This window comes from Nonomuraea sp. NPDC003707 (assembly GCF_053587055.1).
The window spans coordinates 569,439-624,625 of record NZ_JBSFNK010000003.1; the positions used below are offsets into that span (position 1 = coordinate 569,439).

A 55,187-nucleotide genomic window follows, 5' to 3' on the forward strand; every position below is an offset into this window, starting at 1 on the left:
TACGAAAAAGACGTGCCTCAGTGGCGCAAGCCGGTGAAGTATCAGCTGGTGTACGACGCCGGCTATCCCAACTACGGCCCGCCGCTGGTGATCCGCCCGGCCGACAAGCAGAAGCTCGCGCCGTGCCTGCGCAAGCTCATTCCCATCTTCCAGCAGGCGCAGGTCGACGTGCTGGCCGAGCCGGGCCCCACGATCGATCTCACCCTGCGGCTCAACCAGGCGTACAAGGTCGCCACCCAGTACACCAAGCCGAGCTCGGAGTTCTCGGTCCAGCAGATGAAGGCCCTCAAGCTGGCCGGCAACGGCCCCGACGACATCGTCGGCAACTTCGACACCGCCCGCGTGCAGCGGCTGATCGACATCACCAGGCCGATCTTCGCCAAGCAGAACAAGCCGGTGAAGGACGGTCTGCAGCCCTCCGACGTGGTCACCAACGACTTCGTCGGCCCGAAGATCGGCTACGGCGCCGGCTGACCGATCGGCGTGTTGCCCGTGTCCTGTCCGATGTGGTCTAGTGGCCCGGTGCTCGGTGAGGCCGCCCCCTCCGCGCTGTCCTTCTCCGGCGCGGGCAAGCGCTACGACGACGGCACGCAGGCGCTGGACAAGGTCGATCTGACCGTCGCCCCCGGCCAGTTCGTCGCGGTGGTCGGCCCTTCCGGGTGCGGCAAGAGCACTCTCCTGCGCCTGGCCGCGGGGCTGACCGACGCCACCGAGGGCTCGGTGCGCCGGGACACCACGTCCGTGGGCTACGTCTTCCAGGACCATGCCCTGCTGCCGTGGCGCACCGTCCGCGCCAACGTGGAGCTGCTCGGCGAGCTGCGCGGGCTGCCCAGGGCGGAGCGGCGGCGGCGCGCGGACGAGGCGATCGACCTGGTGGGGCTGGCCGGCTTCGCGCACCACCGGCCCCGGACCCTGTCGGGCGGGATGCGGATGAGGGTGTCGCTGGCCCGCGCGCTCACCATCCAGCCCGACCTGCTCCTGCTCGACGAGCCGTTCGGCACGCTGGACGAGATCACGCGCGAGCGGCTGCAGTCGGAGCTGCTGCGGCTGTTCGGCTTACGCCGCTTCGCCGCGGTGTTCGTCACCCACTCCGTCGGCGAGGCCGTCTTCCTGGCCACGAGGATCATCGTGCTGTCGGAACGGCCGGGGCGGATCGTCGGCGCCTGCGACGTGCCGTTCCCCTACCCTCGCCCGCCCGAGCTGCGCTTCAGCCCCGACTTCGCGCGGGTCGCGGGCCAGGTGTCGGCCTGGCTGCGGGAGACGACCGCATGAGGTGGCTGCGGTGGGTGCCGCCGCTCATCGTCTTCGCCCTGGTGATCGCCCTGTGGTACGCGGTCACGTACGTGCTGCTGACCCCGGACCGTCGGTTCCTGCTGCCACCGCCGGACGCCGTGGTGCGGGTGGGGCTTTTCGACCCCGTCAACCGCGCCGAGCTGTTCGCCGGTCTGCTGCTGTCCGGCCAGGTCGCGCTGCTGGGCCTGGCGATCGCAGCTGTGACCGGCGTCGTGTGCGCGATCGCCATGGCGCAGGCGAGCTGGCTGGAGCGGTCGCTGCATCCGTACCTCGTGATCTTGCAGACGATCCCGATCCTGGCGCTGGTGCCGCTGTTCGGGTTCTGGTTCGGGTTCGGGTTCTTCACCCGCGTCCTGGTCTGCGCGCTGATCGCGCTGTTCCCGATCGTGACCAACACGCTGTTCGGGCTGCGGTCGGTGGAGGAGACCCACCACGACCTGTTCACGCTGGCGCGGGCCGGGTGGGCGGCCCGGCTGTGGAAGCTCCAGTTGCCGTCGGCGCTGCCCCACATCCTCACCGGCCTGCGCGTCTCCGCCGGCCTGTCGGTCATCGGCGCGGTGGTCGGGGACTTCTTCTTCCGGCAGGGTGAGCCGGGCATCGGCACGCTCATCGACCTGTACCGGTCCCGGCTGCAGTCCGAGCAGTTGTTCGCGGCGGTCGCGCTGGCGTCCCTGCTCGGGCTGGCCGTCTTCCTCGGCTTCGGCGCTCTGGCGCGCAGGGCGACGAGCTGGCACACGGCCGCCCGGGACGTGGCACGCTAGCCGCTCAGAGCTCTTCGAGCATGCCCTTGAGCAGCGACGGAGTCGCCTCCTTCGGAGCGGCCTGGATGGTCAAGGTGTTCATCACCTTGCTGTAGTCGTCGATGTCGGTGGGCTTGTCCAGGTACATCGCGCTGGTGAGATGCTCCAGATAGACCACGTCGGGCAGGTCGGGGGCGTCGAAGCGTAAGAGCGTGAACGGGCCGCCCACCGCCGCGTGCCCGCCGATGTGGAAGGGCACGATCTGCAGGGTGACGTTCGGCAGGTCGCAGACCGCGAGCAGGTGCTCGAGCTGGGCCCGCTGGACGTCGCGGCCGCCGATCGGCCGGGTCAGCACCGCCTCGTCCATGATCGCCCACAGGATGGGCGCGTCGCTGTCGGTGAGCAGGTCCTGGCGGCGCATCCGCATCGCCACCCGGCGATCGAGGTCGTCGGGGTCCGCGTCGCCGTGCCGGATGCCGATGACGGCCCGCGCGTACGGCTCGCACTGCAGCAGGCCGTGCACGGACTGCGCCTCGTAGTTGCGGATCGTGCGTGCCGCCTGCTCCAGCCCGAGGTAGGGCTCGAGCCAGCCGGGGAGCACGTCGCTGTACTGGTGCCACCACCCCGGGGCGCTGGCCTGGCGGGCCAGCTCCAGCACCTTCTCCCGCTCGTCGGGGGCGGTGATGCCGTACAAGGTGAGCAGATCGGCCACGTCACGCTGCTTGAAGGGGCTGCGGCCCAGCTCCATCCGGCTGATCTTGGAGTGGCTGGCGCGGATGGTGTCCGCGGCCTTCTCGCCGGTGATGCCCTTGGCCTCGCGCAGCCGGCGCAGCTGGGTACCCACCATGATCCGCAACGCGGTCGGCCCGCTCCGGGCACCACGTACGACGCCGGTGGGGACGCCGTCTCCGTCAGGCTCTGCAACGATCATCATTGATCCTTTTGCCGGGCGAGGCACACATTACTCCTTACGTTACCTACTGTTTCATGCTCTTTCTGACCATGCATCGATATTCGCGCCGCACACTTCACCCCATACAACACAGAAGCCGACATGCCCTTGTAAATGGGACTCTCCATCCCTTTCCCCCTTTCAACGCGCAGCCGGTGCACGTGCATATGCAATTTTCTTGAAATGCATGTGCAGACGTACTTGCATCGGGGAATGCCGAGTGGGAAGGATAAGCGTCCGCACGCACCACGATCTACCCCCTCGATGGAGATCTTGATGCCAGCACCCATGCCGCCCGACCGGGAAGAGCCCACCCGGGAAGACCTCACGGAGAGATCGCAGCGACCCCGCCATCGCCGCTCGCGCGGTGGACCCGCCCAACCGCCCCCGCGGCAGGACGCCGGCTCCTCCGGCTCCTCGGCCGCCATCGATCGCGACCTGAACGCCCTGCAGGCGCGGTGGCCGGGCTGGGTCATCACCTGGGGGGCCTGGCGGCAGGCCTACACCGCCTTCGAATGCCGCGACCCCCTCCGCTGCACCGTCCTCGAGGCCGGCAGCCCCGACCAGCTGCAGGCCGCCATGGCCAAGGCCGAACTCGAACTGAAGGCCCGCTGGCCCCGATCCGACGAGCGCCCCTGACGCACGGGCGTTCGCGCCGGCCCTTCCGATCGGTCAGGATGTGCGCTAGAAAGAGGCGGACGCAAAATGCTACAAAATCCTGACGGCGATGCGTGCTGGCGTAGGAGATTAGGATGCGTTTCTCGGTCGAGAAGGACGTCATGGTGCCGATGCGCGACGGGGTGACCCTCGCCACCGACCTCTGGATCCCCGAAGGACCACCCGCGCCCACGCTGCTGGTGCGCGTCCCCTACGGCAAGGACGCCCTGCCGGGCCTCGGCGGATCTCCCATCACCCCCAACCTGCAGGCCCTGCTCGAAGCCGGGTACGCGGTCGTCTGGCAGGACACGCGCGGCAGGTTCCGCTCGAACGGCGAGTTCACCCCCCACGCGGACGACCCGCACGACGGCGCCGACACCGTCGCCTGGCTCCTGGAGCAGCCGTGGTGCGACGGCAACATCGGCGGCTACGGCGCCTCCTACCTCGGCTTCGTGCAGTGGGCCGGCGCCTCGCAGGCCCCCGCCGGGCTCAAGGCGATAGCCCCGACGGTGACCAGCACCGACTTCTACCACGCGCCCTGGTACTCCGCGGGAGGCGCGCTCTCGTGGCACACGACCTGGACGTGGACCACGATGATGACGCTGACGGCGGCGCAGACCGCGCTCGCCGCGGGCACCGGCGACCCGGGCGTTCTCATGGAGGCGGCCGGCATGGCGGCCGATCCGCAGCCGCATCTGGCCACCCTGCCGATCGGCGACCAGCCGCTGCTCAACAAGCAGTCGCCCTGGTGGGCCGAGTGGCTGCGGCACCCGGCCCGGGACCGGTTCTGGCAGGACCTCGCCGTCGCCGAGCGGTTCGACCAGGTGACCGTGCCCGCGCTCAACGTGGGCGGCTGGTTCGACCTGTTCGTCGACAGCACCGTCCGTACCTACACCCGCATGCGCGCCGAGGGCGGCAGCGCCGAGGCCCGCGAGGGGCAGCGGCTGATCATCGGCCCCTGGGACCACCTGTACCAGGACGGGGCCTACCACGACCGGCGGTTCGGGATGAGCGCCGGCGGCATGGCGGCCGACCTGACCGGGGCGCACATCCGCTTCTTCGACCGCTGGCTGCGCGGCCGCACCGACGCGCCGGCCGACGGCGCGCCCGTACGGATCTTCGTCATGGGCATCGACCAGTGGCGCGACGAGCAGGACTGGCCGCTGCCCGATACCGAGTACACCGACTACTTCCTCGACGGCGCCGGCCGGGCCAACACCGTCGGCGGCGACGGCGTCCTCAGCCCTCGGCCGCCCACGGCGGAGGCGACCGACACCTACACCTACGATCCGGCCGACCCGGTGCCCACCCGCGGCGGCCGGATCATGATGCCCGCCGCCGTCAACGGGGCCGGCCCGGTCGACCAGCGCCCGGTCGAGGCCCGCGACGACGTGCTCTGCTTCACCACCCCCGCGCTGGAGGAGCCGGTCGAGGTCACCGGCCACGTCTCGCTCGTCCTCCACGTCACCTCGTCGGCGCGCGACACCGACTTCACGGGCAAGCTCGTCGACGTCTTCCCCGACGGACGGGCGATCTACCTCACCGACGGCATCCTGCGCGCCCGCTACCGCGACTCCCTGGCCGAGCCGGAGCCGCTGACCCCCGGCCAGGTGTACGAGGTCACGCTGGACCTGTCGGTGACCTCCAACGTGTTCCTGCCCGGGCACCGGATCCGCCTCGAGGTCTCCTCCAGCGACTTCCCCCGCTACGACCGCAACACCAACACCGGCGGAACCATCGCCGAGGACACCGCCGGCCAGGTCGTCGTCGCGACCAACAGCGTGCTCCACGGTCCCGGGCACCCGAGTCGCCTGATCCTGCCCGTGATCCACCGCTGAGACATGACGACGAGGAAAGAGGTCGCGGTGCTGCCGCTGAACGACACCGTGAAGATCGAGGACGGGCCCGACCGGATGCTGGTCCGGCTGGACCGGCCGCAGGTGCGCAACGCGATCGACGCGGCGATGGTGACGGACCTGCACGCGGTCTGCGCCGAGCTGGAGCGGCGGCCGCGCATCCTCGTGCTCACCGGCTCCGACGGGATCTTCGCCGCCGGCGCGGACATCCGCGAGCTGCGCGAGCGCCGCCGCGAGGACGCGCTGGCGGGCATCAACAGCGGCCTGTTCGACCGGATCGCCCGGCTGCCGATGCCCACGATCGCCGCCGTCGACGGCCCCGCCCTGGGCGGCGGCGCGGAGCTGGCCTACGCCTGCGACTTCCGCCTCGCCACCCCGCGGGCCCGCTTCGGCAACCCGGAGGCGGGGCTCGGCATCATGGCCGCCGCCGGGGCCTGCTGGCGGCTGCGCGAGCTGGTCGGCGAGCCGCTCGCCAAGGAGATCCTGCTCGCCGGGAGGGTGCTCTCGGCCGAGGAGGCGCTGGCCGTCCGGCTGGTCAACGAGCTGGTGCCACAGGACGAGCTGCCGGCCGCGGCGGACAGGCTGGCCGCCCGGATCGCGAGGAACGCGCCGCTCGCGCTGCGCCTGACCAAGCTCGCGCTGGCCGCCCCGCCCGGCGCGCACCCGCGCTTCGACGACGTGGCGCAGGCCGTGCTGTTCGAGACGGAGGAGAAGCACGAGCGCATGACCGCGTTCCTGGAGCGGCGCCGCTGACGTGGGAGCAGGTCAGGGGTCGAGCCGGCGCAGCTCGTGGCGGTAGCGCTTGGCGTTGGCGCGATACTCGTCCACGCCGAAGCCGATCCACTCGCTCTGCGCGGCCCCTTCCATCGGCCTGGGGCGAGCGGGCACGCCGAGCGCCATGTGGCCGGGCGGCACCTCCAGCCCTTCGGGTACGAGGGCCTGGGCGCCCACCACCGACCCCGTACGCACCACGGCGCGGTTGAGCACCACCGAGCCGGAGCCGATGAGGCAGCGGTCCTCGACCGTGCAGCCTTCGAGGTGGGCGTTGTGCCCGACGACGCAGTCGCTGCCGATCACGGTGGGCCACTGCTCGGTGGTGTGCAGGATGGTGCCGTCCTGGATGGAGGTGCGCTCGCCGATCTCGATGCGGCCGAAGTCGGCGCGCAGCACGGCGGACGGCCAGACCGACGACTCGGCGCCGATGACGACGCTGCCGATGACGACGGCGTCGGGGTGGACGTAGGCGTCCGGGTGGATCCGGGGCACCTGGTCGCCGAGGGCGTAGACGGGCATGGTCACTCCCCCGTGCGCAGGCCGGCGTACACCTTCGTCGCGTTCCCGGCGAGCACGGCCCTGGCCACCTCGTCGGGCAGGAGGCCCGCGACGGCCCGGGCGTTGGCGGCGGTGCCGGGGACGCCGGGCCAGTCGGTGCCGAAGATCCATTTGCGGCCGAGCCGCGTGAGGTCGTACCTGGCGTAGTACTCGGGCAGCCGCTTGGGCGGCAGGCCGGACAGCTCCAGCCACACGGTGTCGTGGGACAGGGCGAGGAAGGCGGCGGCGTCGTACCACCAGCCGCGTCCGCCGTGCGCGAGCACCACGTTGAGGCCGGGGAAGTCGCGGATGACCGGGATGAGGAAGCCCGGGTCGGCGTTCTCGTTGGCCGCGCCCGGGAAGGAGCTGGTGCCGCAGTGGACGACGAGCGGGACGCCGCGCTCCTCCAGCACGTGATAGGCGGGGTAGAGGGCGGCGTCGTCGCAGCGGAACCCGCCGTGCACGGGGTGCAGCTTGAGCGCGGCGGCGCCGAGGTCGAGCTGGCGGCGCAGCTCGTCGGCGAGCGGGAAGTGCAGGTGCGGGTTGACGTTGGCGACCGGCCGGAAGCGGACCGGGTTGTGCTCGACGATCGGCAGCAGGTCCTCGAACGCCTGCGTGCCGGTGGCCTTGGGGCTGTACTCGCAGAACAGCAGCGCGACGTCCACGCCCTGGGCGGCGAAGAGCTCGTCCAGGCGGTCGGGGCGCGGCCTGCCCGCGGAGTCCCAGACGTCCTCCAGCACGCCGTGCTCGCCGAAGTCGCGGGCCCAGCGCAGCCAGGCGGGCTTGAGGGTGCCGAGCAGCGGCACGTGGACGTGCGCGTCGATGAGGGGGATGCCGTCGATCATGCTCCTTACCTGCCCGCGACCATGGGGGTGTCCACCCCGATCCGGCCGGTTCTGCCCGAACCGCCGGGCGCGCCGAGCGGCGCGTCGCGCCCGTCCAGCACCTCGATGAAGAAGCGGCGGTTGTCCTCGACGAACTCCGCGTGCTCGTCGGCCACCCGCCGGTCCTGGCTGATCGCCTCGACGGGGCAGACGGGTTCGCAGGCGCCGCAGTCGATGCACTCCTTGGGGTTGATGTAGAGCTTGCGGTCCCCCTCGTAGATGCAGTCGACCGGGCACTCCTCGACGCACGACTTGTCCATGACGTCGATGCAGGGTTCGGCGATGACGTACGGCATGGTGAATCTCCTGGTTACGGACCCGGGGCGGGGTTGTCGGTGGAGTGCCCCGGGAAGAGCTGGGCGGCGGGGTCGAGGTGCACGGCAGCGTTGTTGACGGCCGTGGCCACCTCGCCGAAGCCGACCGCGATCAGCCGGACCTTGCCGTCGTGGTCGGCGATGTCGCCGGCGGCGAAGATGCCGGGCACGTTGGTGCGCATCGCGGAGTCGACGACCAGGTGGCGGTTGTCGTGCAGGTCGAGGCCCCACTCGCGCAGCGGGCCGAGGTTGGCGGTGAAGCCGAGGGCGGCGACCAACCGCTGGCACGGGAGGGCCCGCCCGGTGCTGAGCTCGACGCGTTCCAGCCGGTCGCCGCCGAGGGCGGCGGTGACCTGGGCGTTGACGACGACCTCGACCGGCGACGCGGTGAGCCGTTCCACGGAGCCGTGGTGGGCGCGGAAGGCGGCGCGGCGGTGCACCAGCGTGACGCTGCGCGCGACGGGGTGGAGCATGAGGGCCCAGTCCACGGCGCTGTCGCCGCCGCCGACGATGACGACGTCCCGGCCCGCGTAGTCCGCGGCCTCGGGCACGAAGTACGCCAGGCCCCGGCCGAGGAACTCCTCCCCGGCCGGGAGCGGGCGGGGCGTGAAGGTGCCGATGCCGCCGGTCACGATGACGGCCCCGGCGGTGATCTCGGTGCCCGCGCCGGTCTTGACCACGAGCCGGCCGCTCGGGGCGCGTTCGAGCCGCTGGGCCTCCTCCCCGAGCACGTACGCCGGTTCGTACGGGGCGGCCTGCTCGACCAGATTGGCGATGAGGCGGCGGCCGGAGACGGCCGGGAACCCGGCGATGTCGTAGATCTCCTTCTCCGGGTACATGGCGCTCACCTGGCCGCCGACCTGGCCGAGCGAGTCGACCACCGCCGTGCTCAGGCCGCGGACCCCGGCGTAGTAGGCGCCGTACAGGCCCACGGGACCGGCGCCGATGATCAGCACGTCGACGTTCACGCGCGGGCCTCCTCGGCGAGGAGCTCGCGGACCCGGAAGCGCTGGATCTTGCCGGTCGCGGTCTTGGGCAGCCGGTCGAGGAAGACCACCCGGCGGGGCCGTTTGAAGGCGGCCAGGCCGTCGCGGCACCACTGGACGAGCTCCTCGGCGGTGACCTGCCCCTGGGCGACGACGCAGGCGACCGGTTTGTCCAGCCCGTGCTCGTCGGCCACGCCCACCACGGCCGCCTCCAGGACCGCCGGGTGCTCCAGCAGCCGGCTCTCGACCTCGGCGGGCGAGACCCAGATGCCGCCCGCCTTGAGCAGGTCGTTGCTGCGGCCCAGGCAGGTGTAGTAGCCCTCGGCAGAGCGCGTGTAGGTGTCGCCGGTGTTGAGCCACTGGCCCGCGAACACGGCGCGGCTGGCGTCGGTGCGCCGCCAGTAGCCCAGGGCGATGGACTCTCCGCGCACGTGCAGCGCGCCCGGCTCGCCGTCGGCGACGAACCGGCCGTCGGGGTCGCGCAGCTCGATGTCGTACCCGGGCACGGGACGTCCGGTGGTGCCGGGGCGCACGTCGCCGGGCCGGTTGGACAGGAAGATGTGCAGCGCCTCGGTGGAGCCGATCCCGTCGATGATCTCGACGCCGAAGCGGCCGGTGAACCGCTCCTGGAGCGGCGCGGGCAGCGCCTCCCCGGCCGAGGCGCCCAGCCGTACGGAGGCGAACGTGCCGGCGGGCAGGTCGGCGGCCAGCAGCGCGGCGTAGAAGGTGGGGACGGCGAAGAACAGGGTCGGGCGGTCGGCGGCCATCCGCTCGGCGGTCACGGCGGGGGCGGGGCGGCGCGGCTCCAGCACGGTCGCGGCTCCGGCCGAGAGCGGGAAGAACATCGAGTTGCCGATGCCGTAGGCGAAGAACAGCTTGGCGACGGAGAAGCAGACGTCGTCGGGCCGGATGCCGAGCACCTGGTCGCCGTAGGTCTGGCAGACGTGCCTGACGTTGGCGTGCCGGTGCATGGCGCCCTTGGGGACGCCGGTGGTGCCGGAGGTGTAGAGCCACAGGGCCCAGGAGTCCTCCAGCGTGGGAGCGGGCTCGCGCCGCTCTCCCTCGCCCGCGCGGAGCAGCTCCTCCCACGTCAGGGACGTGCTCCCGGGCGGCGGGTCCCCCTCCCACACCACGTGCCGCACCTCGGGCGCCGCGGCGAGCGCCTCCTGGACCTGGGGGGCGTACTCGGCTCCGGCGACGACGACGGCGGCGCCGGAGTCGGCGATGATCGCGCCGAGCTCCTTGGCGCCCAGCATGGTCGAGACCGGCACGGCCACGAACCCGCCGCAGAAGGCCGCCAGGATCCCCGCGAACATGGGGACGCCGTCGCTGGTGACGAAGACCACGCGGTCGTCGCGCCGCAGGCCGAGTGCCCGCAGGGCGGCGGTGGCGGTCGCCACGAGGTCCGACAGCTGCGCGTACGTGAGCGTGGCGCCGCCGCGGACCGCCACCCGGTCCCCGCGCCCCTCGCGGACGTGGCGGTGGACGAGCCAGTCGCCCGCGTTGAAGATGGCCATGTCAGACCCTCTTGAGGTCGTAGTCGCCCTTGCGGCCGGTGCCGTAGCGGCGCAGCGCGCCGTCGGGGCCGGAGGCGTTGGGCCGGACGAAGATCCAGTTCTGCCAGGCGGTGAGGCGGCCGAAGATCTTGGTCTCCAGCGTCTCCGGACCGGCGAAGCGGTGGTTGGCCTCCATGCCGGTCAGCGCGTCGGGCGAGAGCGAGGCGCGTTCCTCCAGCACGATGCGCAGCTCGTCCTCGAAGTCGATGTCGTCCAGGGCGAGGGTGACCAGGCCGAGCTCCATCGCGGCGGCCGCCTCCAGCGGCTCGCCGAACCGGGCGCGGGCGGCCTCCAGGTCCTGGTCGTGGCCCCAGAAGCGGGAGCGCAGGCGGGACAGGCCGTTGCCCATCGGGAGGAGGCCGTCGTTGGACGGGGTGAGGACGAGGGTGGCGGGGACGGCGGCCTCGTCGCGGTCCTCGTAGACGCCCTCCAGCATGTACTGCCGGTCGGCGGCCAGGGCCAGCTCGGCGAGCAGGCCAGCGAAGGCCGTGCCCGGCTCGATGACGGCGATGAGGCTGCGGCTGGTGACGTCGAGGCGTTTGAGCGTGCGTTTGTAGTAGTGGCGCACCTCGTTGACGAACCAGTGCCCGGCCCGCTCGCGGAGCTGGGCGTCGTAGGCCAGCACCCGGTCGGGGTCGCCCGCCGCGCGCAGCACCCAGATGCCGAGCTCGGGCTCGTTGGTGCGCAGGTGCAGGATCAGGTCGTCCAGCGCGCGGGTCACGGCGAGCGGCCAGTAGCCGGCGCCCTGGTCCGCGGGTTCCGCGGGCGGGGTGTCGCTCGGGCCGTCCACGGTGATCTCGACCCGGCGGCCGGCCCGGTCGATCCGGGCGGTCACGTACGGGTACGTGATGGCGTCGCCGTCGTCCTTGCGGTCGAGCGGCGTCAGGGCCACGCCCGTGGCGTCCGAGGGCCGGGCGGAGGCCACCACCGCCGCGTCCGTCCGCCTGGTCACCTCCTCCTCGAACGAGTGGCGCGGCACGGCGGCGTCCACCAGGCCCCACTCCATGGCCGTGCGGCCGCGGAAGCCCTCGGACTTTGTCGCGAACAGGTCGGCCCGGTCCTTGCGCACGTGCCGCTTGTCCACCACGCGGGTCAGGCCGCCGGTGCCCGGCAGCACGCCGAGCAGCGGCACCTCGGGCAGGGAGACGGCCGAGGAGCCGTCGTCGACCAGGACGATCTGGTCGCAGGCCAGCGCGAGCTCGTAGCCGCCGCCGGCGGCGGTGCCGTTGAGCGCGGCGATCCAGGTCTGGCCGGAGTGCTCGGTGGCGTCCTCGATGCCGTTGCGGGTCTCGTTGGTGAACTTGCAGAAGTTGACCTTCCACCCGTGCGTGGACTGGGCCAGCATCCGGATGTTGGCTCCGGCGCAGAACATCCGGTCCAGGCCGCCGGTGAGCACGACCGCCCTGACCTCGGGGTGCTCGAAGCGCAGGCGCTGGACGACGTCGTACAGCTCGATGTCGACGCCGAGGTCGTAGGAGTTCATCTTCAGCTCGTAGCCGGGGACGAGGCCGCCGTGCTCGTCCACGCGCAGCGTGACGGTGGCCACCGCCCCGTCCACCGCGAGAGTCCAGTGGCGGTAGCGGTCTGGGGAGGTCGCGAAGGTGACAGTCAATGCGTGCTCCGGGAGGGCGTGGGACCTTGGTCCTAATATTCGACGTCTATCATGAGTAGCGTCAAGTGTTTGTAGTGCTTCTGCCTGGATGCGCATCCGCGAGGGTGCCCGACCTGGCAGAATGCGCGTCACGAGCGTGTCGAACGACGGGAGGGCAACCGTGCCGGCCGAGTCCGCGGAGCGCCCGCGCGAGAAGGCGTCCGCCAGCGCGCGGTCGACGCTGCTGACGGTCCTGGGCGAGTTCGTCCTGCCGCGCGGGGGCGAGGTGTGGACGGGCACGCTGGTGGCCGCGCTCGGCGCGCTCGGCGTGGAGGAGAAGTCCGCGCGCCAGGCCCTGGCCCGCACCGCCGCCGAGGAATTGCTGGAGTCCGAGCGGCACGGCCGCAAGGTGCGCTGGAGGCTGACCGAGGCCGGCGATCGGCTGCTGCGCGAGGGCACCGAGCGCATCTACGGCTTCATGCGCGCCCCCCACCAGTGGGACGGCCGCTGGCTCGTGCTCACCGCCGGCGTGCCCGAGACCCAGCGCCAGCTCCGCCACCGGCTGCGCACCAAGCTGACCTGGCTCGGGCTCGGCTCCCCCTCCCCCGCGCTCTGGGTGATCCCCGACGCCTCCAAGGAGGCCGCGGTACGCGAGGTCATCCGCGAGCTGGACCTGACCGACCGGGCCTACGCCTGGACCGGGCCGTCGGCGGGCATCGGCGACACCGCCAAGCTGATCTCGGCCGCGTGGGACCTCGACGACGTGGAGAAGCGCTACGTGAGCTTCATCGAGCAGTTCGAGGGCCGCGCGGTCGTCTCCGGCCGGGAGGCGTTCGTCAACCAGGTGCTGCTCATCCAGGAGTGGCGCCGCTTCCCGTTCCTCGACCCCGACCTGCCGGCCGAGCTGCTCGACCACGCCTGGCCGGGGCCCAGGGCGGCGGCCGTCTTCCACGACCTGCACAACCGCTGGCACCGGCGCGCGCAGGCCGAATGGGACCTCATGGACGAAGAGGCCGCCGCCCGGCACTAGAGCAACCCCTCGTCGGCCAGGTGCACGTAGTCGAACTCGACCGGCTGGTCGTTGATGCCGGTCTTCGGCGGGGCGATCCAGCCGGCGAACTTGCCGTACTCGTACTCGGGGACCATGAGGGCGGCGACCTGCTCGCGGTCCTCGGGGGTAGGCAGCCACCCGTGGGCGCGGGCCTGCCAGGCGGCCTCGTCGAGGACCTCGCCGTGCGGGGTCACATGGTGGCCGGCGTAGACGCCGACCTTGCGGTTGAAGCCCTCGTGCGGCAGATACAGCCGCTCGTCCAGGCCGGCGTCCTCCAGGGCCTGGTTCCAGCGGCGCACGCCGTTGGCGCAGTCGGCCACGTACTCGTCGCGCAGGTCGAGGTTGAGCGCGCTGAGCATCGGCACCGTCTTGACCTTGATCTGGCCGTCCTCGACGTGGCGCAGCTCGCGGGTGTCCTCCAGCAGCACGTGGTCGTCCTTGCGCCGGGTCTCCATCCAGCGGCCCTTCAGCCCGGAGGTGAAGTAGTTGCCGGCGTTGGTCGACTGCTCGGAGCCGAACAGGTCCATCGAGACCGAGAACTGGAAGTTCAGGTACTTCTGGATGACGTCCAGCGGGATGCCGCCGTACGGCAGGACGTCGGCCGTGCCGTGCTCCTTCATCAGCTCGGCCGTGCGCTCCAGCACCCGCTGCACGCCCGTGGTGCCCACGAACATGTGGTGGGCCTCCTCCTTGAGCATGAACTCGCACGTGCGCGCCAGCGGGTCGAACGCCGACTCCTTGAGCGTGCCGAGCTGGTACTTGCCGTCGCGGTCGGTGAAGTACGTGAACATGAAGAACTGCAGCCAGTCGGTGGTCTCCTCGTTGAACGCGCCCAGGATGCGCGGCGAGTCCAGGTCGCCGGAGTTGCGCTTGAGCAGCTGCTCGGCCTCCTCGCGGCCCTCCCTGCCGAAGTAGGCGTGCAGCAGGTAGACCATGGCCCACAGGTGGCGGCCCTCCTCCACGTTGACCTGGAAGAGGTTGCGCAGGTCGTAGATGCTGGGAGCGGTGTTGCCGAGGACGCGCTGCTGCTCGACGCTGGCGGGCTCGGTGTCGCCCTGCACGACGATGAGCCGCATCAGGTCGGCCCGGTGCTCGCCGGGCACCTCCTGCCAGGCGGGCTCGCCCTTGTGCTTGCCGAAGTTGACCTTGCGGTCGGGGTCGCGCTCGGCCAGGAAGATCCCCCAGCGGTACTCCTCCATGGGGACGTGGTCGAAGTGCGCCCAGCCGTCGCGGCCCACGGCCACCGCCGTGCGCAGGTAGACGTCCTTGGTCGGCAGGGCCGGGCCGAGCTGCTTCCACCAGTCCAGGAACTTCGGCTGCCAGCCCTCCAGCGCCCGCTGCAGGCGGCGGTCGCCCGCGAGGTCGACGTTGTTGGGGATGCGCTCGCTGTAGTCCACGCGGCTGAGCGGGCCGCTGGGCAGGGGGGCGGCGCCGGTACGGGAGTCGGTGCTCATCGCTGCTCTCTCTACGCTTGTTTGTCGTTACTTCAGGATCGAGTCGAGTGTCGCCGGGCTGCCCTGGAGGGCGGTGCGCCGGAGGTGGGCGTGGACGGCGCGCAGGCCGCCCTCCTCCTCGCCGCCGCCCGCCCGGCCGGGGCCGCCGTGGACGAGCTGGGGCATTGGTGTGCCGTGCCCGGTGGACTCGCCCGCGCTGTCGCGGTCGAGCACCAGCAGGCGGCCGTGGTGGGCGGCGGCGCCGAGCACGACCTTCCGGACGAAGTCCGCGTCGTACGACACCACCGAGCCGGCCAGCGAGCCCTCGCCGCGGGCGATCAGGTCGTTCAGCCCGGCGACCCCGCCGTACGGCATGAGCGTGCTCACCGGCCCGAAGGCCTCGATCTCGTGCGGCTCCGGATGGACGGTGTCGTCCACGCGCAGGAGCAGCGGCGACAGGAACGCGCCGCGCTCGGGGTCCGCGCCGACCACCTCCACCGTCTGCGCGTCACCGAAGACCACCGTGCCGGCCGACGCGAGCCGCGCGACCGCGGCCCGGACGTCCCTGCGCTGGGCCTGCCCGACCAGGGCACCCATGGTCACGCCTTCGGCGCCGGGGGCGCCCACGACCACCTTCGCCAGCCTGGCCGCGATCGCCTCCGCCACCGCGTCGATGAGCTGGGCGGGGACGAACGCGCGCCGGATCGCCGTACACTTCTGCCCCGCCTTGACCGTCATCTCGGTCACCAGGGCGTCGGCGAACAGGTCGAACTCCGGCTCCCCCGGCACCGCGTCCGGGCCGAGCACCGAGCAGTTCAGCGAGTCGGCCTCGGCGTTGAAGCGGGCCGAGCGGCGGGTGACGGCCGGGTCGGACCGCAGCAGGGCGGCCGTGGCCGCCGAGCCGGTGAAGCCGATGTGGTCCTGCCCGCCGAGCAGGTCGAAGAGCCCGGGCACGCTCCCCGCCACGAGCTGGATCGCGCCCGGCGGCAGCGCGTCCGCGATGATCCGCACGGCGTGCGCGGCGATGTAGGCGGTCGGGGTGGCGGGCTTGACGATCGTGGGCAGCCCGGCGAGCAGCGCGGGCGCGAGCTTCTCCAGCATGCCCCAGACCGGGAAGTTGAACGCGTTGATCTGCAGGGAGAGGCCGCGCGGGGTGGTGAGGACGTGGCGGCCCGCGAACGTGCCGCCCCTGCCGAGCGGGATCGGGTCGTCCTCGACGATGAGCGTGTGGCCGGGCAGGCCCTTGCGGGCCAGGCTCGTGTACACGAGGGCCGTGCCGAAGCCGCCGTCCACGTCCACCTGCGCGTCCCGCCGGGTGGCCCCGGCCCGCGCGGACAGCTCGTACAGCTCCTGCCTGCGCTCCTGCAGTGCCAGGGCCGCGGCCTTGAGCGCGGCGGCCCGCTGCGGGAAGGTCAGCTCTCCGAGCGCGGCCAGACCGGTGCCTCGGGCGTATGCCACGGCGGCGGCGAGGTCTAGCCCCTCGCCGCTGACCCGGGTGACGATCTCGCCGGTCACGGCGTCGGCGACCGGGACGCCTTCGCCTCCTCCGGCGCGCCAGGCCCCTTCGAGGTAGCTCTCCAGCGTGCTCACGACTCGCTCCAGTCGTAGAAGCCCTTACCGGTCTTGCGCCCCAGGTGGCCCTGCTCGACGAGCCGGACGAGCAGGTCGGGCGGGGTGAAGCGAGGGCCCAGCTCGCGTTCGAGGTAGCGGGCGATGCCCAGCCGGACGTCCAGGCCGACGAGGTCGGTCAGGCGCAGCGGCCCGGTCGGGTGTCCGTAGCCGAGCGTCATCGCGGCGTCGATGTCCTCGGCCGAGGCGACGCCGGACTCGACCATGCGGATCGCCTCCAGCCCGAGGGCGACGCCGAGCCTGCTGCTGGCGAAGCCGGGCGAGTCGCGGACGACCACGGCCACCTTGCCGATGGCCTCGACCCACGCCACGGCCCGCTCCCGCAGGGCCGGGTCGGTGGCGGTCGCGATGACCACCTCGACGAGCCTGCTGGCCGGGACGGGGTTGAAGAAGTGCAGCCCGAGGAAGCGCTCGGGGCGGGCGAGCGCCTGGGCGAGCGTGTCGAGCGAGATGCTGCTGGTGTTGGAGGCGATCACGGCCTCCGGCCCGACCGCGTCCTCGGCGGCGCGCAGCGTGACGAGCTTGAGGTCGACGTCCTCGGGCACCGCCTCGATCACCAGCCCGGCCGCGGCCAGCCCGGCGGGGTCCGTCACCGTGGCGAAGCGGGCCATCGGCGCGCCGGCGTCCTCGATCAGGCCGCGCTTCGCGCTGCCCTCGACCGCCCGCGCCACCCGGTCCCGCGCGGCGGCCGCGGCCTCGCCGTCGCGCTCCACCAGCGTGACGTGGCAGCCCGCGAGGAGCAGTGCGTGGGCGATGCCGGCGCCCATGCGCCCGCCGCCCACCACCCCGCACCGCTCCGGCAACGTCTGGGTCATCGCAGTCCTCCTGTGGCGAGCTCCTGGGCGCGGGGCGCGGACGCGCTGGATGCGGTCATGCCCCGTACGCTCACAGGTACTCAACTTGCCACAGTTTCATGGCGCTGCGAAAGTCTTGTGTAGCAGATTTATGGCTGGCCTAGTTGGGATTGCCTGCGTGGGTGAGGGTCTCCCAGGCGACGAAGAGGTTGTTGGTGCCCGCCGGGCGCTGCTGCTCGGTGAGGGCCTGCGTGTTGCTCATCGCGATGCCCATGCGGTTGTGCAGGGCGTTGAAGCCGACCTCGGTGACCGGCCCGAGGCCCAGGGTGAGGCTTCCGCCGCACAGCCACGCCGGCACGGCCGTGCCGAGCTGGTACTTGGCGTGCAGGCCGAGCGCGTGCCGCAGCCGGTCGGCGATCTCGGGGTAGAGGTCCTGGCCCTGGATCCGGGCCGTCTCGGCGATGTGCGCGATCGACGCCAGGCCGTACCCGGTGTGGGTGAAGTCGCGGCACGTCTCCTGGGAGAGCCCGTCGACGAAGGTGTCCTGGCCCTGCCAGTAGTCGACGACCTCGGCCCGGGTGTCGATGCCGCTGCCCGCCGGGCCCTTGGGGAAGGCGCCGTCGGTGGTGAGGTAGATATAGGCGGGTACGCGGGCCCGGAACGTGCTCACGGCCTTGTCGTAGGCGGCCTTGTCCTGCAGGAACACCGCGATCCCGATCGTCGCGTCCATCATCGTCAGTTCCCAGTTGCCGTTCGTGCGGGCGCTGCCGTTGATGATCTCGGGAAGGTAGACGTCACGGAGCATGGTCGTGAAGCGGTTGACGCCCGTGGCGGACCATCCGGTGTAGGTGTAGCGGATGATCTCGGCCGCCCTGGGCCAGGACGATCCCGCCCAACCGGTCTGGAGCGGCGCGTTGCTGTTGGTGTGGTCGGTGATCACGGCCGACCAGGCATCCATGATCTGGATCGCCTTCTGCGCGTACCGGCTGTCCCCGGAGATGTACCAGGCCAGCGCGTCGGTGTAGGCGGCCAGCGCGTCCTGGCGCTCGTCCGTGCAGCCGTTGTTGGGGTTGGAGTACGGGCCGCACTCCACGACGGCCCGCGGCTTCGGGGTCCGCGACAACGACGCGAGCGGACTCGCGATCATCTGGTCGTAGGCGCCCTTCCACGGCTGGGCCCCGGCGTTGACCTTGGTGCGGACGAAGTCGAGCTGGGCCTTGCTGACGAGCACGCCGGGATGCGCGAAGGCGGCCGGCGCCGTCCGGGCCACGGCGGCGGGCGGGGACAGGACGGCGGTGATCAGGGGGATCGCCAGGGCGATGGCGAGCGACGACAGGATCCCGCGACGACGGGGACGGACCACGGACCCCACTCCTTATTTAGGAAAGTTTCCTAAAGATCGGTGCGATCGTAGCCCTGACACCGAACCTTGACAAGTGATGCGGCCCGCTTGTGTCCCTGGTAAGCCCTTCTCATGACGCGAATGCCTGAGGCCGAGCGGAAGTTCACCGAGCACCGGGGTCTGCTGCACGCCGTGGCGTACCGGGTGCTGGGCAGCGTCACCGAGGCCGAGGACGTGGTGCAGGACGCCTGGCTGCGCTGGAGCCGCGTCGACGTGGCCACCGTCGCGGACGCCGAAGGCTATCTGGTGCGGGTGGCCACCCGGCTGGCGATCGACCGGCTGCGCAGCGCACGCGTACGGCGCGAGTCCTACGTCGGGCCGTGGCTGCCCGAGCCGATGCTCACCCTCCCGGATGTCGCCGAGGACGTGGTGCTCTCCGACTCGGTGTCGACCGCGATGCTGCTCGTGCTGGAGGTCCTGTCGCCGACGGAGCGCGCGGTGTTCGTGCTGAGCGAGGCCTTCGGCTACAACCACGCCGAGATAGCGCACTTCGTCGGGCGCAACCACGCGGCCGTGCGGCAGATCGCGCACCGCGCCAGGAAGGCCGTCGAGGAACGGCGCCACCGCTACGACGCCGACCCGGCGACCAGGCAGCAGGCCACCGAGCGGTTCCTGGCCGCCTGCCTCGGCGGCGACCTGGAAGCCCTGCTGGAGGTGCTGGCACCGGACGTGACGATGGTGAGCGACGGCGGCGGCCTCACCGGCGCACCCCGCAAGGCGATCCACGGACACGAGTACGTGGCCCGCGCGATCGTCATCCTCTCCAAGCGCATGCCCGGCGACTCGCACGCTCAGGTGCTCCAGGTCAACGGCGGTCCGGGGATCGTCGTCCGCTCGGGAGGCACGCCGGTGCTGGCGATCACGTTGCACCTGCTGGACGGGGCGATCAAGACGGTGCACGTGGTCAGCAACCCGCAGAAGCTCGCCGGCGTGGCGGCATGACCTAAGTCACATGAGCACGTTGTCACTCTCTGGGGCGCTGCCCCGTCCGTGAGGCGATCGACCTGCCGACGTCCTCATGGAGAAGGAGACCTTCGTGTTCGCCGCCTACCTCGTCATCACCCTCCTCGCCTCGGCGATCATCGGCCTGGCCGCCGTCGCCAACCTCATCGGCCACGACTACCCGAAGCGCCAGGCGGACATCATGCGCGTCCCCCGGTCCTGGACGCTCCCGTTGGGGCTGCTGCTGGGGGCAGGCGCGCTGGGGCTGCCGGCCGGGTTCGCCGTGCCGGCATTGGGCACGCTCGCTGCCACCGGCCTCGTGCTGTACTTCCTCGGGGCGTTCGCCGCCCACCTGCGGGCCCGCGACTATCACTTCGGCCCGTGGGCCGTGTTCTTCTCGCTGGCGGTGGCCGCTCTGGCCGTGAACCTGGCCTACCACGGGCTCGGGTGACCACACGGAGGGTCCGATCGTCGAGCCGGCCGGGGGCTCACAGGGGCAGCGGCCGGTTCTCGACGACGCTCGCGAGCCGGGCCAGGACTTTTGCCAGGAGCCCGCCGCCGGCCGCCGCCCGCTCGGAGGCGCGGACGGCGGCGAAGCCGAGCTCGGTCATCTTGCGCTCGTAGCCACCCACCGCCTCGGCCAGCGGCCCGCCCGCGCCGACGGCGCGGCACAGGAGGGCGGCGTCCAGGAGCGCGCAGTTGGCCCCCGATCCCTGGGCCGGGCTCATCGCGTGTACGGCGTCGCCGAGCAGGGTGACGTTGTCCGGCCCCCACGGTTTGAGCGGGACCGAGCTCCTGACCGGGACGTAGAAGGTCTGGTCGGCCCGGGCGGAGGCGACCAGCTCGACGAGGTCGGGGTGCCAGCCGGCGACGTGTCCGGCGGCCAGCTCGTGCAAGTGGGCGCCGTCGGCGGCGGCCAGCTCGCGGTCGGTGCCGGGGAGCGCCGCGGCGGGCACGGCCAGCGCCCACATCACGTAGTCACCGGCCCAGTCCAGCCGCAGGCCGGGCCAGAGCCGCGCCGCCGCCTCGGCGGGGTTCTCGCGGGGCCGTACCAGGCCGAGCGCCAGTCCGGCACGGGACGACCTGACCGACATGAAGCCCTCCGCCAGCGCGGGCGGCAGCAGCTCCGCCACCCGGTCGTCGAGGGTCGTCCGGCCGTAGAGGCAGCGAACCCCGAGGTCCTTGACCCGGGCCTGGGGCAGGCGCTGGCCGCGTACGCGCGAGCCGATGCCGTCGGCGCCGACCAGCAGATCGCCCGCGGCGGTCGAGCCGTCGGCGAAGAAGGCGCGTACCCGCCCGCCGTCCTGCTCGTAGCGGACGAACTCGGCACCGAAGCGAACCTCGTCGAGCCCGGCGAGCAGGATCGTGCGCAGCGTCATCCGGTCCACCGCGGCGTTGAACGTCTCCGGGGCCTCGCCGGACGCGCCGTCGCCGAAGCGGACGGCATGCAGCTCGCGCAGGTGCTCGTCGACGATCGTGACCCGCCTGCTCGGCTGCCCGGACGTGGCCGTGAAGAGCTCGTAGAGACGCGGCGGCAGGCACTCGCTCAGCGCGCGGGCGGCCCTGGAATCGAGGTGAATGCGGTAGCCCTGCGGCCGGTGGCCGACGGAGGGATCGCGTTCGTGGACCGTCACGGCGACCCCCGCCGCCTTGAGTCCCTGAGCCAGGCACAGGCCGCCCAGACCCGCCCCGATGACCACGACCTGCATGGCGCACTCCCCTCAGCGGCGAGCCGACTCGGACGCGAAACCGGGGTAATACTAGGCGATGCGGTCAGGCTGCCCGGGCGGATGGACGCGCGGCGACGTCAGGGCGGCGCACACCTCCGTGGCCATGGCCGCGCTGAGCTGGGCCGACAAGGGGACCTTCGCCCGGGGCGGGCGGTCCCACTGCTCGCTCGCGAGGACGAGGCCGTCACGGCCGCACGACCGCCACAGGTGTTCGGTGCTGCCCAGCACGAAGGCCCTGACCTCGGGCACCTCGGCGGCCTCGACGAGCTCGCGGGCGTAGCGGTAATAGATGCCCTTGAACAGTCCCTCGTCGCCGCCCTCCCCCTCGGCGGCGAACACGCCGTCCACGCCCAGCTCGGCGATGGCCGTCCGAGCGGTCCGGGCAGCGCGGGAGAGGTAGCGGTCAGGCTCCTCGCCGAGGCCGAGGCCAAGGGCGCGGGCGAGCTCGACGCACGCGCCGACGTACAGACCCTGGTTGTACGTGAAGCGCCAGTCCTCGTCGACCGCGTGGTCCTCCTGGCGGTTGACGCCGTCGTGCACGAACCCGTCCGGCCGCACGAGCGTGCGCTCCAGCCAGTCCATGACGAGCCGCGCCTGCTCCAGGTAGCGCCGCTCGCCCGTGTGCCGGTGCAGCCGCGCCGAGAGGATGACGAACGGGGCGTTGGCGGGGGTGTTCTTGTAGTACGGCTGGGAGACGCGCCACGCGATGCCGCCGCCCTCGTGGTCGTTCCAGCCCTGGTCGAGAACGTGCTCCCAGAGCTCGACGGCCTCCCCGTACAGCTCGCTCTCCCCGGTCGCCTCGGCCAGGCGCAGGGTCGCCAGGGCGAGCCAGAGCATGTCGTCGAAGTAGTCGTTGAACAGCTCTCCCCCGTTGCGCCGCAGGATCCCGTCGTGGATGTGCCTGGCCTGCTCCAGACGGGCCGGGTCGGAGGTCCGCAGGTACGCGTCGATCCGGACGTCGACGGCGTGGGCGAGCCACCAGTAGTTGAAGACGTCGTTGTCACCGGGCTCCAGCGGATGCCAGTTGTTGAACAGCTGCTCCCCGGGGGCGGCGAAATAGTGGTCGATGCTGCGCTGGGCCAGGTCGGCGCGGTGGTTCCACACGTCGGTCAAGGATTCTCCGTTCATCAAACGGGTTCGACGATGGTGAAGGGCACGATGGAGCGGGCGGGGACGGGCTCGCCGCGCGTCTGGGCGAGCAGCAGGTCCACCGCGCGCCTGCCCATCTCGCGCTGGTCCTGCCGTACGTGGAGGAAGGCAGGCCCGGCGACGGGGTCGAGCGGCGAGTCGAAGCACGCGATGACCGGGCCGTCGATCGCCCGGTCCAGCACCCGCGCCAGGTTGTACTCGCAGACCACGAACGCGGTGACCTGGGGTTCGCGGGCCTGGAAGGCGCGGATCCGCTCGATGTCGGCCCGCACGTTCTCCGGGGTGAAGGCGCCGGGCAGGGTGCTGGACAGCTCGGTCAGATGATGCTGCCGGTCGAGCGGCAGGCCGCGGGCGGCGCAGGCGGCGCGGAAGCCCTCCAGCCGCTCCTCGATGCTGGAGGTGTTCTCCGGCGGGGGCGAGGCGAAGGCGACGTGCCGGTGCCCCTGGTCGAGCAGGCGCTCGGTCAGCGCGCGGGCGGCGGCCGCGTTGTCCGTGTGCACGGCGCACACCTGGATCCCGGCCAGGTAGCGGTCGACGAGGACCAGCGGGTGGCCGTCGAGGATGGTCCGCAGCAGGCCGGCGTTGTAGTACTCGCCGTGGACGGGGAACACGATCAGGCCGTCGGCCAGCCCCGAGTCCACCATCGACTCGATCGCCTTCTCCTCCTCTTCCTGGCTGCCGCGGGTGCGCTTGATCACCAGGGGGATGCCCCGCTCGGCGCAGCGCTCCTCCACCGCGCACAGCAGCTCCAACCCGTACGCCTCCGACGCGTCCGGATAGATCATCACGATGGCCCCGGGGACGCGCTCCCCCTCGGCGGGGCGCGCGGCGGGCGTGAGCCGGTCGAGGTCGGGGAGGTCCGTGGCCACGAACGAGCCCTTGCCGCGGATCCGATGGACGACGCCGGCCTCCCGGAGGAGTTCGAGCGCCTTCTTGGAGGTGATGCGGCTGACCTCGAACCGCTCGGCGAGCTCCATCTCCGAGGGCACGCGGTCGCCCGGGGCCAGGGCGCCTCGCCTGACCTCGTCCAGCAGGTAGTCGACGATCCGCTCGTACAGCAGCGGGCCTCTCTCAGCCACTCTTCCCCTCGCCCATTCAGTTGGTATGTCAACCCATCCATATATATATCATCTTATATCTCGATGTTTCAGACATATTGACTTATGACAACTTGATTCTTACGTTTCCCTCAAGCGACGTCGAAGGGAACCGTGTGAAAGCCGTACATGACCTCGCCGACAAGGTCGAGCCCCGGCTCGCGCGGCGTCACCCCGAGGCCGCCGCGATGTTCCGGCAGTGCCTGCTCAACACGCTGGAGAGCACGGTCAGGCCGCTGCCGGACGGGACGACGTTCGTGCTCACCGGTGACATCCCGGCGATGTGGCTGCGCGATTCCGCGGCCCAGGTCGAGCCGTACGTGCGGCACGCGGCCGCCGACGACGAGGTCCGCCGCATGGTGCGCGGGGTGATCCACCGGCAGGCCAGGTACGTCGCGATCGACCCGTACGCCAACGCGTTCAACGAGAGCCCCGACGGCCAGGGCCACCACGACGACGTGCCGCGCGCGGGGCCGTGGGTCTGGGAGCGCAAGTGGGAGCTGGACTCCCTGTGCCATCCGATCCGGCTGCTGCACCTCTACTGGGGGGCGACCGGCGACGTCTCGGTGTTCGACGAGTCCGTGTACCGCATGCTGGTCGCCGTCGTCGGCACGATGCGCGCCGAGCAGCGGCCCGAGCGCTCGCCGTACCGCTTCGTCCGGCCGGATCCGGGGCTGCCCACCGACACGCTGGTCAACGAGGGGAGCGGCCCGGCCTGCGGGTACACGGGCATGGTCCGCTCCGCGTTCCGGCCGAGCGACGACGCGTGCACGTACGGCTTCCTCGTCCCGGCCAACATGTTCGCCGTCGTCGTGCTGGGCCAGTTGGCGAAGTTCGCGCGGGAGATCTACGCGGACTCCAGCCTGGCCGAGGACGCCGTACGGCTGCGTGAGGAGATCGACGAAGGCATCCGGCGGCACGCCGTCGTCCGCCACCCCGTCCACGGCGAGATCTACGCCTACGAGAGCGACGGCCTCGGCAACCACCTGCTGATGGACGACGCCAACATCCCCAGCCTGCTCTCCATCCCCTACCTGGGATACCGGCCGGCGTCCGACCCGACGTACCGCAACACGCGCGCCTTCGTGCTCGGCCCCGGCAACCCGCACTACGCCGAGGGCAGGTACGCGCGAGGCGTCGGCAGCCCGCATACCAAGTCCGGACATGTCTGGCCGTTATCGCTGATCATGCAGGGCCTGACGTCCACCGACGCGTCGGAGCGGGACGAGCTGCTGGCCGTGCTCGCGGCCACGACGGCCGGCACCGGATACGTCCACGAGAGCTTCGACCCCGACGATCCCGGCGTCTTCACCCGCCCCTGGTTCGGCTGGGCCAACAGCCTGTTCGCGCAGTTCGCCATGGAGGTGGCACAGACATGACCCAGACGCTCGCCGGCCGGTCCGCGGCCGGCCGCGCATCCCCGGGCCGCGCCCGGCCCGGGGACTCCCTGCTGAGCCGGCACCAGGCGCGGGCCGGGGCGCTGTTCGCCGCGCCGCCGATGGTGCTGTTCCTCGTCTTCACCGTGCTGCCCGTCATCGGCGCCCTCGGCCTCAGCTTCACCTCGTACGACGTGCTGACCCCGCCGACGTGGGCCGGCCTCGCGAACTACGCCAGGCTGCTGAAGGACGCCACCTTCGCCCTCACGCTGAAGAACATCCTGCTCTACTGCGCGATGTTCGTGCCCGCGATGATCGCCGTCTCGCTGCTGCTCGCGGTGGCGCTCAACAGCAGGCTCCCGGCGATGGGCGTCTTCCGCACCGTCTACTACATCCCCGTGGTCACCTCCCCCGTGGCCGCCGCGACCGTGTGGACCTGGATGCTCAACAGCCACTACGGGCCGGTCAACGAGATTCTCGGCTTCCTGGGCATCCCCGGCCCGGCGTGGGTGGGTGACAGCAGCACCGCCATGCTCTCCATCGTGCTGGTCACCCTGTGGCAGGGGGTCGGCTCCAACATGCTGATCTACCTCGCCGGGCTGCAGAACATCCCCGGCCACCTGTACGAGGCCGCCGCCCTGGACGGGGCGGGCCGCTGGGCGGCGTTCGTCCACATCACGTGGCCGCAGCTGCGCACCACGACGATGTTCGTCACGACACTGTCGCTGATCGGCGCGTTCCAGCTCTTCGACCAGGCGTACGTGATGACCAAGGGCGGTCCGGGCAACTCGACCCTGACGCCCGTCTACCAGATCTACGAGACCGGCTTCAACCGGCTGCACATGGGCTACGCCTCGGCGCAGGCGTTCACGCTCTTCCTCGTCATCGTGGCGGTCACCGTGCTCAACATGCGGCTCAACCGGAGCGACGAGACATGATCCGGACGATCAGAATCACCCTGTTCTATGCCGTGCTCACCGTCGTCGGGCTGTTCATGCTGCTGCCGTTCCTGTGGTCGCTGAGCACGTCGCTCAAGCCGGACGACGAGATCATCTCCCTGCCCATCACGTGGCTGCCCGGCACGATCACCTTCGAGCACTACGGGGCCGCGTTCACCACCGTCCCCTTCGCCCGGCACTTCGCCAACTCGCTGCTGCTCGCCGTGGCCGGCGTCGCCACCAACCTGCTGCTCGGGTCGCTGGCCGGCTACGCGTTCGCCCGGCTGCCGTTCCGCGGCAGCCGGGTGCTGTTCCGGCTGCTGCTCGCGTCGATGATGGTCCCGTCCGTGGTGACCCTGGTGCCGTCGTTCCTCATCGTCAAGAACTTCCCGCTGGCCGGGGGCAACGATCTCGCCGGCCAGGGCGGCTTCGGCCTGCTCAACACGTACTGGGCGGTCATCCTGCCGGGGGCCGTCGGGGCGTTCGCGGTGTTCATGATGCGGCAGTTCTTCCTCGCGCTGCCCAGGGAACTGGGCGAGGCCGCCCGCGTCGACGGCTGCCCCGAGTTCCGCATCTTCTGGCGGATCTATCTGCCGCTGTGCCGTCCCGCCCTGGCCACCCTGGCGGTCTTCACCTTCGTGGCGGGCTGGAACGGCTTCCTGTGGCCGCTGATCGTGCTCAACGACCCGGACATGAGCACGATCCAGATGAGCCTGGCCGCCTTCTCCTTCAACCGGCAGACCGACTACGGCCCGCTCATGGCCGGGTCGATCGTCGCCATGCTGCCCACTCTGCTGCTGTTCGCCTTCGGGCAGCGCTACCTGACTCGCGGCCTGGCCTTCACCGGCTCCGGCCTCCAGTGACACCCCCCTCCCAGAAAGGAGCGCGCCGCCGATGCACTCGACCCTGGTCAAGCGGCTGGCCGCCACCGCCCTCGCCGTACTCTCGACGATCACGACCGGCTGCGCCTCGTCCGACGCCCCCTCCTCCTCCGCGGGAGGGGTGGTGCGGCTGAAGTTCTGGGGCGACTGGTCGGGCGAGGGCGAACAGCAGTTCAAGACCATGACCGCCGCCTTCAACAAGACGCACCCCAAGATCCAGGTCGAGTACGTCGTCCAGGAGGACATGCTCACCAAGTTCCTCACCGCCTCGACCTCCGGCCAGGCCCCCGACGTCATGTTCTGGGACCGCTGGCGGACGGCGAGCTATGCGCCGAAGGGCGTCCTCACCCCGATCGACGACCTGCTGAAGAAGGACGGCATCGAGCGGGAGCGCTTCTACGGCGAGGCGCTGCGCGAGCTCACCCACGGCGGCAAGCTGTACGGGCTGCCGCTCACGGTCGACGCGCGGGCCCTGTTCTACAACAAGGCCCACCTGAAGGAGGCCGGGGTCGAGCCGCCGCGCACCTGGGCCGAGCTGGAGCAGGCGGCGGTCAAGCTGACCAGGCGCGAGGGCGGCAAGCTCGTGCGCGCCGGCCTGTCGATGGACGACACCGGCCTGTTCAGCATGTACCTGCGCCAGGCCGGCGGCCAGATGGTCAGCGACGACTGCTCGCGCACGACCTTCAACGGCCCGCAGGGTCTGCAGGTCCTCGACCTGTGGAGCCGCCTGATCAAGGCGGGCGTCTACCAGAGCGGCTTCGAGAAGGGGCTCGGCGAGGGCACCGACGCGTTCGCGACCGGCAAGGTCTCCATGATCCTGACGGGTCCCTGGAAGATCACCACGTACCAGAAGTACGGCAAGGACCTCGACTTCGGCATCGTGCCGCCGCCGACCGGGCCGCAGGGCGGCAGCGCCAGCCTCATGGGCGGCTTCGGCCTGGTGATCCCGCAGGCGGCCAAGCACAAGGACGCGGCCTGGGAGTTCGCCAAGTGGTGGGCGGCCGAGAAGGACAACGCGCTGCTGTGGGCCAGGACGAGCCTGAACATCCCCGGCAACGTGCAGGCGGCGCAGGATCCCTTCTTCTCGGGCGACCCGTTCTGGAAGCCGATCCTGGACACGCTGCAGTACGCCAAGATCCGCCCCGCCTGCGCGGGCTACGCGCCGATGGAGGAGGAGTCCCTCATCCCCAACCTCCAGCTCCTCATGGAGGGCAAGACCACGGCCCAGCAGGCCCTGGCCAAGGCCCAGGAGCAGGGTGACCGGGTGCTGACGGAGAACAACCAATGAGGGCGCGCGCGGCGGCCGCCGGCCTCGTGCTGACCGCGGCCCTCGCCCTCGCCCTCGCCCCCGCTCCCGCTCCCGCTCACGCCACTGTGCCCGCCGACGCCGACGCGGCGATGTCGGCCTTCGTCTCCGCCTTCTGGGATCCGGCGAAGAAGTACTTCTACACCAACAGCGACCACCAGATCCACGCCGAGCACGCCCACGGCCCGGAAGGCGGCCTGTACACCGACTTCTGGTGGGAGGCCCAGCTGTGGGAGCTGGTGATGGACGCCTACCAGCGCACCGGCGGCGCCGCCTACCGGCAGCTGATCGACGACGTCTACGCCGGTTTCGTCGCCTACTACCCCACTTTCGCCAACGACTTCAACGACGACCTGGGCTGGTGGGCCCTGGCGTGCGCGCGGGCGTACGAGATCACGCGTGACGCCACGTACCTGAACCGGTCGCGTGCCCTGTTCGACCAGATCTGGGCCGAGCAGGACGCCACGTTCGGCGGCGGCATCTGGTGGCGCAGGAGCGTGCACACCCAGAAGAACGTGGCCACCAACGCCCCGGCCGTGATCACCGCCACCAAGCTGTACGCCGCGACCGGCGACGCCGCCTACCTGACGCGGGCGCAGAGCCTGTTCGCCTGGATCAAGGCCAACCTCCAGCAGTCCGGGCACGTCTACGACCACATCGAGGGCTCGGGCACCCTCGTGAAATGGGACTTCAGCTACAACTTCGGCACCTACATCAGTGCCGCCGCCGCGCTCCACGAGGCGACCGGCACCGCCTCCTACCTGACCGACGCCCGCGCGGCGGCGGACTGGGCCACGACCTACCTCACCAACGGCGGCACGATGATGCACGAGGGCTCCGACGACGCCGGGGGCTTCAAATCGCTGCTGTTCCGCTCACTCAACACCCTCGTCACCGAGCACGGCCAGACCCAGTACCTGCCCTTCCTCCAGCGCAACGCCACCCAGGCCTGGCGCCACCGCCGCACCGGCGACGGCCTCGCCGGCCCCGACTGGTCCGCGCCCGCCCCCGCCACGTACCTGCAGAGCATCACCGCGGCCGCCGCCGTCAGCGCGCTCCAGCTCGTCCAGCACGACGGCAACACCGGGCTCCAGCCGGAGAACGGCCGGTACGAGGCCGAGAACGCGCTGTCGTCGGGCATCGGCGCGGAGAGCACCCAGCCCGGTTTCAGCGGCCGGGGCTACCTCGCCGGCTGGAACACATCCGGCCAGACCCTGACCTTCCACGTCAACGTGCCCTCCGCCGGGGCGCACGAGCTGCGCTTCCAGTACGCCGCCGGCGCCGGGGACGCCTCCCGCCGGATCGTCGTGAACGGCGCCCAGTCCGACCAGTCGTTCCCGTCCACCGGCGGCTGGGGCACCTGGAACACCGACGTGCTCAACGGCGTCACGCTGGCCCGGGGTCACAACACCATCCGGGTCGAGCTGGGTTCGGGCAACTACCTCAACCTCGACCGCCTCGACGTCTCCGCCCAGTTCCAGGCCGAGTCGGGCACCCTGCACGGCGTCGGCACCGAGTCCACCAACCCCGGCTTCACCGGCACCGGTTACGTGGCCGGCTGGAACGCCGACGGCCAGTGGGTGGACCTGCGGCCCGACGTCAGCCGGGCCGGCACGTACGAGCTCACCTTCCGCTACGCGGCCGCCGCGGGCGACGCCGTCCGCCACGTCTTCGTCAACGGCGCCGGAGCCGTGGACGCCCTCCGGTTCCCCTCCACGGGCTCGTGGAGCACGTGGAACACGGTGACCGTGCCGAACGTCGCGCTCCAGGAAGGGGCCAACACCGTCTCCGTCATCTTCAACGCGTCCAAGAGCAGCGCGAACTGGCTCAACCTCGACGAGCTGACCCTCCGTTACGTCAGCGGCCCTTCGTGAGCCCGGGGATCGGAGAGGACTTTCAAGCAACCCATGTTGACTAAGACCGGATTAGTCAACTAGCGTTGCTTGTCATCGCCGGCGCCTCTGCCCGGTGGATGACCACGCCCTTTCCGACCTCTCTGGAGGCTCCATGTCCATGCTCCGTACCGGCCTGCTCGTCGCCGCTCTGACCGCGACGGCCACCACGATGACGATCCCCGCCGCCGCGGCCGGCCGGGGCCACGCCAAGCTCCAGCGCGCGCTCGACCAGGCCGTGGCCGACGGCGGCGGCCCCGGCATCGTCGCCGAGCTCAGGGACGGCGACGCGGCACCGTGGTTCGGGACGGCGGGGGTGGCCGACCTGGAGACCGGACGCCACCGCCGGCCGGGCGAGCACTTCCGCATCGGCAGCTTCACCAAGGCGTTCGTGGGCACGGTGGTCCTGCAGGTGGCGGCCGACGGCAAGCTGAGCCTGGACGACACGGTGGCGAAGTGGCTGCCCGGCGTGGTGGAGGAGCACCTCGGCGGGGACGGCACCAAGATCACGATCAGGCAGCTGCTCAACCACACCAGCGGGCTCCCCGACGCCGTCCCCGGCCAGGAGACCCCGCGCCCCGAGGAGCCCGGCAAGCGCTTCATCTACTCCAAGGTCAACTACAACCTCGCGGGAATGATCGTCGAGCGGGCGACGGGTTCGACCATCGCCGACGAGATCGACCGCCGCATCGCCCGCCCGCTGCACCTGACGGGCACGTACCTGCCCGGCGCCGACAACACGATCCGCGACCCGCACGCCCGGCACTACTCGAAGTTCGACGAGGCCGGCCGGCCCACGGAGGTCCACGACGTGACCCACGCGGACCTGAGCTGGGCCGGGGCCGCCGGCGGGATGGTCTCGACCACCTCCGACCTGCACCGGTTCCTGCGGGCCCTGCTGCGCGGCCGCCTGCTCGCGCCCGCGCAGCAGAAGGAGATGTTCACCACCGTCTCGACGGAGGGCGCGGACTGGGTCCCGAACACCAGGTACGGCCTCGGCGTCTACTCCCAGAAGCTCCCGTGCGGGGTCACGCTCTGGGGCGGGGGCGGCTTCATCCAGGGCTCGGTGACGTACGCGATGGGCGAGCGCGAGGGCACCCACACGCTGGTCGCCAACCTGAACGGCGACTGGAACGACTTCCTCAAAACCTTCAGCACGCTCTTCGAGACCCGCTTCTGCCCGCTCACGTAGCCTTCTCGGCCGGCTTCAGGCCGGCCAGCAGGTTGAAGGAGCCGGTGAGCAGGTTGAGGGCGACCAGGCCGGGGATCTCCGCGATGATCCGCTCGCTCCAGCCATGAGCCCTCAACTCGGCCACGTCCTCGTCCGTCAGCGACGACGGCTCGGCCAGCACGCGGGTGGCCACCGCGATGAGCGCCGCCTCCCGGGCGTCGGTGGAGGTGCCCTGGCGGGCGAGGGCGATGTCCGTCTCGCTCAGCCCCGCCGCCCGGGCGCCCGCCGCGTGCGCGTCGAGGCAGAGCCCGCAGCCGATCCACTCCTGCAGGGCGAGCGAGATCTTCTCGCTGAGGGCGCGGGGCAGCTTGCTGCGCTTCATGGCCCGCGACAGGTCCAGGTAGCCCTGGAGCATCGCCGGCGAGTGCGCCATGGTGGAGATCATCTCACCGGCCGAGCCTGTGCGGCCGATGATGTCGTTCAGCAACTCCCGGGACTTCTCCGGGGCTTCGGCGGGGTCGAGCGCGGCGAGCCGTCGCATGTGATCTCTCCTCGGGTCACGTGTAGTCGTTCCCGGACACTTGGAGCCTCCCGGGGGTATCACTCTTCGCCGCGTTCATGACCGACTCGTCACCTCGTAACCCGCTTCCTCGACCGCGGCCACGATGTCCGCCGCGTCCACGGGGCTGTCACTCTCCACGGTCAGCAGGCCGCTCGCCAGGTCGACCTCCACCGAAGTGACCCCGGACACCTCACCGACCTCCTCCTTCACCGAACTCACGCAGTGCCCGCAGGTCATGCCCGTGACGGTGTAGGTAGCGGTAGCCATATCGATCAACCCTCTCCAGTGATGTCCGTCAGGAACGAACAAGCCGCGCGATGGCGTCGGAAGCCTCTTTGACCTTCGCCTGAGCCTCCGGCCCGCCCTGAGCGGCGGCCTCGGCGACACAGTGCGCCAGATGATCCTCCAGCAGGGAGATCGCCACCGACTGCAGAGCACTGGTGGCCGCCGACACCTGCGTCAGGACATCGATGCAGTACTTGTCGTCCTCGACCATCCGCTGCAACCCCCGCACCTGACCCTCGATCCGGCGCAGCCGCCGCAACTGGTCCTGCTTGCTGCCGCTGTATCCGACCATGTCTCCCCCTTCCGACTCCTCGAACGTACCATACCCCCCTACCGTATTCAAAGCATGAGCTTGTCCGGGGTGATGGGCAGGGATCGGACGCGCTTGCCGGTCGCGTGGTGGACGGCGTTGGCGACGGCGGCCGCCACGCCCACGATGCCGAGCTCGCCGATGCCCTTGGCGCCCAGTGGGGTCTGCGGGTCCGGCCGGTCGACGAAGCGGACGTCGATGTCGGGCACGTCGGCGTGCGTGGGCACGTGATAGTCGGCCAGGCTGTGGTTGACGATCAGGCCCGTGCGCTCGTCGAGCAGCGCCTCCTCGGTCAATGCCATGCCGATGCCCATGATGATCCCGCCGCGCATCTGGCCGGTGGCCTGCTTGGGGTTGACGATCCGGCCGCCGTCGAACGCCCCGGCCCAGCGCGTGACCCGCGTCTCGCCGGTGTCCTCGTCCACCCGCACCTCGCAGAAGTGCGCGCCGTAGGAGTAGGTGCCGCGCTTGATCGTCTGGTACGGCAGCGCCGACCTGCCCTCCACCTCCACCCCGTCCACCCCGGCCCTGGCCAGGATGCGCTCGTAGGTCTCTCCACCCCGGGGGCCGAACAGGCCGCCGTCGCGGGTCTCCGCCTCGCCGGGCGACAGTCCGGCCAGCGGCGAACCGGTGCCGCGCGCCAGTTTCAGCAGCTCGCGGACGAGGTTGTCGCGGGCCGACCAGATGGCCGAGGCGAGCGTCGTGGTGGCGGCCGAGGCGCCGGGGATGCGGGTCCTGGCCACGTCGGAGTCGCCCTGTTCGAAGCGGACCCGGTCGAGGGGCAGGCCGAGCCGGTCGGCGGTGGCCTGGCTCTGCGCGGTCGAGGTGCCGGCGCCCAGTTCGTTGGTGCTGCTGCGGACGGTGACCGTGCCGTCGGCGGACAGGCGGAGCTTGACCCCGGCGATGAGCACGGCGTCGGGGTTGATCGCGGCGGCCATGCCGTACCCGATGAGCCAGCGGCCGTCGCGGGTCGCGCGGGGCACGGGCGGACGCCGGGACCAGCCGAACGCGTCCGCGCCGAGCAGGTACGCCTCGCGCAGGTGGCGGCTGGTGAACCGGTTGCCCGCGGCCGGGTCGCGGTCCGGCTCGTTGCGCAGGCGCAGTTCGAGCGGGTCCAGGCCGAGCCGCCAGGCCAGTTCGTCCATGGCCGACTCCACTGCGAAGGAGCCCGGCGCGACACCGGGGCCGCGGAAAAAGGCGTTCTGGATGCGGTCCAGGCGTACCACCTGCTGGGCGCTGTGCAGGTTGGGGCAGGCGTACAGATGCCTGGAGGCGATGACCGCGGCCTCGGCGAACTCGTCGGCGCTGCACGACGACACGGCGTGGTGCTCCAGCGCGGTGAGCCGCCCGGAGGCGTCGGCGCCGAGCGAGACGCGGCTGCGGGTCGGGGCCCGCCCGCCGGTCATGGCGAACAGGTCGGCGCGCGACAGGACGAGCTTGACCGGCCGGCCGCAGAGCCTGGCCGCGGCCACGGCGAGCCAGACGTGCGGCCAGGCGACGGTCTTGCCGCCGAAGCCGCCGCCGATGAACGGCGCGAGCACGCGGACGTTCTCCTCGGCCAGCGAGAACTTCCCGGCCAGCATCTCCTTGACCCCGTAGGGGTATTGCGAGGCGTCGTGGACGGTGAGCCGGTCGCCCTCCCAGCGGGCCACGGTGGCGTGCGGCTCCATCGCGTTGTGGTATTCGAGCGGCGTGGCGTACTCGGCCTCGACGGTGACCGCCGCCGGGGCGGTGCGGGGGTCGCCGATCCTGGTCACCGGCTCTTCCAGTACGGCGTGCGCGGGCGTGAAGGGCCGCTGCCCGGTCATCGACAGCGCGGCGGGCCACCGCTGGTAGTCGGCGTGGATCAGGGAGGCCGCGTACCTGGCCTGTTCCGGGGACTCGGCGACGACCACCGCGATGGGCTGGCCGTACCAGAAGATCTCGTCGGTATTGAGCACGGGCAGGCTCATCGCGGCGGCGCCCAGCGGGCCGCGGAGGGTGGCGTAGGCGGCGGTGCGCTTCATCGCGGGCGCGTTGTGGTGGGTCATCACGAGCAGCACGCCGGGCGCCGGGGGCACATGGATGGTGGTGACGCGGCCCCTGGCGATGGTGCTGCCGACCACGACGGCGTGGACGAGGCCGGGGAGCCGGTGCTCGGCCGTGTAGCGGACGGCGCCCGCGGCCTTGGCGGGGCCGTCCAGCCGGTCGGCGGGGCGGCCCAGTTCGGCGCGCTGGTGGGCCAGGGGGTCGGGCCTGCCGTCAGGGAGGAGCCTGGCCAGCCTGGCCATCGCCTTGCCGGCGAGAGTGAAGCCGCGCGATGCGAGGGTCATGAGTGGGCTCCCTTCAGGGCTCGGCGGATCAGCCGCCTGGCCAGCTCGGGCTTGAACGCGTTGTGCTCGCGCGGCCGCGCGTCCGCCAGGGCCCGCTCGGCGGCCTGGTCGATGAGGTGGTCGTCGAGCGTGGTGCCGGTGAGGAGCCGTTCGGCCTCGTACGCGCGCCACGGCTTGGGCGCGACCCCGCCCAGCGCGATGCGCACCCGGCTCGCCCGCCCGTCCTCCAGGTGGGTGAAGGCGGCCACGCTCACCAGCGCGAAGGCGTAACTGGCCCGATCGCGGACCTTCAGATAGACCGAGTGGCCGGGAGGGACGGGTGGCAGGTCGATGGACGTGACCAGCTCGCCCGGCCGGAGCACCGTCTCCACGTGCGGGGTGTCCCCGGGGAGGAGGTGGAAGTCCACCAGCGGCACGGGGTCGCGGCCGGCGATGTTGACCACGGCGTCGAGGGCGGCCAGGGCCACGCACATGTCCGACGGGTGCACGGCGATGCAGCTCTCCCCCGCGCCGAGGACGGCGTGCATGCGGTTGAACCCGTCGAGGGCGTCGCAGCCGGCACCCGGCTCCCGCTTGCCGCAGGCCGAGTGGCGGTCGTAGAAGTAGCCGCAGCGGGTGCGCTGCAGGAGGTTGCCGCCCACCGTCGCCCGGTTGCGCAGCTGGGGCGAGGCGCCGTTCACGATGGCCTGGGACAGCAGCGGGTAGCGGTCGCGGACCCGGGGGTCGGCGGCCACGCGCGTGTTGCGGGCCAGGGCGCCGATCCGCAGCCCGCCGCCGGGCAGGTCCTCGATCCCGGCCAGCGGCAGCCGGCCGATGTCCACCAGCCGTTCCGGCGTCTCGATGCCCTCGCGCATCAGGTCGACGAGGTTGGTGCCGCCCGCCAGGTATTTCGCTCCCTCGGCGGCGAGGGAGCGGGCCGCCGCCGGGTCGGTGGCGGTGACGTAGGAGAACGGGTTCATCGGGCGACCTCTCTCACGGCCGCGAGGATCCCGTTGTACGCGCCGCACCGGCACAGGTTCCCGGCCAGCCGCTCCCTGATCTCGGCGTCCGTCAGGCTCGCCGCCCCGATGGCGCTCGGCACCCCCGCGTCGTGCTCGGCGAGCATGGCCACCGCCGAGCAGATCTGCCCCGGCGTGCAGTAGCCGCACTGCAGGCCGTCGTGACGCACGAACGCCTCCCGCAGCGCCCGCCCCGGCTCGCCGAGCCCTTCGATGGTCGTGATCTCCGCGTCCTGGCACTGGGCGGCGAGCACGAGGCAGGAGTTGACCCGCTCGCCGTCCACCAGCACCGTGCAGGCGCCGCAGGCGCCCTGGTCGCACCCCTTCTTCGTCCCGGTCAGGCCGAGGTGTTCGCGCAGACAGTCGAGCAGGCTGACGCGGGTGTCGAGCTCCAGCTCGTGCCGGCGGCCGTTCACCGACAACCGCACCTGTATGGATGGCATCCGAAAACCCCTTTAACTCGTACATCCATGTACGGATTACCGGGCCGACTATACCCCTCCTCCGTATGAGCGCTGTTCCGGAACTACGACCGCGGATAGCATTCGCGTCATGACGCGCGGCCTAGGAGAGCTCGAATCCACCATCATGGAGCGGATGTGGGCCCGGCGGCAGCCTGCCTCCGTCCGGGACGTGCTGGAAGAACTGCGGCAGGAGCGCACCATCGCCTACACCACGGTCATGACCGTGATGGACAAGCTGCACACCAAGGGCCTGCTCAAGCGCGAGCCCGTCCGCCGCGCCTACATCTACGAGCCGGTCGCCTCCAAGGAGGCCTACACGGCCGACCTGATGCGGGCCGCGCTGGCCGGCAGCGGCAACCAGGCCGCCACACTGGTGCACTTCCTCGAACGGCTCACCCCCGAGGAGGCGACCGCCCTGGAGGCGGCCCTGCAGGTGTTCCCGCCCAAGGGCGGGCAGGCGTGATCGCAGCCGCCGTCCTGGCGCTCTACACGGTGGTCGCCGCGATCTGGCTGCCCCGGCTGATGCGGACCGCGCGCTGGGCCGACCGGGCGCCCCGGCTGGCGATCGCGATGTGGCAGGCGGCCGGCGCGTCCGTGGTCGCCTCCGCCGTCCTGGCCGCGTTCGCCTTCGCCGTGCCCGCCGACGTCGTGGGGCACGGGCTGGCCGGGCTGTTCGAGATCTGCGCGGCGATGTTGTCGGACGGCGACGGCCTGACCGTGGCCGGCGCGGGCGCGCTCCTGGCCGCGGGCGCGGTGCTGGCGCGGCTGCTCGCGTGCGCCGTGCTCGTCCTGGTCAGGACGAGCACGGAACGACGTGCGCACGCGGCCATGCTCGGCCTGCTCGGCCGGCGCGACCGCGACCTCGACGCGATCGTGCTCGACCACGACGAGCGGCTGGCCTACTGCCTGCCCGGCAGGCGCGCCCAGACCGTCATCACCACCGGGGCCCTGCGCAGCCTCACCCCCGAGCAGGTCGCCGCCGTCCTGGCGCACGAGCGCGCCCACCTGCGCGGCAGGCATCACCTGGCGCTCGCCGCGGCGCACACTCTGGCCAGGGCGTTTCCGAAGGTGCCCGTGTTCGGGGCGGCCGAGGCGGAGATCGTCCGGCTGATCGAGCTGCTGGCGGACGATGTCGCGGCGCGGCGCCATCCCCGGGTGCAGATCGCCGCCGCGCTCGTCGGCCTGGCCACCGGGCGGGCCCCCGCGTTCGCGCTCGGCGCCGGCGGCGACACCGCGCTCCTGCGCGTACGCCGCATGCTCAACCCCGCCTCCCCGCTCAGGCGCGTGGAGCGCCTGGCCGGGGTGGCGAGCGTGGCCCTGCTGCTGAGCGGGCCGGCGGCGGTGGCGCTGGTGCCCGGCTTCGCCTCGTTCGTGGCCCACCACTGCCATTCCCTCCTCACCTTCTGAGCCCGCGGCTCCGGAACCGTCCGGCCCTCTCCGGTGTATGCCGGGCATGAGATTGCCGGTCGTCCTCACCCTCGCCGCCGTCCTGTCCTGCCCGGCCTGCTCCTCCGGAGCGGGCCCCGGCGACTGCCCGGTGACGCTGCCCAGCCCCGCCCCGACCTCCTCGAACGGCACGCCCGGGCCGTTCTTCGGCAGGGAGAGCTCCCACGGCGCCGGGAGCCTGTGGGTAGGCGGGCTGGAGCCGGACGGCGTCATCGAGGCCGGCGCCGAGTTCGTCCGGCCGGACGGCTCTATCTCCATGAAGTACGGCTGGTGGCGGGGGGTCGCGGGCAAGCTGGAGATCAGCGGGCGGCGGCTGGACGGACCGGCCGCGCCGCTGCGCAGCGACGTGCCCGACGGCTACGGCGACACGGGTTTCCAGGCCACGGGCGTGTACTTCCCCGTCGAAGGCTGCTGGGAGGTCACCGGCCGGGTGGGCTCGGCCCGCCTCACCTTCGTCACCCTCGTCACTCGCGCCGGCGCGACCTCCTAGGCGCGGTAGTCGACCTTCCACATCGCGGGTGTGCGGACGGGCGACGGGGTACCGTCACCGCGTGGACGCGCCCGCAGCACGGATCGCCTTGTACGACGACGCCGTTTTCACCCGCCACACTCTGGTCGTCATCGACTTCGAAGGGCTGACGCCGCAGGGGCGTCCCCTGGTGCCGGTCGAGGTGGGGGTGTGCGCCGTCAAAGCGAGCGGCGGCGACCTGGCCGAGGTGTGGCGGTTCGAGTCGCTGATGGCCCCGCCGGCGGGCGTGGCCGTCACCCCGTGGGATGTGCGGCAGACCGGCATCACCGAGGCCATGCTCGCCACCGCCCCACCGGCCGAGCAGGTCATGGCCGCTCTCGACGACCGCCTGACGGCACCGCCGTACCGGCTCGTCGCCCATCACGCCGCGACCGAGGCGGCCCTGATCGCCGGGCTGCGGTCGTGGTGCCCGCGACTGGCCGCCGCCCCGCTGCTCGACACCGTACGGCTGGCCCGCCACCTGTATCCGCGGCTACCCTCCCACAGCCTGGACACGCTGCTCGCGCACCTGGGCATCCCCCGCCCGGCCGGCCGCCACCGGGCCCTGCCGGACGCCGAGGTGACGGCGCGGCTGCTGCGGCGCCTGCTGGCCGAGGGGGGCCGCACGCGCTGGCGGTCCCTGTACGACCTCGACGCCATCGGCGGCCTCGCGCCCAAACGGCCGCCGCACCGGCCGAGCGAGCAGCCGGGCCTGTTCTGACCCTGTTGCCATCATCCTCCCTTATACGTAGGCTTATACGTATACACGAGGAGGGCGGCCATGGTGCGCGGCACGACGATCGAGATCCCGGACGAGGACCTTCCGCTGCTGGAGCGGGCGCAGGGCCTGGCCGGCGGCACGCCGGCGGCGGCGATCAGCGAGGCGCTGAGGCGCTACGTCGAGGCGGAGGAGGGCCGCCGGCAGGGATACGACGAGATCGTCATCCAGGTCGCCGGGGACGAGCGGCGCTTCTCTGGGGTGCTGCTCGGCGAGTGGGGCCGCACCAGCCGCAGCGGGCGGGTGGAGACGTTCCGGGTGTACCGCTCGGGCAAGGGCACGTTCGTCCTGCACGTCGATCGCTCGCCCGACTGGGTGAGCGGCTCGGAGTCCGACGACTGGCTCGGCTACCTCGGCCTGGGCGAGACGAGCTGGGGCTTCGTGCCGGGCGATGCCGTCGTGGAGGTCGTCGGCACGATCGAGGAGCTGCGCGGCAGGATCCCCGCCGAGTTCCACGACCGGATCGCCGGGATCGCCGAACGCCCCGTCGTCGAGGACCTCGACCTCTGACCGGCGAGCCGCCCAGACCGAACAGGAAGGCAACCATGGAACTCCGGACGCGAGTCTCCGACGGCGACCGCGACATGGTCGTCCAACGACTTCAGCAGGCCTTCGCCGACGGCCGGCTAGGCTCCGCCGAGATGGAGGAGCGGCTCGAACGGGCGCTCACCGCCACCTCCCACGGCGACCTGGTGGCGGTCACCGCCGACCTGCCGGAGCTCCCGGACGAGACGGTGGAGCTGAGCTCCACCGGCGGCCGCATCAGGCGGGCGGGCGACTGGCAGGTCCCGCGCCGCTTGCGGATCGAGTCCGAGTACGGCCAGGTACGGCTGGACCTGTCCCGGGCCGTCATCGCGCATGCCGAGATCGAGATCGGCCTTCGGCTCGACTACGGATCCGCCACGATCGTCCTGCCGCGCGGCGCGACCGCGAACACCGACGGGGTGCGCACCGACTGGGGCCGCGTGACCTGCGAGGCGCCGGGCCGTCCACGTCCCGGCGCTCCGCACGTCCTGGTCACCGGGACGCTCCCCTACGGCCGGCTGCGGATCCGCGTCTCCCGGCGGTGGCTCAGCCGGTGAGGGCTCACTCGGCCAGGCGCTCGATGGCGAAGGCCGCCAGGAATCCGATCGTGGTGATGAGCCCCGTGAGGGTGTGCGCGCGCTCGAAGGCTTCGGGGATCATCGTGTCGGCCACCATGGCGAGGATCGCGCCCGCCGCCACCCCCATGATCACCGCGGTGAACGCGGGCGAGGCGGACTGCATGGTCAGGTTGCCGAGCAGCGCCGCCAGGCCGCTGGCCAGCGCGATCCCACCCCAGATGCCGAACACGTAGCCGGGGCCGCGGCCCGCGCGCTTCATCCCGGCGGCGCTGGAGAGCCCTTCGGGGACGTTCGAGATGAACACCGCGGCGAGCACGGCGAGCCCGATCTTCCCCCCGCCCACCAGGGACAGGCCGAGCACCACGGACTCGGGGACGCCGTCGAGCAGCGCGCCGATCGCGATCGCCGCCCCGCTCCCCTGGACGTCGGCCTCGCTCGGCTGCTGATCGCCCGAACGCTTGCGGTGCCGCGCGCCGTACCGGGCCAGCAGCGCGTTGGCCGCCACGTAGGCGCAGGCGCCGGCGAGGAAGCCGACGGCGGCCGGTAAGAGCCCGCCGGCGCGCTCGGCCTCGTCCATCAGCTCGAACGACAGCGCCGAGATCAGCACACCGGCCCCGAAGGCCATGATCATGGCGATCCAGCGCGCCGGGACCTTCACCGACCAGGCGACCGCGGCTCCCACGACCAGGGCCCCGCCGGCCACCGACCCCCACAGCCCCGCCTCCAGCCATTCCGGCATCACCGCACCTCCACCCGCAGGACTGTACGCGCCGCACGTTCCCGTCCGACCGAAGGGGCTGCACGACGCGCGGACCGTACGGCGCACGAGCCGCCCGGGGGCCCGGCGGCTCATCCGAGCGCATGACGCGATTACCGGGGCTGGTCCGGGCTTCCCCGCAGGGCGTTCTCGAGCCGGCGGGCGAATCGCGGCTCCCAGGTCGCCGCCTTGTACTTCGGTGTCCCGTTCGTGGCGATCTGCTACTTGTAGTACCACCTGTGCCACGGACGCCGTACGCGTCCCGCCCCTGTCCAGACGAAGGAGAACCAAGCTCATGGAACCCCCTCTGTGGTCGGCCTACCGCGAGCTCGCCGCTAAGACGACCTGCGTGGACCTCACCCACGCCTTCCGCCCGGGGCAGCCGCACTTCGCCGCGTTCCCGGACGAGCGGCGCGAGAAGGTCTTCGACATGGACCGCGGGGACGGCTTCAACGTCCACCTGTACACGCTCGTCGGGCAGTGGGGCACGCACGTGGACCCGCCCGTGCACTTCGTGGCCGGCGCGCGGACCGTCGACGAGATCCCGGTCGAGGAGATGATCCTGCCGCTGGTGGTGCTCGACATCACCCAGCGCGTGGAGGCCGATCCGGACGCCACCCCGACGATGGAGGACGTCGCGGCATGGGAGCGGCGCAACGGGAGGATCCCCGCCGGGGCGTTCGTGGCGCTGCGGACCGGTTGGGGCCGGCGCTGGCCGGACCGGGACGCGATGGCCAACAGGGACGCTGCGGGGGTCAGCCACACCCCCGGCTGGTCGGCCGACGTGCTGCGGTACCTGTTCGAGCAGGCCGGCGTCACCGCGATCGGCCATGAGCAGACCGACACCGATCCCGGGTCGGCCACGTCCAAAGGCGACTTCAGCCTGGAGCTGTACGTCCTGGCGCGGGACCGGTGGCAGATCGAGCTGATGGCCAACCTCGACCAGGTGCCCGAGACGGGCGCGCTGATCGTGGCGACCTGGCCCAAGCCCCAGGGCGGATCCGGCTTCCCGGCCCGCGTCTTCGCCCTGTGCCCGACCGGCTGACGGCGGTGCGGCCGGCCGCGGCCAACGACCGCGGCCGGACGGCATGGCCGCCGCGCTGGAGGAGCTCGTCGGCGTCAGCTCGTGACGGCCCGCTGTCTCGGCAGCGCCGCCGTCGCCGTTCCCCAGGACTCGAGCCGCGTACGGATCTCCTCGCGTAGGGGGTGCGAGAGCGCGTCGTGGTAGGCGCGGTCCAGCAGCGCGTCGATCTCGACGCGCTCACCCGTCTCCGCGGAGCGGACCGCCGCCTCGACCATCGCGAGGCTGCGGACGTTGCCCGCGACCGCCCCCGGCGGCTCCACCCCCGCGCGCAGCGCCGCCACGAACTCCGCGAGCGCCCCGGCGATCTGCTCCCGGTCACCCCGCGGCACGTCCACGGCGCCGCCGGTGCTGGACGTGACGCGGTCCTCACCGTCCCAGGTGGCGGTGCCCTGGGCGCCGCTGGCCAGCCACTCCCCGTTCCAGGACGTCTCCGCCCCCTCCGCGCACCAGCTGCCGGTGAACACGTAACGGGTGCCCTCCTCGAACAGGAAGGTCGCCGTCGCCGCCGCGTCGCCCCGGTACCAGCTCCAGGGCGGGTTCCAGCTCTCGCAGCCGACCGAGATCGGCTCCGCGCCGAGCAGGTGGCGGGCGGCGTCGAAGGCGTGGATGGCCATGTCGACCAGCAGCGGCTGCTCCATCTCGTCGCGGAAGCCGCCGAAGCGCGGGGCGCGGAAGAACCCGGTGGTGAGCAGCCCGATCGGGCCGAGCTCGGCGATCCGGCTCCGGTACGCCTCCAGGGCGGCGAAGTACCGGCGCGACTGGCTGATCATCAGCAGCCGCCCGGTCGCCTCGGCGGCGGCGGCCTGGACGAGCGCCTCGGCGAGGGTCGGCGCGGCCGGCTTCTCGCACAGCACCGGCAGCCCGGCGAACAGCGCCTCGACGTTCACCGCGGTGTGGGCCGCCGGGATCGTGACGTTCACGACCGCATCCGGCCCGGTCGCGAGGAGCTCGCTGAGCGAGGCGCCGACCTCGGCGTCCAGGCCGACGGCCCGTACGGCCTGCGCCGCCCGGTCCGTGTCGAGGTCGGCCACCCCGACCAGCTCGACGTCGCCGGACTCCGCCAGGGTCCGCAGCCAGGCGACGCCCATCGCGCCCGCCCCGACCTGCACGATACGGAGCGGGCGCGCGCCCGAACGGTTCACTCGGCGTGCTCCTTGTTGTGCAGGGCGCCGCGGTAGCCGTGCCCGTTGAAGAAGTCGCCCGTCTCGTAGCGGAGCAGGATCGGCAGCTCGCGCCGCGACCGGTCGCCGGCCGCCCACTCGGCGCCGTTGGCGATGACGTGCAGCACGTCCGGGTGGTGGTAGACGGGGTAGTCCTGGTCGCCGGGGCTGAAGTAGAAGATCTTGCCGTTGCCGCGCCGGAAGGTGCAGCCGCTGCGGAAGACCTCGCCGCCGCTGAAGGAGCTGATGAAGATCAGCTCGTCGGGCGTGGGGATGTCGAACTGCTCGCCGTACATCTCCTGGGCGGGGATCTCGATGGGGTGCGGGATGCCGCGGGCGATGGGGTGGGTCGGGTTCACCGTCCAGACCAGCTCGCGGTCGTTCTCGCTGCGCCAGCGCAGCGTGCACGTGGTGCCCATGAGCTTGGTGAAGATCTTCGACCAGTGGCCGGAGTGCAGCACCACCAGCCCCATGCCCGACAGGACGTGCCGGTGCACCCGCTCCACCACCTCGTCGGCCACCTCCGCGTGGGCGGCGTGACCCCACCAGATGAGCACGTCGGTGTTCGCGAGCACCTCCTCGGTCAGGCCGTGCTCGGGGTCGTCCAGCGTGGCCGTGGCGACGGTCGCGCTGTCACCCAGCCAGCCCTCGATCCCCCGGCGGATGGCGTTGTGCATGCCGTCCGGGTAGATCTCGGCGACCCGGGGTTCGAGCTGCTCGTGGCGGTTCTCGCCCCATACGGTGACGTGGGTCTTCACACAGGTTCCTTTCTCATTTGATCGCGCCGTTGATGGCGCCGGACGCGATGTAGCGCTGGGCGAAGATCAGCAGCAGGCCCGCCGGGATGGAGGCGAGCACCGAGGTGGCCATCACGGCCGACCAGTCCTCGCTGTTGGCGTTGATGTAGTCGTAGATGCCGAGCGTGATGGGCCGGACTTCGGGGGTGCTGGTCAGGGTGAGCGCGAACAGGAAGTCGCTCCACGCCCTGAGGAAGGTGAAGAGCGCGGCGGTCACGATCGCGTTCTTGCTGATCGGCACGACGATCGAGACGAACGCCCGGAAGTTGCCCGCGCCGTCCACCAGCGCCGCCTCCACGAGCGCCCTGGGGATGGACCCCATGAACGCGCGGATGAGCAGCACCGCGAACGGGATGTCGCCGGCGGTGTTGGCGAGGATCAGGCCGAACACGTTGTTGAGCAGGTTGAGCGAGTTGAACAGGGGATAGAGCGCGTTCGCGATGACCATGGCGGGGATCATCTGCGTGACCAGCAGCACCAGCACGAACGCGTTGGCGCCGCGGCTCCGGAAGCGGGACAGGCCGTAGGCGGCGGGGGCGGCGACGAGCAGCGTCAGCACGACCGCCCCGAGGGCGATGGTCAGGCTCGTGACGAAGTTCGGGCCCTGCTCGGAGATCGCCGTCGCATAGCCGGAGAACGTCAGGTGGATCGGGAAGAAGTCCGTGGTCGCGGCTCCGGAGCTGGCCTGGAAGCTGCTGTTGACCATCCAGTAGACCGGGAAGATCATCACTGCCAGGAAGACGATGCCCAGCACGGTCATGGGCAGCCGGCGCGCGGTCGATGAGGTGTTCACTCGTCGGGCTCCCGGCGTGAGAGGTAGAGGTAGACCATGGCGAAGACGAGCGACACCACGATGAGGATGTTGCTCAGCGCGGCGCCCTGCCCGAAGTCGAACTCGACGAAGGACTTGTTGTAGGCGTTCGTGGCCAGCGTCTGGGTGGAGTTGGCCGGGCCGCCGCCGGTCAGGCCGAGGATGATGTCGACGACCTTGAGCGTGTAGACGACGCCGAGCACGAGGACGACGCTGACCACCGGACGGATGCTCGGCCAGGTGATGTGCCGGAACGCCTTCCAGCCGACCGCGCCGTCCAGCGAACCCGCCTCGTAGAGCTCCCGGGGGACTCCCTGCAGGCCGCTGTAGAGGATCGCGACGTTGAACGGGATCCCGAGCCAGATGTTCACGCCGATGACGCCGACGAGCGCGAGGCCCGGGCTGACCAGCCAGGGGATCGGATCGACGCCGAACAGGCCGAGAAACTGGTTCAGGGCACCGCTCTCCTGGTCGAGGATCCATTTCCAGACCGCGCTGGAGGCGATCAGCGGCAGCAGCCACGGAAGCAGCAACAACGACCGCAGGAAACCGCTCAGCGGGAAATTGCGTTTGAAGAACAGCGCCAGGGCGAGCCCGATCGCGAATTGGAAGGAGATCGACCCGACCGTGAACAGGGCCGTGTTCACCAGAGTGGTCGTGAAAAGGCCGCTCGACAGGGACTTCGCATAGTTGGCCAGGCCGACCCATGGCGCCTCTCCCGTGTAGAAGGTCGAGGTCGTGTACTCCTGGAAACTCATGACGACGTTCTGCACGATGGGATACCCGAAGAACACCGCCACGAAGACGACGGCCGGCAGCGAGAAGAGCCACTGCGCGCCGTGCCGGATCAGGCGGGCCGTTCTCCGGCGATCCCTTTCGAGGGGCTCTCCGGTTTCGGCGAGACGAAGGTTGGCCGAGCTCACGAGCCACCCCTACTGCTGGTTCTGCGCCTGCTGCAGCGCTTCCGCGGGAGCGGCCTTGCCCGTCAGGGCGGCCTGCACGGCGGTGTAGATCTTCGTCGCCGCCTTCGGCCAGTCCGGCCCGAGAATCGCGGTGCGCGCGCGTGCGGTCTTCACCGCCGTGACGAACGGCGCGATCACCTCGCTGGTCTTGCCGAACTCCGCGGCGACGCTCAGGGTCGACGGAATGGTCTGCTCGATCTTCGCCGACTCGAGCTGCTTGTCCGGCGAGATGAGGCACTTCACGAACTCCCCGGCCTTGCCCATCTTGGCCTTGTCGCCGGTCCGCGGCACCACGTAGGCCTCACCGCCGAGCGGCGCGACCGTGGTCTGCGACGCCAGCCGCGTGGGGATCGTGAACACCGCCCACTTCAGGTTCGTCTCCTTCTCCAGCTGCGGGATCACCCACGGGCCGTTGACCACCATCGCGGCCTTGCCGGCGACGAACTGGTTGACCACGTCGCCCTGGCCCCAGTTGATGGAGCTCTTGGAGATCGACCCGTCGTTCTGCAGGTCGAGGAGGAACTGCAGCGCCTGCGCGGTCTCGGGGGTGGCGATGTTCTGCTCGGAGCCGCCGTTGCCCCACATGAACGGCAGGAACTGCCACGAGCCCTCGTAGGTGTTGATGTTGCTCATGGCGAAGCCGTAGCGGCCCTGCCGGGTCAGCTTCTTCGCGGCCGCGCGCAGTTCGTCCCAGGTCTTGGGCGGCGCCGTGATGCCGGCGGCGGCGAACAGGTCCTTGTTGTAGAAGATGCTGAGGGTGTTCACGGCCGGCGCGAGCCCGTACAGCTTGCCCTCGTACGTGCCCGCCTTCACCACGGCGTCCACCATGCCGTCGCCGTTCAGCCCGTAGTCGGTCAGCGGCGAGAGCGCGCCGGAGGCGGCGATCTGCTGCACGTCGGGGTTGTCGAGCATCAGCACGTCGGGAAGGGTGCGCGAGGAGCTCTGCTGGAGCACTTTGGAGATCAGCCCGGCGCCCGGGATGTGGTTGATCTTGATCTCGACGCCGACGCTCTTCGCGCAGGCTTTGTAGATCGCGTCGTGCGAGGGTTCGTAGTAGTCCTGGACGGTCAGCGATCCGGTGCCGGAGGAGGCCGAGCCGCCGCAGGCGGTCAGGGAGAGAGGAACGAGGGCCGCTGCCGCGACAGCTACTTTGGGCGCCTTTCCTGGGCACTTTCGCGCTGTCTTCATGTGAGCTACTCCTTGGCGGCATAGGGGGGTGGTTCTTGCAGGCCACTGGCGGATGGAGTCACGGAGAGAGCCGGGGATGCGTGAGGCATCGCTCCCGAAACATGGACATCTGTCGGTAAAGCGCTTAACCGCGCTTGCTTGTGAAGTATGTTGCGCTCATCGCACTGTGATGTCAATAACTAGTTAAGCGATTTACCGACGACGCCGCGATAGAGTTGCTCGCGCGTCCTCACAAGGTGGGAGGCGGGACAATCCATGGTCACGATGCGCGATGTCGCCGAGCGAGCCAGCGTCTCCATCGCCACGGTCTCCTTCGTCATCAACGGCACCAAGCGGGTCGCTCCGGAGACCCGGGCCCGCATCGAGGCGGCCATCCGGGAGCTCGGCTACCGGCGTAACGTCGTGGCCCGCGCGCTGGCCAGCTCGCGCACGCGCATCCTCGCGCTGCTGCACCCCTACCTCGAAGCGCGGCCGATCGCCACGGCCAACCAGTTCCTCATGAGCGCCGCCCACGGCGCCCGCGAGCGCGGCTACGACCTCGTGCTGTGGCCCGTGAACGACGACGAGCAGATGTCCCACCTGCTCGCCGGCGGCCTCGTGGACGGCGCGCTGCTCATGGAGGTCCAGCTCCGCGACCCCCGCGTGGACCGGCTGATCGCGTCCGGGCTGCCCTTCGCGCTGATCGGCCGGACCGAGGACGAAGACCTGCCGTTCGTCGACATGGACTTCACCACCACGATCGACCAGGCCGTCGGGCATCTCCGTTCCTTCGGCCACCGGCGCATCGCGCTCGTCACCCTGCGGATGAGGGCCTCGACCGGGAACGAGCCCGGCTGGATCATGCGGGTGAAGTCCGCGTACCTCGACGCGATGGCGGCCGCCGGCGAGCCGCCCACCGTCATCACCGTGGAGGGCACGTCGGCCGGAGGGCGGAAGGCGGCGCGCCGGCTCAGCGAGGACTTCCCGGAGGTGACGGGCGTCGTCGTGGTGAACGAGGGCGCCTCGGCGGGGCTGGTCAAGGAGACGCGGGCGCTCGGCCGCAGCGTGCCGGACGACCTGTCGATCATCTCCGCGGCCACCACCGCCGAGCTCGGCGAGATGATCGAGCCGTCCCTGACCGTCATGACGGCGCCGGCCACCGAGCTGGGCCGCCTCGGCGTGAACGCGCTCATCGACCAGCTCGAAGGGGTGCCGGACGCCCCTCCGAACATCCTCATCCCCTGCACGCTGGTGCCGGGCCAGTCGGTCGGCCCCGCCCCTCTTTGATGATTTTTTCAGAACTCATGTATATATTTGCGACATGTCACGAGGAGCGAGGATCGCGGATGTCGCGCGGCTGGCGGAGGTCTCCGTCCCGACCGTGTCGCGGGTGCTCAACGGCTCCTCCGGGGTACGGCCGGAGACCGTGGCTCGGGTCATGCGCGCCGTCAAAGAGCTGGACTATCGGCCCAAGGGCGTGGCCAGGACGCTGATCTCGGGGTCGCGGTCGATGATCGCCGTCATGGCGTCGCACCTCAACCGCTACGGGTACGCGGAGGTGCTGGCCGGCATCGAGCGGGCGGCACGGGACAACGACTACGCGGTCACCGTCTGCGTGATCGACTCCGTGGACGGCGACGTGGAGGGGTCGATCCGGCGCGCGCTCAGCCAGGAGATCGCGGGGGTCATCGTGATCGACTTCGACGCCCAGGGCGAGCGGGTCATCGGCCGTATGCCGAGCTCGGTGCCGATGATCGGCGTCACCGGGTTCGACGGCCGCCCGGGGCACGTGCCGTACGCGGTGATGGACGAGCACTGCGGCGGGCGCCTGGTCACCGAGCACCTGCTCGACCTGGGACATGACACGGTGCACCACGTCACCGAGCCGCCGTTCGGCCGGCCGTCCGGCCGTACGGCGGGCTGGCGCGCGGCCCTGGAGGCCCGCGGGATCGAGCCGCCGCCGACCTGGGCGGCCACCTTCGACCCGCGCAGCGGCTACGAGCTCGGGCTGGAGCTGGCGCACCGCGACGACGTCACGGCCGTCTTCTGCGCGACCGACGTCGTCGCCGCCGCCATGTTGCGCGCCTTCCGCGACGCCGGTGTGGCGCTCCCCGGCGGGAAGTCGGTGGCGGGGTTCGACGACCAGCCCTTCAGCCGGTTCCTCTCCCCCGCCCTGACCACGGTGGAGCAGGACTTCCAGCGCCTGGGCTGGCTGGCGTTCCGGCAGCTGCTGCACCTGCGCGACGGGCAGTCACAGCCACCCGATCTCGTCGTCAGGCCCGCGCTCGTCGTCCGTGAGTCCTCCGCCCGCCCCCACCTCTGAAGAACCAGCCAGGAGTGCCATGTCAGCGCCACCCGTCCAGCCCTCGCACGCCCTGCTCCAGCCAATGCCCCTCGACCGGGCCCGGCCGGCGGAGGGATTCTGGGGACGGCTCCAGAGCGTGAGCCGCTCGACGGTCATCCCGCACGCGGTCGAGTGGATGGAGCGCCTCGGCTGGGTGGCCAACTTCGACCGGGCCGCGAGCGGCGCCCGCTACGAGCACCGTGGCCGCGAGTTCGCCGACTCGGAGATCTACAAGATCATCGAGGCGATCTCCTGGGAGCGCGCGCACTCGGGTCCGAGCGCGCTCGACACGATCGCCGACGACCTGATCCGGCGGGTCACCGCGGCGCAGGAGCCCGACGGCTACCTGCACACGCTCTTCGGCCGCCCCTGGCAGGCCCCCCGCTACAGCGACTTCACCTGGGGGCACGAGCTGTACTGCTCCGGCCACCTGATCCAGGCGGCGGTCGCGCACCACCGGGCGTACGGCACCAGGTCGCTGCTCGACGTGGCGGTCCGGCTCGCCGACCACGTGTGCGTCATGTTCGGGCCGGGCGGGCTGAACCGGGTGTGCGGGCACGCCGGGATCGAGGTCGCGCTCGTGGAGCTGTTCCGCACCACCGGGGAGCGTCGCTACCTCGACCAGGCGGCGCTGTTCGTCGAGCGGCGCGGCACGGGCACGTTGCCGCTGATCGAGTTCGGGCGGGCCTTCGCGCAGGACGACCTCCCCGTCCGCAAGGCCGACGTGCTGCGCGGGCACGCCGTACGCGCGCTCTACCTGGCCGCCGGGGCGGCCGACGTCGCGGTGGAGACCGGCGACCTGGAGCTGCTGGACGCGCTGAGGACCCAGTGGGACAACACCGTCGAGCGCCGAACGTACATCACCGGCGGGATGGGCTCGCACCACATGGACGAGGCCTTCGGCGAGGACTTCGTGCTGCCGCCGGACCGCTCGTACTGCGAGACCTGCGCGGGCGTCGCGTCGATCATGTTCAGCTGGCGCCTGCTGCTGGCCACCGGCGACCCGCGCCACGCCGACCTCATCGAGCGCACCCTCTACAACATCGTCGCGACCTCGCTCGGCGAGGACGGCCGCTCGTTCTTCTACGCCAACACCCTGCACCAGCGCCACCCGAGCGGCGACGTCCCGCTCAACGACGACGGCGTGTGCATCCGCGGCGGGGCCGGCCGTCGCCAGGCCTGGTACGAGGTCTCCTGCTGCCCGCCCAACCTCGCCCGCACCCTCGCGAGCCTGGGCGGCTATCTCGCCACGACCACGTCCGACGGCATCCAGATCCACCAGTACGCCTCGTCCACCCTCGACGCCGTCGTGGCCGGCGAGCCGTTCGAGCTGGACGTCACGACGGACTACCCGCACGACGGCGTGGTGACGATCACCGTACGGCAGGCGCCGGCCCGGCCGGCGTCGATCACCCTGCGCAACCCGGAGTGGTCCCAGGACACCCGCCTCAGCCTCAACGGCGCACCCGCCGAGCCCGCCGGCATGACGCTGACCAGGACCTGGCAGCCGGGCGACCGGCTGGAGCTGACCCTCGACCTGCGGCCCCGGGTCGTCCGCCCGGACCACCGCGTCGACGCGATCCGCGGCTGCGTGGCCGTACGGCGCGGGCCGGAGGTGCTCGCCATGGAGTCGGTCGACCTGCCGCCGTCGTGGGCGCTGGAGGACGCGACACTGCTGCCGGACACCGTCACCGCGGAGCACGGATCCGTCGTGGCCACCGCCCGGCACCACCGGTCCGGCGAGGACCGCACCGTGCCCCTGATCCCCTACCGCTCGTGGGCCCGCCGCGGCCCGTCGGCCATGCGCGTCTGGATCCCGGAGGCTCGCGACTGATCGGACCGCGTCCGGCGCGCAAATATCTTCAAGACCGCCCGGACGCGCGCGGCCGATACTCGGCCGCATGACCGCCCTCGTTCCTCCCGCCGTGACCGTCGCCCGCCGTGGCCCGATGCTGGCCGTGCTGCTCGCCGGCCAGGCCATGGCGTCCATGGACGGATCGATCGTGTCGGTGGCGGCGCAGACCATCCGTGACGGGCTGCACGCCGGCAGCACCGCGATCCAGCTGGTCGTGTCGGGCTACCTGCTGACCACCGGCGTGCTCCTGGTCACCTGCGCGCGGATCGGCGACATCGTCGGGCACCGGCGCGCGTTCCTCGTCGGGCTGGGCTGGTTCACGGTGGCGTCGCTGCTGTGCGGGCTGGCACCGAACGCGCCCCTGCTGGTGGTGACCCGCGTCGCCCAAGCCGCGGGGGCGGCGCTGCTGATGCCGCAGGTCTTCTCGCTCATCCAGCGGCACTGGGACGGAGCGGCCCGCCGCCGGGCGATCGGCCTGTACAGCCTGGTGCTGGCCCTGGGAGTCGCGCTGGGGCAGGTGATCGGCGGGCTGGTCGCGGGCGCCGACCTGTTCGGCCTCTCCTGGCGCCCGGTGTTCCTGATCAACGTCCCGATCGGCGCGGTGCTGCTGGCGGTCGGGCCGCGCGTCCTGCTGGGCTCCGGCCCGGACGACCGGGTACGCCTCGACCCGGCCGGAACCGCTCTCCTGACCGTCGCCATGGCCGCGTTCACGATGCCGCTCATCTTCGGCCGGGACCAGGGCTGGCCCGCCTGGGCATGGGTCTCGCTCGCCTGCGGAGCCGCCCTGCTGGTGGCGTTCGTCCGCTACGAGACCCGGGCGCGGCACCCGCTGCTGGACCTGGCGGCGCTGCGGCCGCGCGGGGTGAAGCCGGGGCTGGTGGCCTGCTGGATCGTCATGGGCTGCTACACCGTCTTCCTGCTGACCCTGACCCTGCATCTGCAGTCCACGCTGCGCTTCTCCCCGCTCCAGGCGGGGCTCGCGTTCGTCCCGTACGCCGTCGGCTTCGGCGCGCTCAGCCTGACCTGGAACCGCTATCCCCGGTGGCTGCGGAACGCGCTGCCGGTGGCCGGGCCGATCGCGTTCGCGGCCGGGGCCGGCCTGCTGGTGCTCCTCCATCGCGACCAGTGGCATCCGTACGGCACCGTACCGCTGCTGCTGCTCGCGGGGGCCGGGCACGCCGCCGGCTACAGCCCGCTGATCGCGCGGATCACGCACCTGGTGGAGCCGCGGCTCTCCTCGGCGATCTCGGCGCTCAACTCCACCGGCCCGACGCTGACCGGGGTGACGGCCGTCGCCGGGCTCGGCACCGTCTACTTCGCGGCCCCCTCCTCCGCCGAAGGTCTCCTGCGGGTCGTCGCCGCCGTCGCCGCCCTCCTCGTGGTCGGGGCGGCCTGCGCGCTGCGGGTCACGCGGGCCCGCCGGGGGTCGTGATGCCGGAGGCCGCCTTGGCCCGGACGGCGTCGAGCGAGTCGGCCACCGCCGTGACCTGTTCCGAAGCCGCCGCGATCACCGGGTCCGTGGCGGCGTGGGACGCGCAGCGCTCGGCGATCTGGCGCAGCCGTTCGATCAGCACCGTCCAGGCGGCCTCGCGCCAGGGGACCACGTTGTCCATCAGGTAGTACATCTCGAAGGCCGCCCCGGCCGTGCGTCCCGGATGGGCGGGGCCGGCGGGCCGCCGGCTCAGCTCGGTGCCGAGCGGCCGCAGCACGGCGGCCATCGTCGTGATCGCCGCGCCGATCAGGACCTCGAGCTCTTCCTCGCTCTCGTCGGTGTGCGTGAAGTAGCGGGTGAGCAGCCACAGGATCGCCTCGTAGGCGAGGTTGCACAGCTCGGCCAGCGCCAGGGTCCGCGGGTCGCCGATGAGCGGCTGCGGCTCCCGCACGTCGAAGGGCTGGCGGGTGAAGGCGCCGAGCGCGGGGTGGGCGGGTTCGAAGGCCGGGTCGGCGGCGCGCAGCGCGTGGTACTCCTCCCAGATCTTCAGGAAGCGGCCGTAATGGGCGTCCTGCCAGGCGCCCTGCGCTCCCTCGCCCTGCTCGATGATCTCCTCGATGGCGGCGCACGCCGACGCGAGGTCGGTCACCGCCACCATCTCGGGCCAGCGGAACAGCTCCGGGGTGGCCTGGGCCCGGGGCGAACCGCAGAACACCTGCTCCTCGCCGTACTTGGCGACCAGCGTGGTCAGGCCGTCCTTGATGCCGCGGTAGAGATGGCCGACCGTGGCGAACTCCTGCGCGCGGGGGAAGATCTCGCCGGACGCGATGGGCTCGGGCGGCGGATCGCAGGAGATGAACTCGGCGGCGTCGCGCCGCTCCATGCCCTCGGGCCGTTCGAGGTAGAGGAAGTGGGCCAGGGCGGCCTCGCCGAAGGGCAGCAGCCGCATCTGGATCGAGGGCGGGAACGCGCCGCAGGACTGCGGGAAGTTCGGTCTGCCGAAGGTGGGCGCGGCGCCGATGGACGACATGAGGTTGGCCACCAGGGCGAGATGGAGCATCTCCTGTACGGCGATGCCGTGGAGCTCCTGGCGCCAGCGATCGACCGCGGCCTGCTGCTCGCCGGTGAGCCCATCGGTCTTGAGGCTGAACTCGGCGAAGAGGTACTGGCACATGATCATGTGCTCGAGCTGCGAGGCCTGGACGAGCAGGTACCACACGTGCTCGCGGTGCTCGATGACGATGGGGGGCTCGGTCATGCTTACAGACTTACACAGTGGCCGCGCCTGCGGCAGGGCTTCGCCGCAAGGCCCGCGCCCGCTGACCGGCGGCGAGTACGAGCTCGCGCAGGCCGGCCAGGCACCGGCGGAACTGGCCGCCCGCCGTATCGTCGGAAAGATCATCCTGCGAAACTAGATAACGATGCGATAACGACGCGCCGGCGTGCGCACTAGGTTCGAGCGTGTGAGAGACCGTCTCGTCGTCAAGGGCGCCCGCCAGCACAACCTCCGCGACATCTCCGTGGACCTGCCCAGGGATGCGCTGATCGTTTTCACCGGGGTGTCCGGCTCCGGCAAGTCGAGCCTGGCGTTCGACACCATCTTCGCCGAAGGGCAGCGGCGTTACGTCGAGTCGTTGTCGGCGTACGCCCGCCAGTTCCTCGGCCGGTTGGACAAGCCGGACGTGGACGTCATCGAGGGCCTGTCACCGGCCATCGCCATCGACCAGAGGACGACGAGCCACAACCCGCGTTCCACGGTCGGCACGGTCAGCGAGGTCTACGACTACCTGCGACTGCTGTACGCCCGCGTCGGCCGCCCCCACTGCCCGGAATGCGGCGAGCCGGTCCACCGCCGCACTCCCCAGCAGATCGTGGACCGGCTGCTCGCCATGGCGGACGGGACCCGCTTCCAGGTGCTGGCGCCCGTCGTACGCGACCGTGCGGGCACGCACGCCGAGGTCCTGCGGCAACTGGCGGGCGACGGCTTCAGCCGCGTCCGGGTGGACGGCGCGATCCACCCGGTGACCAGGCCGCCGGTGCTGGACGGGCGCAAGAAGCACACCATCGACGTCGTCGTGGACCGGCTCGCGGTGAAGCCGGGCATCAGGCAGCGGCTGACCGACTCCGTCGAGACGGCGCTGGGGCTCGCGGGCGGTGTGGTCGGCGTGGAGTTCGTCGACCTGGAGGCCACCGACCCGGGGCGCGAGCTGAGGTTCTCGGAGCGGATGGCGTGCCCGCGCGGGCACGACCTCGACCTGGAGGAGCTGGAGCCGCGGCTGTTCTCCTTCAACGCTCCGTGGGGCGCCTGCCCCGAGTGCGCCGGGCTCGGCTCGCGGACGGAGGTCGATCCCGGCCTCGTCATCCCCGACGAGGACAGGACGCTGGCCGAAGGCGCCATCGCCCCGTGGACGAACACCAGCGGCGCGGACTACTTCGCCCGGCTGGTCGACGCCCTGGCCGCCGAGATCGGCTTCAGCACCACCACACCCTGGCGTAGCCTGCCCGACGCCGTCCGGACGATCGTCCTGCACGGGACTCCGCGGCGGATCCACCTCGATTACCAGAACCGCTACGGCCGCGAGCGCTCCTACGTCACCCGGTACGAAGGCGTCATCCCGCACATCGAGCGCCGTCACGCCGAGGCCGGCGGCTCCGACGACCGGTTCGGCGGCTACCTGCGCGAGGTGCCCTGCCCGGCCTGCGGCGGCGCCCGGCTCAAGCCGGGCGTGCTGGCGGTCACCGTGGGCGGGCGCGGCATCGCCGAGGTGAGCGCGCTGCCGATCGGCGAGGCGGCGCGGTTCCTCGCCGGGCTGGAGCTGACCGGCTGGGAACGCCGGGTCGCCCAGGCGGTGCTCACCGAGATCGACGAGCGCCTGCGGTTCCTGCTCGACGTGGGCCTGGACTACCTCTCGCTGGGCCGCCCGGCCGCGAGCCTGTCCGGCGGCGAGGCGCAGCGGATCCGGCTGGCCACCCAGATCGGCTCGGGGCTGGCGGGGGTGCTCTACGTGCTGGACGAGCCGAGCATCGGCCTGCACCAGCGCGACAACCGGCGGCTCATCGAGACCCTGCTGCGGCTGCGCGACCGGGGCAACACCGTCATCGTGGTCGAGCACGACGAGGA

54 protein-coding genes (2 of these 54 cut by a window edge) are annotated in these 55,187 nt (G+C 71.5%); 27 read left to right on the top strand and 27 right to left on the bottom strand.

The window, feature by feature from the left end:
• The 3 genes in view from ACWDRB_RS10160 to ACWDRB_RS10170 are tightly spaced (at most 48 nt apart) and all read left to right on the top strand, a layout consistent with a single transcriptional unit that may run on beyond the window.
• On the top strand, positions 1–474 hold the end of the coding sequence (locus ACWDRB_RS10160; RefSeq protein WP_449892736.1) for a nitrate ABC transporter substrate-binding protein. The gene continues 726 nt to the left of window position 1, outside the view; 474 of the gene's 1,200 nt are visible here — the last part of the coding sequence; its start codon lies off the left edge, out of view; the stop codon is at positions 472–474.
• A 48-nt stretch (positions 475–522) separates the two neighbouring features.
• Entirely contained in the window at positions 523–1,272 is a 750-nt protein-coding gene (locus ACWDRB_RS10165; RefSeq protein ID WP_449892737.1) for an ABC transporter ATP-binding protein, read from the top strand.
• Positions 1,269–2,054 (top strand): ABC transporter permease, encoded by a 786-nt coding sequence (locus tag ACWDRB_RS10170; RefSeq protein WP_449892739.1) that lies wholly within the window; start codon positions 1,269–1,271, stop codon positions 2,052–2,054. Before ACWDRB_RS10165 ends, ACWDRB_RS10170 begins: the two co-directional genes overlap by 4 nt.
• A 4-nt stretch (positions 2,055–2,058) precedes the next feature.
• Here the strand turns inward: ACWDRB_RS10170 and ACWDRB_RS10175 are convergent, their stop codons facing one another.
• A complete protein-coding gene (locus ACWDRB_RS10175; protein WP_449892740.1) occupies positions 2,059–2,967 on the bottom strand; it encodes a helix-turn-helix domain-containing protein in 909 nt (302 codons plus the stop codon).
• A 294-nt stretch (positions 2,968–3,261) separates the two neighbouring features.
• On the opposite strand from ACWDRB_RS10175, the gene ACWDRB_RS10180 reads away from it, so the two are divergent.
• The 3 genes from ACWDRB_RS10180 (at position 3,262) to ACWDRB_RS10190 (ending at position 6,251) form a co-directional block, all read left to right on the top strand.
• Positions 3,262–3,624, top strand: coding sequence for a hypothetical protein (locus ACWDRB_RS10180; protein WP_449892741.1), 363 nt, complete (start codon positions 3,262–3,264; stop codon positions 3,622–3,624).
• Between the two features lie 113 nt (positions 3,625–3,737).
• Positions 3,738–5,480, top strand: coding sequence for a CocE/NonD family hydrolase (locus ACWDRB_RS10185; RefSeq protein ID WP_449892742.1), 1,743 nt, complete (start codon positions 3,738–3,740; stop codon positions 5,478–5,480).
• Between the two features lie 3 nt (positions 5,481–5,483).
• Positions 5,484–6,251, top strand: coding sequence for an enoyl-CoA hydratase/isomerase family protein (locus tag ACWDRB_RS10190; protein ID WP_449892743.1), 768 nt, complete (start codon positions 5,484–5,486; stop codon positions 6,249–6,251).
• 12 nt (positions 6,252–6,263) lie between these two features.
• Here ACWDRB_RS10190 and ACWDRB_RS10195 read toward each other — a convergent pair whose 3' ends face one another.
• The 6 genes from ACWDRB_RS10195 to boxC are packed head-to-tail and all read right to left on the bottom strand — an operon-like array spanning position 6,264 to position 12,161.
• Positions 6,264–6,791 (bottom strand): gamma carbonic anhydrase family protein, encoded by a 528-nt coding sequence (locus tag ACWDRB_RS10195; protein WP_364248894.1) that lies wholly within the window; start codon positions 6,789–6,791, stop codon positions 6,264–6,266.
• A 2-nt stretch (positions 6,792–6,793) separates the two neighbouring features.
• Positions 6,794–7,654 carry an amidohydrolase family protein gene (locus tag ACWDRB_RS10200; protein WP_449892744.1) on the bottom strand — a complete coding sequence of 287 codons (861 nt, stop codon included), beginning with the start codon at positions 7,652–7,654 and terminating at the stop codon, positions 6,794–6,796.
• Between the two features lie 5 nt (positions 7,655–7,659).
• Entirely contained in the window at positions 7,660–7,989 is a 330-nt protein-coding gene (gene fdxA / locus ACWDRB_RS10205) for a ferredoxin (protein WP_350738204.1), read from the bottom strand.
• A 14-nt stretch (positions 7,990–8,003) separates the two neighbouring features.
• Positions 8,004–8,975, bottom strand: coding sequence for an NAD(P)/FAD-dependent oxidoreductase (locus ACWDRB_RS10210; RefSeq protein ID WP_449892745.1), 972 nt, complete (start codon positions 8,973–8,975; stop codon positions 8,004–8,006).
• Positions 8,972–10,510, bottom strand: coding sequence for a benzoate-CoA ligase family protein (locus ACWDRB_RS10215; protein ID WP_449892747.1), 1,539 nt, complete (start codon positions 10,508–10,510; stop codon positions 8,972–8,974). Before ACWDRB_RS10215 ends, ACWDRB_RS10210 begins: the two co-directional genes overlap by 4 nt.
• A gap of 1 nt (position 10,511) precedes the next feature.
• Positions 10,512–12,161, bottom strand: a complete 1,650-nt coding sequence (gene boxC, locus ACWDRB_RS10220; RefSeq protein WP_449892748.1) for a 2,3-epoxybenzoyl-CoA dihydrolase — start codon at positions 12,159–12,161, stop codon at positions 10,512–10,514.
• 160 nt (positions 12,162–12,321) lie between these two features.
• Here boxC and ACWDRB_RS10225 point away from each other — a divergent pair, with 160 nt between their 5' ends.
• Positions 12,322–13,170, top strand: a complete 849-nt coding sequence (locus ACWDRB_RS10225; protein WP_397369360.1) for a PaaX family transcriptional regulator — start codon at positions 12,322–12,324, stop codon at positions 13,168–13,170.
• Here the strand turns inward: ACWDRB_RS10225 and boxB are convergent.
• The 4 genes from boxB to ACWDRB_RS10245 form a co-directional block, all read right to left on the bottom strand.
• Positions 13,167–14,645 (bottom strand): benzoyl-CoA 2,3-epoxidase subunit BoxB, encoded by a 1,479-nt coding sequence (gene boxB, locus ACWDRB_RS10230; protein ID WP_449892749.1) that lies wholly within the window; start codon positions 14,643–14,645, stop codon positions 13,167–13,169. The two genes, ACWDRB_RS10225 and boxB, sit on opposite strands and share 4 nt — an antisense overlap.
• Before the next feature lie 27 nt (positions 14,646–14,672).
• Entirely contained in the window at positions 14,673–16,214 is a 1,542-nt protein-coding gene (paaZ, locus tag ACWDRB_RS10235; RefSeq protein WP_449892750.1) for a phenylacetic acid degradation bifunctional protein PaaZ, read from the bottom strand.
• Complete coding sequence (locus tag ACWDRB_RS10240; protein ID WP_449892751.1) at positions 16,211–17,068, bottom strand: 3-hydroxyacyl-CoA dehydrogenase family protein; 858 nt, start codon at positions 17,066–17,068, stop codon at positions 16,211–16,213. The genes paaZ and ACWDRB_RS10240 overlap by 4 nt, the downstream gene beginning before the upstream one ends.
• 139 nt (positions 17,069–17,207) lie before the next feature.
• Positions 17,208–18,410 carry an alginate lyase family protein gene (locus ACWDRB_RS10245; protein WP_449892752.1) on the bottom strand — a complete coding sequence of 401 codons (1,203 nt, stop codon included), beginning with the start codon at positions 18,408–18,410 and terminating at the stop codon, positions 17,208–17,210.
• 111 nt (positions 18,411–18,521) lie between these two features.
• On the opposite strand from ACWDRB_RS10245, the gene ACWDRB_RS10250 reads away from it, so the two are divergent.
• On the top strand, positions 18,522–19,391 hold the full coding sequence (locus tag ACWDRB_RS10250; protein WP_449892753.1) for an RNA polymerase sigma-70 factor: 870 nt from the start codon (positions 18,522–18,524) through the stop codon (positions 19,389–19,391).
• 76 nt (positions 19,392–19,467) lie between these two features.
• Positions 19,468–19,842, top strand: coding sequence for a DoxX family protein (locus ACWDRB_RS10255; RefSeq protein ID WP_449892754.1), 375 nt, complete (start codon positions 19,468–19,470; stop codon positions 19,840–19,842).
• A gap of 37 nt (positions 19,843–19,879) precedes the next feature.
• On the opposite strand, the gene ACWDRB_RS10260 is transcribed toward ACWDRB_RS10255, so the two are convergent.
• The 3 genes from ACWDRB_RS10260 to ACWDRB_RS10270 are packed head-to-tail and all read right to left on the bottom strand — an operon-like array spanning position 19,880 to position 23,349.
• On the bottom strand, positions 19,880–21,100 hold the full coding sequence (locus tag ACWDRB_RS10260) for an FAD-dependent oxidoreductase (protein ID WP_449892756.1): 1,221 nt from the start codon (positions 21,098–21,100) through the stop codon (positions 19,880–19,882).
• A 51-nt stretch (positions 21,101–21,151) separates the two neighbouring features.
• Positions 21,152–22,225, bottom strand: coding sequence for a glycoside hydrolase family 76 protein (locus ACWDRB_RS10265; protein ID WP_449892863.1), 1,074 nt, complete (start codon positions 22,223–22,225; stop codon positions 21,152–21,154).
• Positions 22,226–22,248: 23 nt separating this feature from the next.
• On the bottom strand, positions 22,249–23,349 hold the full coding sequence (locus ACWDRB_RS10270) for a GntR family transcriptional regulator (RefSeq protein WP_449892757.1): 1,101 nt from the start codon (positions 23,347–23,349) through the stop codon (positions 22,249–22,251).
• 134 nt (positions 23,350–23,483) lie between these two features.
• Between ACWDRB_RS10270 and ACWDRB_RS10275 the strand changes: the two genes are divergently transcribed.
• The 6 genes from ACWDRB_RS10275 to ACWDRB_RS10300 all read left to right on the top strand — a co-directional run bounded on the left by ACWDRB_RS10275 (position 23,484) and on the right by ACWDRB_RS10300 (position 30,952).
• Positions 23,484–24,746 (top strand): glycoside hydrolase family 125 protein, encoded by a 1,263-nt coding sequence (locus ACWDRB_RS10275; RefSeq protein WP_449892758.1) that lies wholly within the window; start codon positions 23,484–23,486, stop codon positions 24,744–24,746.
• A complete protein-coding gene (locus ACWDRB_RS10280) occupies positions 24,743–25,681 on the top strand; it encodes a carbohydrate ABC transporter permease (RefSeq protein WP_449892759.1) in 939 nt (312 codons plus the stop codon). Before ACWDRB_RS10275 ends, ACWDRB_RS10280 begins: the two co-directional genes overlap by 4 nt.
• Entirely contained in the window at positions 25,678–26,544 is an 867-nt protein-coding gene (locus ACWDRB_RS10285) for a carbohydrate ABC transporter permease (protein WP_363964781.1), read from the top strand. The genes ACWDRB_RS10280 and ACWDRB_RS10285 overlap by 4 nt, the downstream gene beginning before the upstream one ends.
• Before the next feature lie 31 nt (positions 26,545–26,575).
• The gene (locus tag ACWDRB_RS10290) at positions 26,576–27,850 is read left to right on the top strand and encodes an ABC transporter substrate-binding protein (protein ID WP_449892761.1); all 1,275 of its coding nucleotides are present in this window, start codon (positions 26,576–26,578) and stop codon (positions 27,848–27,850) included.
• Positions 27,847–29,742, top strand: a complete 1,896-nt coding sequence (locus ACWDRB_RS10295; RefSeq protein ID WP_449892762.1) for a glycoside hydrolase family 76 protein — start codon at positions 27,847–27,849, stop codon at positions 29,740–29,742. The genes ACWDRB_RS10290 and ACWDRB_RS10295 overlap by 4 nt, the downstream gene beginning before the upstream one ends.
• A 133-nt stretch (positions 29,743–29,875) precedes the next feature.
• Positions 29,876–30,952, top strand: a complete 1,077-nt coding sequence (locus ACWDRB_RS10300; protein ID WP_449892763.1) for a serine hydrolase domain-containing protein — start codon at positions 29,876–29,878, stop codon at positions 30,950–30,952.
• Here the strand turns inward: ACWDRB_RS10300 and ACWDRB_RS10305 are convergent.
• The 6 genes from ACWDRB_RS10305 to ACWDRB_RS10330 all read right to left on the bottom strand — a co-directional run bounded on the left by ACWDRB_RS10305 (position 30,945) and on the right by ACWDRB_RS10330 (position 35,841).
• Positions 30,945–31,472, bottom strand: coding sequence for a carboxymuconolactone decarboxylase family protein (locus ACWDRB_RS10305; RefSeq protein WP_397369375.1), 528 nt, complete (start codon positions 31,470–31,472; stop codon positions 30,945–30,947). The two genes, ACWDRB_RS10300 and ACWDRB_RS10305, sit on opposite strands and share 8 nt — an antisense overlap.
• A gap of 75 nt (positions 31,473–31,547) precedes the next feature.
• A complete protein-coding gene (locus ACWDRB_RS10310; RefSeq protein ID WP_449892764.1) occupies positions 31,548–31,760 on the bottom strand; it encodes a heavy-metal-associated domain-containing protein in 213 nt (70 codons plus the stop codon).
• A gap of 28 nt (positions 31,761–31,788) precedes the next feature.
• Positions 31,789–32,070 carry a metal-sensitive transcriptional regulator gene (locus ACWDRB_RS10315; protein ID WP_355195314.1) on the bottom strand — a complete coding sequence of 94 codons (282 nt, stop codon included), beginning with the start codon at positions 32,068–32,070 and terminating at the stop codon, positions 31,789–31,791.
• 47 nt (positions 32,071–32,117) lie between these two features.
• Entirely contained in the window at positions 32,118–34,400 is a 2,283-nt protein-coding gene (locus ACWDRB_RS10320; protein WP_449892766.1) for a xanthine dehydrogenase family protein molybdopterin-binding subunit, read from the bottom strand.
• Positions 34,397–35,359 carry an FAD binding domain-containing protein gene (locus ACWDRB_RS10325; RefSeq protein ID WP_449892767.1) on the bottom strand — a complete coding sequence of 321 codons (963 nt, stop codon included), beginning with the start codon at positions 35,357–35,359 and terminating at the stop codon, positions 34,397–34,399. The genes ACWDRB_RS10320 and ACWDRB_RS10325 overlap by 4 nt, the downstream gene beginning before the upstream one ends.
• Positions 35,356–35,841: a (2Fe-2S)-binding protein gene (locus tag ACWDRB_RS10330; RefSeq protein WP_449892768.1), complete on the bottom strand. Its 486-nt coding sequence runs from the start codon at positions 35,839–35,841 to the stop codon at positions 35,356–35,358. Before ACWDRB_RS10330 ends, ACWDRB_RS10325 begins: the two co-directional genes overlap by 4 nt.
• 109 nt (positions 35,842–35,950) lie before the next feature.
• Between ACWDRB_RS10330 and ACWDRB_RS10335 the strand changes: the two genes are divergently transcribed.
• The 6 genes from ACWDRB_RS10335 to ACWDRB_RS10360 all read left to right on the top strand — a co-directional run bounded on the left by ACWDRB_RS10335 (position 35,951) and on the right by ACWDRB_RS10360 (position 39,676).
• Positions 35,951–36,325 carry a BlaI/MecI/CopY family transcriptional regulator gene (locus tag ACWDRB_RS10335; RefSeq protein WP_350735128.1) on the top strand — a complete coding sequence of 125 codons (375 nt, stop codon included), beginning with the start codon at positions 35,951–35,953 and terminating at the stop codon, positions 36,323–36,325.
• Entirely contained in the window at positions 36,322–37,269 is a 948-nt protein-coding gene (locus tag ACWDRB_RS10340) for a M56 family metallopeptidase (protein WP_449892769.1), read from the top strand. Before ACWDRB_RS10335 ends, ACWDRB_RS10340 begins: the two co-directional genes overlap by 4 nt.
• Positions 37,270–37,315: 46 nt before the next feature.
• Positions 37,316–37,798: a hypothetical protein gene (locus ACWDRB_RS10345; RefSeq protein WP_449892770.1), complete on the top strand. Its 483-nt coding sequence runs from the start codon at positions 37,316–37,318 to the stop codon at positions 37,796–37,798.
• A gap of 61 nt (positions 37,799–37,859) precedes the next feature.
• Positions 37,860–38,537, top strand: a complete 678-nt coding sequence (locus ACWDRB_RS10350) for a 3'-5' exonuclease (RefSeq protein ID WP_449892771.1) — start codon at positions 37,860–37,862, stop codon at positions 38,535–38,537.
• A gap of 60 nt (positions 38,538–38,597) precedes the next feature.
• Positions 38,598–39,104 (top strand): EXLDI protein, encoded by a 507-nt coding sequence (locus tag ACWDRB_RS10355; RefSeq protein WP_449892772.1) that lies wholly within the window; start codon positions 38,598–38,600, stop codon positions 39,102–39,104.
• Positions 39,105–39,139: 35 nt separating this feature from the next.
• Positions 39,140–39,676: a DUF1707 SHOCT-like domain-containing protein gene (locus tag ACWDRB_RS10360; RefSeq protein ID WP_449892774.1), complete on the top strand. Its 537-nt coding sequence runs from the start codon at positions 39,140–39,142 to the stop codon at positions 39,674–39,676.
• Between the two features lie 4 nt (positions 39,677–39,680).
• Here the strand turns inward: ACWDRB_RS10360 and ACWDRB_RS10365 are convergent, their stop codons facing one another.
• On the bottom strand, positions 39,681–40,436 hold the full coding sequence (locus tag ACWDRB_RS10365; RefSeq protein ID WP_350735119.1) for a ZIP family metal transporter: 756 nt from the start codon (positions 40,434–40,436) through the stop codon (positions 39,681–39,683).
• A gap of 313 nt (positions 40,437–40,749) precedes the next feature.
• On the opposite strand from ACWDRB_RS10365, the gene ACWDRB_RS10370 reads away from it, so the two are divergent.
• The gene (locus ACWDRB_RS10370) at positions 40,750–41,499 is read left to right on the top strand and encodes a cyclase family protein (RefSeq protein WP_449892775.1); all 750 of its coding nucleotides are present in this window, start codon (positions 40,750–40,752) and stop codon (positions 41,497–41,499) included.
• A gap of 74 nt (positions 41,500–41,573) precedes the next feature.
• On the opposite strand, the gene ACWDRB_RS10375 is transcribed toward ACWDRB_RS10370, so the two are convergent.
• The 5 genes from ACWDRB_RS10375 to ACWDRB_RS10395 are packed head-to-tail and all read right to left on the bottom strand — an operon-like array spanning position 41,574 to position 46,456.
• Positions 41,574–42,680, bottom strand: coding sequence for a Gfo/Idh/MocA family protein (locus ACWDRB_RS10375; RefSeq protein WP_449892776.1), 1,107 nt, complete (start codon positions 42,678–42,680; stop codon positions 41,574–41,576).
• Complete coding sequence (locus tag ACWDRB_RS10380; RefSeq protein ID WP_364248832.1) at positions 42,677–43,456, bottom strand: ThuA domain-containing protein; 780 nt, start codon at positions 43,454–43,456, stop codon at positions 42,677–42,679. The genes ACWDRB_RS10375 and ACWDRB_RS10380 overlap by 4 nt, the downstream gene beginning before the upstream one ends.
• A gap of 13 nt (positions 43,457–43,469) precedes the next feature.
• Entirely contained in the window at positions 43,470–44,288 is an 819-nt protein-coding gene (locus ACWDRB_RS10385) for a carbohydrate ABC transporter permease (RefSeq protein ID WP_449892777.1), read from the bottom strand.
• A complete protein-coding gene (locus ACWDRB_RS10390; protein WP_449892778.1) occupies positions 44,285–45,229 on the bottom strand; it encodes a carbohydrate ABC transporter permease in 945 nt (314 codons plus the stop codon). The genes ACWDRB_RS10385 and ACWDRB_RS10390 overlap by 4 nt, the downstream gene beginning before the upstream one ends.
• Before the next feature lie 9 nt (positions 45,230–45,238).
• Positions 45,239–46,456: a sugar ABC transporter substrate-binding protein gene (locus tag ACWDRB_RS10395; RefSeq protein WP_449892779.1), complete on the bottom strand. Its 1,218-nt coding sequence runs from the start codon at positions 46,454–46,456 to the stop codon at positions 45,239–45,241.
• A 255-nt stretch (positions 46,457–46,711) separates the two neighbouring features.
• On the opposite strand from ACWDRB_RS10395, the gene ACWDRB_RS10400 reads away from it, so the two are divergent.
• The 4 genes from ACWDRB_RS10400 (at position 46,712) to ACWDRB_RS10415 (ending at position 52,066) form a co-directional block, all read left to right on the top strand.
• On the top strand, positions 46,712–47,722 hold the full coding sequence (locus ACWDRB_RS10400; protein ID WP_449892780.1) for a LacI family DNA-binding transcriptional regulator: 1,011 nt from the start codon (positions 46,712–46,714) through the stop codon (positions 47,720–47,722).
• A gap of 34 nt (positions 47,723–47,756) precedes the next feature.
• Positions 47,757–48,758 carry a LacI family DNA-binding transcriptional regulator gene (locus tag ACWDRB_RS10405; protein ID WP_449892782.1) on the top strand — a complete coding sequence of 334 codons (1,002 nt, stop codon included), beginning with the start codon at positions 47,757–47,759 and terminating at the stop codon, positions 48,756–48,758.
• Between the two features lie 19 nt (positions 48,759–48,777).
• Positions 48,778–50,613: a glycoside hydrolase family 127 protein gene (locus ACWDRB_RS10410; protein ID WP_449892783.1), complete on the top strand. Its 1,836-nt coding sequence runs from the start codon at positions 48,778–48,780 to the stop codon at positions 50,611–50,613.
• A 67-nt stretch (positions 50,614–50,680) separates the two neighbouring features.
• Positions 50,681–52,066: an MFS transporter gene (locus ACWDRB_RS10415; RefSeq protein ID WP_449892784.1), complete on the top strand. Its 1,386-nt coding sequence runs from the start codon at positions 50,681–50,683 to the stop codon at positions 52,064–52,066.
• Here ACWDRB_RS10415 and ACWDRB_RS10420 read toward each other — a convergent pair.
• A complete protein-coding gene (locus tag ACWDRB_RS10420; protein ID WP_363964736.1) occupies positions 52,041–53,324 on the bottom strand; it encodes a ferritin-like domain-containing protein in 1,284 nt (427 codons plus the stop codon). The two genes, ACWDRB_RS10415 and ACWDRB_RS10420, sit on opposite strands and share 26 nt — an antisense overlap.
• A gap of 205 nt (positions 53,325–53,529) precedes the next feature.
• Between ACWDRB_RS10420 and uvrA the strand changes: the two genes are divergently transcribed.
• A protein-coding gene (uvrA, locus tag ACWDRB_RS10425) for an excinuclease ABC subunit UvrA (RefSeq protein ID WP_449892785.1) crosses the window boundary here: on the top strand, positions 53,530–55,187 show its 5' portion. The gene runs 1,198 nt beyond the window's last position; only the first 1,658 of its 2,856 coding nucleotides appear in the window; its start codon is at positions 53,530–53,532; its stop codon lies beyond the right edge, outside the window.

What these genes read in the sequence shown, in the direction of transcription:
- ACWDRB_RS10170 (WP_449892739.1), top strand. Translation starts at nt 1,269, where the DNA reads ATGAGGTGGCTGCGGTGGGTGCCGCCGCTCATCGTCTTCGCCCTGGTG.
- ACWDRB_RS10175 (WP_449892740.1), bottom strand. Translation starts at nt 2,967, where the DNA reads ATGATGATCGTTGCAGAGCCTGACGGAGACGGCGTCCCCACCGGCGTC.
- ACWDRB_RS10180 (WP_449892741.1), top strand. Translation starts at nt 3,262, where the DNA reads ATGCCAGCACCCATGCCGCCCGACCGGGAAGAGCCCACCCGGGAAGAC.
- ACWDRB_RS10185 (WP_449892742.1), top strand. Translation starts at nt 3,738, where the DNA reads ATGCGTTTCTCGGTCGAGAAGGACGTCATGGTGCCGATGCGCGACGGG.
- ACWDRB_RS10190 (WP_449892743.1), top strand. Translation starts at nt 5,484, where the DNA reads ATGACGACGAGGAAAGAGGTCGCGGTGCTGCCGCTGAACGACACCGTG.
- ACWDRB_RS10195 (WP_364248894.1), bottom strand. Translation starts at nt 6,791, where the DNA reads ATGCCCGTCTACGCCCTCGGCGACCAGGTGCCCCGGATCCACCCGGAC.
- ACWDRB_RS10200 (WP_449892744.1), bottom strand. Translation starts at nt 7,654, where the DNA reads ATGATCGACGGCATCCCCCTCATCGACGCGCACGTCCACGTGCCGCTG.
- fdxA (WP_350738204.1), bottom strand. Translation starts at nt 7,989, where the DNA reads ATGCCGTACGTCATCGCCGAACCCTGCATCGACGTCATGGACAAGTCG.
- ACWDRB_RS10215 (WP_449892747.1), bottom strand. Translation starts at nt 10,510, where the DNA reads ATGGCCATCTTCAACGCGGGCGACTGGCTCGTCCACCGCCACGTCCGC.
- boxB (WP_449892749.1), bottom strand. Translation starts at nt 14,645, where the DNA reads ATGAGCACCGACTCCCGTACCGGCGCCGCCCCCCTGCCCAGCGGCCCG.
- ACWDRB_RS10240 (WP_449892751.1), bottom strand. Translation starts at nt 17,068, where the DNA reads ATGACCCAGACGTTGCCGGAGCGGTGCGGGGTGGTGGGCGGCGGGCGC.
- ACWDRB_RS10250 (WP_449892753.1), top strand. Translation starts at nt 18,522, where the DNA reads ATGACGCGAATGCCTGAGGCCGAGCGGAAGTTCACCGAGCACCGGGGT.
- ACWDRB_RS10255 (WP_449892754.1), top strand. Translation starts at nt 19,468, where the DNA reads ATGGAGAAGGAGACCTTCGTGTTCGCCGCCTACCTCGTCATCACCCTC.
- ACWDRB_RS10260 (WP_449892756.1), bottom strand. Translation starts at nt 21,100, where the DNA reads ATGCAGGTCGTGGTCATCGGGGCGGGTCTGGGCGGCCTGTGCCTGGCT.
- ACWDRB_RS10280 (WP_449892759.1), top strand. Translation starts at nt 24,743, where the DNA reads ATGACCCAGACGCTCGCCGGCCGGTCCGCGGCCGGCCGCGCATCCCCG.
- ACWDRB_RS10285 (WP_363964781.1), top strand. Translation starts at nt 25,678, where the DNA reads ATGATCCGGACGATCAGAATCACCCTGTTCTATGCCGTGCTCACCGTC.
- ACWDRB_RS10290 (WP_449892761.1), top strand. Translation starts at nt 26,576, where the DNA reads ATGCACTCGACCCTGGTCAAGCGGCTGGCCGCCACCGCCCTCGCCGTA.
- ACWDRB_RS10295 (WP_449892762.1), top strand. Translation starts at nt 27,847, where the DNA reads ATGAGGGCGCGCGCGGCGGCCGCCGGCCTCGTGCTGACCGCGGCCCTC.
- ACWDRB_RS10300 (WP_449892763.1), top strand. Translation starts at nt 29,876, where the DNA reads ATGTCCATGCTCCGTACCGGCCTGCTCGTCGCCGCTCTGACCGCGACG.
- ACWDRB_RS10305 (WP_397369375.1), bottom strand. Translation starts at nt 31,472, where the DNA reads ATGCGACGGCTCGCCGCGCTCGACCCCGCCGAAGCCCCGGAGAAGTCC.
- ACWDRB_RS10310 (WP_449892764.1), bottom strand. Translation starts at nt 31,760, where the DNA reads ATGGCTACCGCTACCTACACCGTCACGGGCATGACCTGCGGGCACTGC.
- ACWDRB_RS10315 (WP_355195314.1), bottom strand. Translation starts at nt 32,070, where the DNA reads ATGGTCGGATACAGCGGCAGCAAGCAGGACCAGTTGCGGCGGCTGCGC.
- ACWDRB_RS10320 (WP_449892766.1), bottom strand. Translation starts at nt 34,400, where the DNA reads ATGACCCTCGCATCGCGCGGCTTCACTCTCGCCGGCAAGGCGATGGCC.
- ACWDRB_RS10325 (WP_449892767.1), bottom strand. Translation starts at nt 35,359, where the DNA reads ATGAACCCGTTCTCCTACGTCACCGCCACCGACCCGGCGGCGGCCCGC.
- ACWDRB_RS10330 (WP_449892768.1), bottom strand. Translation starts at nt 35,841, where the DNA reads ATGCCATCCATACAGGTGCGGTTGTCGGTGAACGGCCGCCGGCACGAG.
- ACWDRB_RS10335 (WP_350735128.1), top strand. Translation starts at nt 35,951, where the DNA reads ATGACGCGCGGCCTAGGAGAGCTCGAATCCACCATCATGGAGCGGATG.
- ACWDRB_RS10345 (WP_449892770.1), top strand. Translation starts at nt 37,316, where the DNA reads ATGAGATTGCCGGTCGTCCTCACCCTCGCCGCCGTCCTGTCCTGCCCG.
- ACWDRB_RS10355 (WP_449892772.1), top strand. Translation starts at nt 38,598, where the DNA reads ATGGTGCGCGGCACGACGATCGAGATCCCGGACGAGGACCTTCCGCTG.
- ACWDRB_RS10360 (WP_449892774.1), top strand. Translation starts at nt 39,140, where the DNA reads ATGGAACTCCGGACGCGAGTCTCCGACGGCGACCGCGACATGGTCGTC.
- ACWDRB_RS10365 (WP_350735119.1), bottom strand. Translation starts at nt 40,436, where the DNA reads ATGCCGGAATGGCTGGAGGCGGGGCTGTGGGGGTCGGTGGCCGGCGGG.
- ACWDRB_RS10370 (WP_449892775.1), top strand. Translation starts at nt 40,750, where the DNA reads ATGGAACCCCCTCTGTGGTCGGCCTACCGCGAGCTCGCCGCTAAGACG.
- ACWDRB_RS10395 (WP_449892779.1), bottom strand. Translation starts at nt 46,456, where the DNA reads ATGAAGACAGCGCGAAAGTGCCCAGGAAAGGCGCCCAAAGTAGCTGTC.
- ACWDRB_RS10400 (WP_449892780.1), top strand. Translation starts at nt 46,712, where the DNA reads ATGGTCACGATGCGCGATGTCGCCGAGCGAGCCAGCGTCTCCATCGCC.
- ACWDRB_RS10405 (WP_449892782.1), top strand. Translation starts at nt 47,757, where the DNA reads ATGTCACGAGGAGCGAGGATCGCGGATGTCGCGCGGCTGGCGGAGGTC.
- ACWDRB_RS10410 (WP_449892783.1), top strand. Translation starts at nt 48,778, where the DNA reads ATGTCAGCGCCACCCGTCCAGCCCTCGCACGCCCTGCTCCAGCCAATG.
- ACWDRB_RS10415 (WP_449892784.1), top strand. Translation starts at nt 50,681, where the DNA reads ATGACCGCCCTCGTTCCTCCCGCCGTGACCGTCGCCCGCCGTGGCCCG.
- ACWDRB_RS10420 (WP_363964736.1), bottom strand. Translation starts at nt 53,324, where the DNA reads ATGACCGAGCCCCCCATCGTCATCGAGCACCGCGAGCACGTGTGGTAC.